Source organism: Terriglobus sp. TAA 43 (genome assembly GCF_000800015.1).
GTDB lineage: Bacteria > Acidobacteriota > Terriglobia > Terriglobales > Acidobacteriaceae > Terriglobus.
In genome coordinates this window covers 1038090-1093969 of sequence record NZ_JUGR01000001.1, presented here as the reverse complement: position 1 = coordinate 1093969, position 55880 = coordinate 1038090, and the positions used below count along the sequence as shown (strand labels likewise).

Annotated in this window: 57 protein-coding genes and 1 other RNA gene (2 of these 58 cut by a window edge); 31 read left to right on the top strand and 27 right to left on the bottom strand. The window is 57.0% G+C overall.

Annotation, left to right across the window (positions count from 1 at the left end; all coding sequences use genetic code 11):
• From M504_RS04620 to M504_RS04600, 5 genes are all read left to right on the top strand, one after another.
• On the top strand, positions 1 to 986 hold the 3' portion of the coding sequence (locus M504_RS04620; protein ID WP_047488525.1) for a threonine synthase. It extends 178 nt beyond the left edge of the window; 986 of the gene's 1164 nt are visible here — the last part of the coding sequence; the start codon falls outside the window, past its left edge; it ends in the stop codon at positions 984 to 986.
• Between the two features lie 87 nt (positions 987 to 1073).
• Entirely contained in the window at positions 1074 to 2567 is a 1494-nt protein-coding gene (gene mqo, locus M504_RS04615) for a malate dehydrogenase (quinone) (RefSeq protein ID WP_047488523.1), read from the top strand.
• Between the two features lie 92 nt (positions 2568 to 2659).
• Positions 2660 to 3040: a VOC family protein gene (locus tag M504_RS04610; RefSeq protein ID WP_047488520.1), complete on the top strand. Its 381-nt coding sequence runs from the start codon at positions 2660 to 2662 to the stop codon at positions 3038 to 3040.
• A gap of 88 nt (positions 3041 to 3128) precedes the next feature.
• Positions 3129 to 3860: an SDR family oxidoreductase gene (locus tag M504_RS04605; protein ID WP_047488517.1), complete on the top strand. Its 732-nt coding sequence runs from the start codon at positions 3129 to 3131 to the stop codon at positions 3858 to 3860.
• A 204-nt stretch (positions 3861 to 4064) separates the two neighbouring features.
• Entirely contained in the window at positions 4065 to 4952 is an 888-nt protein-coding gene (locus M504_RS04600; RefSeq protein ID WP_047493469.1) for an alpha/beta fold hydrolase, read from the top strand.
• An 82-nt stretch (positions 4953 to 5034) separates the two neighbouring features.
• Here the strand turns inward: M504_RS04600 and M504_RS04595 are convergent, their stop codons facing one another.
• Entirely contained in the window at positions 5035 to 5607 is a 573-nt protein-coding gene (locus M504_RS04595) for a TetR/AcrR family transcriptional regulator (protein WP_047488514.1), read from the bottom strand.
• A gap of 121 nt (positions 5608 to 5728) precedes the next feature.
• Here M504_RS04595 and M504_RS04590 point away from each other — a divergent pair, with 121 nt between their 5' ends.
• The gene (locus M504_RS04590) at positions 5729 to 6316 is read left to right on the top strand and encodes a carboxymuconolactone decarboxylase family protein (RefSeq protein ID WP_047488511.1); all 588 of its coding nucleotides are present in this window, start codon (positions 5729 to 5731) and stop codon (positions 6314 to 6316) included.
• Between the two features lie 55 nt (positions 6317 to 6371).
• Here M504_RS04590 and M504_RS04585 read toward each other — a convergent pair whose 3' ends face one another.
• The 3 genes from M504_RS04585 to M504_RS04575 are packed head-to-tail and all read right to left on the bottom strand — an operon-like array spanning position 6372 to position 8869.
• Entirely contained in the window at positions 6372 to 6893 is a 522-nt protein-coding gene (locus M504_RS04585; RefSeq protein ID WP_047488509.1) for a peptidylprolyl isomerase, read from the bottom strand.
• A gap of 37 nt (positions 6894 to 6930) precedes the next feature.
• Positions 6931 to 7689, bottom strand: coding sequence for a peptidylprolyl isomerase (locus M504_RS04580; protein ID WP_047488506.1), 759 nt, complete (start codon positions 7687 to 7689; stop codon positions 6931 to 6933).
• Positions 7690 to 7723: 34 nt separating this feature from the next.
• On the bottom strand, positions 7724 to 8869 hold the full coding sequence (locus M504_RS04575) for a dipeptidase (protein ID WP_232296154.1): 1146 nt from the start codon (positions 8867 to 8869) through the stop codon (positions 7724 to 7726).
• Positions 8870 to 8974: 105 nt separating this feature from the next.
• Between M504_RS04575 and M504_RS04570 the strand changes: the two genes are divergently transcribed.
• Positions 8975 to 9190, top strand: a complete 216-nt coding sequence (locus M504_RS04570) for a hypothetical protein (protein WP_047488501.1) — start codon at positions 8975 to 8977, stop codon at positions 9188 to 9190.
• A 59-nt stretch (positions 9191 to 9249) separates the two neighbouring features.
• Here the strand turns inward: M504_RS04570 and M504_RS04565 are convergent, their stop codons facing one another.
• Genes M504_RS04565 through M504_RS04555 form a run of 3 tightly spaced genes read right to left on the bottom strand, consistent with a single transcriptional unit; the run spans position 9250 to position 11683 of the window.
• Complete coding sequence (locus M504_RS04565) at positions 9250 to 10128, bottom strand: c-type cytochrome domain-containing protein (RefSeq protein ID WP_047488498.1); 879 nt, start codon at positions 10126 to 10128, stop codon at positions 9250 to 9252.
• A gap of 35 nt (positions 10129 to 10163) precedes the next feature.
• Positions 10164 to 11348 (bottom strand): TIM barrel protein, encoded by a 1185-nt coding sequence (locus M504_RS04560; protein WP_047488495.1) that lies wholly within the window; start codon positions 11346 to 11348, stop codon positions 10164 to 10166.
• Positions 11345 to 11683, bottom strand: coding sequence for an L-rhamnose mutarotase (locus tag M504_RS04555; RefSeq protein ID WP_047488493.1), 339 nt, complete (start codon positions 11681 to 11683; stop codon positions 11345 to 11347). Before M504_RS04555 ends, M504_RS04560 begins: the two co-directional genes overlap by 4 nt.
• 233 nt (positions 11684 to 11916) lie before the next feature.
• On the opposite strand from M504_RS04555, the gene M504_RS04550 reads away from it, so the two are divergent.
• From M504_RS04550 to M504_RS04540, 3 genes are all read left to right on the top strand, one after another.
• Positions 11917 to 13212 (top strand): Glu/Leu/Phe/Val dehydrogenase, encoded by a 1296-nt coding sequence (locus M504_RS04550; RefSeq protein WP_047488490.1) that lies wholly within the window; start codon positions 11917 to 11919, stop codon positions 13210 to 13212.
• Positions 13213 to 13371: 159 nt separating this feature from the next.
• Complete coding sequence (gene pgsA / locus M504_RS04545) at positions 13372 to 14058, top strand: CDP-diacylglycerol--glycerol-3-phosphate 3-phosphatidyltransferase (protein ID WP_047488487.1); 687 nt, start codon at positions 13372 to 13374, stop codon at positions 14056 to 14058.
• Positions 14059 to 14086: 28 nt separating this feature from the next.
• Positions 14087 to 14305 carry a hypothetical protein gene (locus M504_RS04540; protein WP_047488484.1) on the top strand — a complete coding sequence of 73 codons (219 nt, stop codon included), beginning with the start codon at positions 14087 to 14089 and terminating at the stop codon, positions 14303 to 14305.
• Positions 14306 to 14369: 64 nt separating this feature from the next.
• Here the strand turns inward: M504_RS04540 and M504_RS04535 are convergent, their stop codons facing one another.
• Both M504_RS04535 and M504_RS04530 read right to left on the bottom strand, forming a co-directional pair.
• A complete protein-coding gene (locus M504_RS04535) occupies positions 14370 to 15110 on the bottom strand; it encodes a GvpL/GvpF family gas vesicle protein (RefSeq protein WP_047488480.1) in 741 nt (246 codons plus the stop codon).
• A 212-nt stretch (positions 15111 to 15322) separates the two neighbouring features.
• Positions 15323 to 16033 carry a trimeric intracellular cation channel family protein gene (locus tag M504_RS04530; protein WP_047488476.1) on the bottom strand — a complete coding sequence of 237 codons (711 nt, stop codon included), beginning with the start codon at positions 16031 to 16033 and terminating at the stop codon, positions 15323 to 15325.
• A gap of 4 nt (positions 16034 to 16037) precedes the next feature.
• Here M504_RS04530 and M504_RS04525 point away from each other — a divergent pair, with 4 nt between their 5' ends.
• Positions 16038 to 17213 carry a DUF481 domain-containing protein gene (locus M504_RS04525; RefSeq protein WP_084214089.1) on the top strand — a complete coding sequence of 392 codons (1176 nt, stop codon included), beginning with the start codon at positions 16038 to 16040 and terminating at the stop codon, positions 17211 to 17213.
• 52 nt (positions 17214 to 17265) lie between these two features.
• Here M504_RS04525 and M504_RS04520 read toward each other — a convergent pair whose 3' ends face one another.
• The gene (locus M504_RS04520; RefSeq protein WP_052200397.1) at positions 17266 to 17868 is read right to left on the bottom strand and encodes a cytochrome c; all 603 of its coding nucleotides are present in this window, start codon (positions 17866 to 17868) and stop codon (positions 17266 to 17268) included.
• Positions 17869 to 18002: 134 nt separating this feature from the next.
• Between M504_RS04520 and M504_RS04515 the strand changes: the two genes are divergently transcribed.
• Complete coding sequence (locus tag M504_RS04515; RefSeq protein WP_047488473.1) at positions 18003 to 18710, top strand: hypothetical protein; 708 nt, start codon at positions 18003 to 18005, stop codon at positions 18708 to 18710.
• Between the two features lie 53 nt (positions 18711 to 18763).
• On the opposite strand, the gene M504_RS04510 is transcribed toward M504_RS04515, so the two are convergent.
• Positions 18764 to 20164 carry an aspartate ammonia-lyase gene (locus tag M504_RS04510; protein ID WP_047488469.1) on the bottom strand — a complete coding sequence of 467 codons (1401 nt, stop codon included), beginning with the start codon at positions 20162 to 20164 and terminating at the stop codon, positions 18764 to 18766.
• A gap of 574 nt (positions 20165 to 20738) precedes the next feature.
• Here M504_RS04510 and M504_RS21085 point away from each other — a divergent pair.
• Positions 20739 to 21170: a carboxypeptidase-like regulatory domain-containing protein gene (locus M504_RS21085; protein WP_052200395.1), complete on the top strand. Its 432-nt coding sequence runs from the start codon at positions 20739 to 20741 to the stop codon at positions 21168 to 21170.
• A 46-nt stretch (positions 21171 to 21216) separates the two neighbouring features.
• On the opposite strand, the gene M504_RS04495 is transcribed toward M504_RS21085, so the two are convergent.
• Positions 21217 to 22560 (bottom strand): amidase, encoded by a 1344-nt coding sequence (locus tag M504_RS04495; RefSeq protein ID WP_047488462.1) that lies wholly within the window; start codon positions 22558 to 22560, stop codon positions 21217 to 21219.
• A gap of 27 nt (positions 22561 to 22587) precedes the next feature.
• The gene (asnB, locus tag M504_RS04490) at positions 22588 to 24387 is read right to left on the bottom strand and encodes an asparagine synthase (glutamine-hydrolyzing) (protein WP_047488459.1); all 1800 of its coding nucleotides are present in this window, start codon (positions 24385 to 24387) and stop codon (positions 22588 to 22590) included.
• A 188-nt stretch (positions 24388 to 24575) separates the two neighbouring features.
• Between asnB and M504_RS04485 the strand changes: the two genes are divergently transcribed.
• From M504_RS04485 to M504_RS04460, 6 genes are all read left to right on the top strand, one after another.
• The gene (locus M504_RS04485; protein ID WP_047493455.1) at positions 24576 to 26108 is read left to right on the top strand and encodes a fumarate hydratase; all 1533 of its coding nucleotides are present in this window, start codon (positions 24576 to 24578) and stop codon (positions 26106 to 26108) included.
• Positions 26109 to 26174: 66 nt separating this feature from the next.
• On the top strand, positions 26175 to 26612 hold the full coding sequence (locus M504_RS04480; protein WP_047488457.1) for a hypothetical protein: 438 nt from the start codon (positions 26175 to 26177) through the stop codon (positions 26610 to 26612).
• Between the two features lie 108 nt (positions 26613 to 26720).
• Positions 26721 to 28253, top strand: a complete 1533-nt coding sequence (locus tag M504_RS04475; RefSeq protein ID WP_052200390.1) for a multicopper oxidase family protein — start codon at positions 26721 to 26723, stop codon at positions 28251 to 28253.
• Complete coding sequence (locus M504_RS04470; RefSeq protein WP_047488453.1) at positions 28250 to 29731, top strand: TolC family protein; 1482 nt, start codon at positions 28250 to 28252, stop codon at positions 29729 to 29731. Before M504_RS04475 ends, M504_RS04470 begins: the two co-directional genes overlap by 4 nt.
• A gap of 44 nt (positions 29732 to 29775) precedes the next feature.
• Entirely contained in the window at positions 29776 to 32217 is a 2442-nt protein-coding gene (locus M504_RS04465; protein WP_232296153.1) for a heavy metal translocating P-type ATPase, read from the top strand.
• A 52-nt stretch (positions 32218 to 32269) separates the two neighbouring features.
• A complete protein-coding gene (locus M504_RS04460; protein ID WP_047488447.1) occupies positions 32270 to 32797 on the top strand; it encodes a methylated-DNA--[protein]-cysteine S-methyltransferase in 528 nt (175 codons plus the stop codon).
• A 70-nt stretch (positions 32798 to 32867) separates the two neighbouring features.
• On the opposite strand, the gene M504_RS04455 is transcribed toward M504_RS04460, so the two are convergent.
• Entirely contained in the window at positions 32868 to 34076 is a 1209-nt protein-coding gene (locus M504_RS04455) for a glycoside hydrolase family 172 protein (RefSeq protein WP_052200385.1), read from the bottom strand.
• A gap of 104 nt (positions 34077 to 34180) precedes the next feature.
• Positions 34181 to 34535, bottom strand: a transfer-messenger RNA (tmRNA) gene (ssrA, locus tag M504_RS21710).
• A 147-nt stretch (positions 34536 to 34682) separates the two neighbouring features.
• Here ssrA and M504_RS04450 point away from each other — a divergent pair.
• Positions 34683 to 35780 (top strand): aldose epimerase family protein, encoded by a 1098-nt coding sequence (locus tag M504_RS04450; RefSeq protein ID WP_047488444.1) that lies wholly within the window; start codon positions 34683 to 34685, stop codon positions 35778 to 35780.
• Between the two features lie 12 nt (positions 35781 to 35792).
• Here M504_RS04450 and ligD read toward each other — a convergent pair whose 3' ends face one another.
• The 3 genes from ligD to M504_RS04435 form a co-directional block, all read right to left on the bottom strand.
• Positions 35793 to 38606, bottom strand: coding sequence for a DNA ligase D (gene ligD / locus M504_RS04445; protein WP_047488440.1), 2814 nt, complete (start codon positions 38604 to 38606; stop codon positions 35793 to 35795).
• 90 nt (positions 38607 to 38696) lie between these two features.
• Positions 38697 to 39695: a Ku protein gene (locus tag M504_RS04440; RefSeq protein WP_047488437.1), complete on the bottom strand. Its 999-nt coding sequence runs from the start codon at positions 39693 to 39695 to the stop codon at positions 38697 to 38699.
• A 113-nt stretch (positions 39696 to 39808) separates the two neighbouring features.
• Positions 39809 to 40597 (bottom strand): 2-keto-4-pentenoate hydratase, encoded by a 789-nt coding sequence (locus M504_RS04435; protein ID WP_047488433.1) that lies wholly within the window; start codon positions 40595 to 40597, stop codon positions 39809 to 39811.
• A 148-nt stretch (positions 40598 to 40745) separates the two neighbouring features.
• Here M504_RS04435 and msrP point away from each other — a divergent pair, with 148 nt between their 5' ends.
• Both msrP and M504_RS04425 read left to right on the top strand, forming a co-directional pair.
• Positions 40746 to 41708, top strand: a complete 963-nt coding sequence (gene msrP, locus M504_RS04430) for a protein-methionine-sulfoxide reductase catalytic subunit MsrP (RefSeq protein ID WP_047488430.1) — start codon at positions 40746 to 40748, stop codon at positions 41706 to 41708.
• A 3-nt stretch (positions 41709 to 41711) separates the two neighbouring features.
• Entirely contained in the window at positions 41712 to 42416 is a 705-nt protein-coding gene (locus tag M504_RS04425; protein ID WP_047488427.1) for a sulfite oxidase heme-binding subunit YedZ, read from the top strand.
• 7 nt (positions 42417 to 42423) lie between these two features.
• Here the strand turns inward: M504_RS04425 and M504_RS04420 are convergent, their stop codons facing one another.
• The 3 genes from M504_RS04420 to M504_RS04410 all read right to left on the bottom strand — a co-directional run bounded on the left by M504_RS04420 (position 42424) and on the right by M504_RS04410 (position 44604).
• Positions 42424 to 43155, bottom strand: a complete 732-nt coding sequence (locus M504_RS04420; RefSeq protein WP_047488425.1) for a PIG-L deacetylase family protein — start codon at positions 43153 to 43155, stop codon at positions 42424 to 42426.
• Positions 43140 to 43925 carry a ribonuclease HII gene (locus M504_RS04415; RefSeq protein WP_232296152.1) on the bottom strand — a complete coding sequence of 262 codons (786 nt, stop codon included), beginning with the start codon at positions 43923 to 43925 and terminating at the stop codon, positions 43140 to 43142. Before M504_RS04415 ends, M504_RS04420 begins: the two co-directional genes overlap by 16 nt.
• A 97-nt stretch (positions 43926 to 44022) precedes the next feature.
• Complete coding sequence (locus tag M504_RS04410) at positions 44023 to 44604, bottom strand: hypothetical protein (protein WP_047488423.1); 582 nt, start codon at positions 44602 to 44604, stop codon at positions 44023 to 44025.
• 116 nt (positions 44605 to 44720) lie between these two features.
• Between M504_RS04410 and M504_RS04405 the strand changes: the two genes are divergently transcribed.
• Positions 44721 to 46301, top strand: a complete 1581-nt coding sequence (locus M504_RS04405; protein WP_084214086.1) for a sulfatase — start codon at positions 44721 to 44723, stop codon at positions 46299 to 46301.
• A 5-nt stretch (positions 46302 to 46306) separates the two neighbouring features.
• Here M504_RS04405 and M504_RS04400 read toward each other — a convergent pair whose 3' ends face one another.
• Genes M504_RS04400 through M504_RS04390 form a run of 3 tightly spaced genes read right to left on the bottom strand, consistent with a single transcriptional unit; the run spans position 46307 to position 47923 of the window.
• Complete coding sequence (locus tag M504_RS04400) at positions 46307 to 46990, bottom strand: MBL fold metallo-hydrolase (protein WP_047488420.1); 684 nt, start codon at positions 46988 to 46990, stop codon at positions 46307 to 46309.
• A 25-nt stretch (positions 46991 to 47015) separates the two neighbouring features.
• Positions 47016 to 47744, bottom strand: a complete 729-nt coding sequence (locus tag M504_RS04395; protein WP_047488418.1) for an SIMPL domain-containing protein — start codon at positions 47742 to 47744, stop codon at positions 47016 to 47018.
• On the bottom strand, positions 47741 to 47923 hold the full coding sequence (locus M504_RS04390; RefSeq protein WP_047488414.1) for a hypothetical protein: 183 nt from the start codon (positions 47921 to 47923) through the stop codon (positions 47741 to 47743). Before M504_RS04390 ends, M504_RS04395 begins: the two co-directional genes overlap by 4 nt.
• Before the next feature lie 89 nt (positions 47924 to 48012).
• Here M504_RS04390 and M504_RS04385 point away from each other — a divergent pair, with 89 nt between their 5' ends.
• The 4 genes from M504_RS04385 to M504_RS04370 all read left to right on the top strand — a co-directional run bounded on the left by M504_RS04385 (position 48013) and on the right by M504_RS04370 (position 51127).
• Positions 48013 to 48288, top strand: coding sequence for a hypothetical protein (locus tag M504_RS04385; protein ID WP_047488411.1), 276 nt, complete (start codon positions 48013 to 48015; stop codon positions 48286 to 48288).
• 80 nt (positions 48289 to 48368) lie between these two features.
• Positions 48369 to 48656 carry a hypothetical protein gene (locus M504_RS04380; protein ID WP_047488408.1) on the top strand — a complete coding sequence of 96 codons (288 nt, stop codon included), beginning with the start codon at positions 48369 to 48371 and terminating at the stop codon, positions 48654 to 48656.
• 113 nt (positions 48657 to 48769) lie between these two features.
• A complete protein-coding gene (gene moaA / locus M504_RS04375; protein ID WP_047493444.1) occupies positions 48770 to 49825 on the top strand; it encodes a GTP 3',8-cyclase MoaA in 1056 nt (351 codons plus the stop codon).
• A 138-nt stretch (positions 49826 to 49963) separates the two neighbouring features.
• Complete coding sequence (locus M504_RS04370; RefSeq protein ID WP_052200382.1) at positions 49964 to 51127, top strand: sensor domain-containing diguanylate cyclase; 1164 nt, start codon at positions 49964 to 49966, stop codon at positions 51125 to 51127.
• On the opposite strand, the gene M504_RS04365 is transcribed toward M504_RS04370, so the two are convergent.
• Together M504_RS04365 and M504_RS04360 are read right to left on the bottom strand one after the other, a co-directional pair.
• A complete protein-coding gene (locus tag M504_RS04365) occupies positions 51057 to 52088 on the bottom strand; it encodes a hypothetical protein (protein ID WP_047488405.1) in 1032 nt (343 codons plus the stop codon). The genes M504_RS04370 and M504_RS04365 overlap by 71 nt on opposite strands.
• Positions 52089 to 52163: 75 nt before the next feature.
• A complete protein-coding gene (locus M504_RS04360; RefSeq protein WP_047488403.1) occupies positions 52164 to 52949 on the bottom strand; it encodes an NIPSNAP family protein in 786 nt (261 codons plus the stop codon).
• A gap of 183 nt (positions 52950 to 53132) precedes the next feature.
• Between M504_RS04360 and msrA the strand changes: the two genes are divergently transcribed.
• The 4 genes from msrA (at position 53133) to M504_RS04340 (ending at position 55421) form a co-directional block, all read left to right on the top strand.
• Positions 53133 to 53609, top strand: a complete 477-nt coding sequence (gene msrA / locus M504_RS04355) for a peptide-methionine (S)-S-oxide reductase MsrA (RefSeq protein WP_047488400.1) — start codon at positions 53133 to 53135, stop codon at positions 53607 to 53609.
• Positions 53610 to 53670: 61 nt separating this feature from the next.
• The gene (locus M504_RS04350) at positions 53671 to 54051 is read left to right on the top strand and encodes an EVE domain-containing protein (protein ID WP_047488396.1); all 381 of its coding nucleotides are present in this window, start codon (positions 53671 to 53673) and stop codon (positions 54049 to 54051) included.
• A 78-nt stretch (positions 54052 to 54129) separates the two neighbouring features.
• Complete coding sequence (locus M504_RS04345; protein ID WP_156785078.1) at positions 54130 to 54897, top strand: enoyl-ACP reductase; 768 nt, start codon at positions 54130 to 54132, stop codon at positions 54895 to 54897.
• A 20-nt stretch (positions 54898 to 54917) separates the two neighbouring features.
• The gene (locus M504_RS04340; protein WP_047488393.1) at positions 54918 to 55421 is read left to right on the top strand and encodes a DinB family protein; all 504 of its coding nucleotides are present in this window, start codon (positions 54918 to 54920) and stop codon (positions 55419 to 55421) included.
• On the opposite strand, the gene M504_RS04335 is transcribed toward M504_RS04340, so the two are convergent.
• On the bottom strand, positions 55385 to 55880 hold the final stretch of the coding sequence (locus M504_RS04335; RefSeq protein ID WP_052200379.1) for a glycosyltransferase family 39 protein. Its footprint extends 935 nt past the window's final position; only the last 496 of its 1431 coding nucleotides appear in the window; its start codon lies off the right edge, out of view; the stop codon is at positions 55385 to 55387. The two genes, M504_RS04340 and M504_RS04335, sit on opposite strands and share 37 nt — an antisense overlap.

Here is a 55880-nt window from a genome sequence, read left to right as displayed (position 1 = left end):
CGCCGGTACTGCCGGATGCTTTGCCTGTGACGCTGGCCGAGGGATGGACGCCAATGATGGCGTCGCGGCGCAATCCGAATGTGCTGTTGAAAGAAGAAGGCGCGAACCCCACGGGTACTTTCAAGGCGCGTGGCATGAGCCTCTGCATGACCATGATGAAGCACTATGGCGTGCCGAAGGTGGCCGTGCCCAGCGCGGGAAATGCAGGCGGCGCGTGTGCCGCGTATGCGGCTGCTGCAGGCATTGAGGCGCATGTGTTCATGCCGCAGGATGTGCCTCTGGCAAATCAGGTGGAGTGCATTGCTTACGGCGCGAACATGACGCTGGTGGATGGTCTGATCAGCGATTGCGCAAAGATTGTTGCTGCCCGCAAAGAAGAAGAGGGATGGTTCGACGTTTCCACGCTAAAGGAGCCGTTTCGCGTGGAAGGGAAGAAGACCATGGGCTACGAGCTTGTCGAACAGCTGGGTTGGGAGTACCCCGATGCGGTGTTCTACCCCACTGGCGGCGGCGTTGGCCTGATTGGCATGTGGAAGGCATTCCTTGAGATGGAAGAGCTGGGCTGGGTGTCTGGCAAACGTCCAAAGATGATCGCGTGCCAGGCTGCGGGATGTGAGCCGGTAACGAAGGCGTATCGCGAAGGTAAGGACGTCAGCGAGATGTTCCAGAATGCGCATACGCTGGCCAGCGGTCTGCGCGTGCCAAAGCCGTATGGGGACTACATCATTCTGGATGTGGTGCGTGAGAGCGGCGGCACAGTGATTTCGCAGACGGATAACGAAATCTATGCGTCGATTCAAGATTGGGGCCGGAACGAAGGCATTCTGCTCTCGCCGGAAGGCGCTGCGGCTACCGCAGCATACGACCGACTGATCGAGAACGGCTTCCTGAAGAAGACCGACCGCGTGGTGATCTTCAACACCGGTACCGGCAATAAGTACACGGATGTGCTGAGCGTCATGCAGCGGGCTAATCCCGCGGAATAATGCTTTCGAGAGCGGCTGTGCGATCACCGAACGATCTGTCCGGTGATCGCATTGCCGCTCGTGTTTTCACGCTGATAGGCTTTTTTCATGTCTGAGACTGCACTACTGCCCGCTGAGACTGATGTATTGCTGGTGGGCGCCGGAATTATGTCTGCCACGCTGGGCACCCTGCTCAAGACGCTGGTTCCTTCTTTGCAATTGACCGTGTTGGAATCGCAGGACCACGCTGCCGTGGAGAGTTCTGACGCGTGGAATAACGCGGGCACAGGCCATGCGGCATTGTGCGAGCTGAACTACACGCCCGAGCGCGAAGATGGTTCGATTGCGATTGATCGCGCGATCAAGATCAATGAGCAGTTTCAGCATTCGCGGCAGTTCTGGGCTGCGCTGGTAGAGCGTGGCCTAATCTCAGATCCGAAGCAGTTCATTAATCCCGTGCCACACATGAGCTTTGTCTCCGGCGCGGAATCGGTTGAGTTTCTGCGTAAGCGCTACAACGCGATGCAGCAATGTTCACTGTTTCAAGGCATGCAGTTCTCGGACGATCCTGCGGTGCTGAAGCAGTGGATTCCCCTGATGATGGAACAGCGGTCGCCGGGTGAGCCTGTGGCAGCGACACGTGCGGAATTTGGTACCGATCTCAACTTCGGTGCATTGACACGCATGTTGTTTAGCTCGCTGGAGAAGCAGGGAAGCCAGGTCGTTATGCGGCATCGTGTGACGGAACTGACACAGTTGCCGGATACGCGCTGGTATGTCGAGGTGGAAGACCTTGCTACCGGAAAGCACAGCCGCATCACATCGCGCTTTGTTTTTCTCGGCGCAGGTGGCGGAGCGCTGCCTCTGTTACAGAAGTCAGGAATTCCTGAAGGGCGCGGCTATGGCGGGTTCCCGGTTAGCGGACAGTGGCTTCGTTGTACGAATCGGGATGTGATCGAGCGTCATGCGGCGAAGGTGTACGGCAAGCCGGCGCTGGGCGCGCCTCCAATGAGCGTGCCTCACCTGGATACGCGCGTGATTGACGGCAAGAAGGAACTCTTGTTCGGACCCTTCGCTGGATTCACTACAAAGTTTCTGAAGTTTGGTTCGTTCCTCGATTTGCCGCTGTCGGTTGGTACAGGCAATCTGGTTTCCATGCTGGGCGCGGGCGCGCACAACCTGGATCTGACGAAGTATCTGATTGGCCAGGTGATGCAGTCGCAGGAAGATCGCGTGAATGCGTTGCGTGAATTTGTTCCTACTGCGCGTGGTGAAGACTGGGTACTTGAGATCGCAGGGCAGCGCGTGCAGATCATCAAGCCGGATGCCAAGGCTGGTGGGCGGCTGGAGTTTGGCACTGAGGTGATTCGCAGCGCGGATGGATCGCTTGCGGCGCTTCTGGGTGCTTCCCCGGGCGCATCCACAGCGGTTTCCATCATGCTGGAGCTGATTACGCGTGGTACGTCTGTTGTGTCGCAGGAAGCTCGCACGCCCGCGGCGTTGCAATCACTGATTCCGAGCTATGGGCGTTCCATGGCGAAAGAGCCGGAGTTGCTCGCGCAGGTTACGGAGCAGACAGGGCGGCTACTGCAGCTTCGATAGCAAGCTGCACGTAGGCCTCGCCCATCGAGGTCAAGCCGTCCAATATTTGCGGTTACGCGCGATGCCGTGGTGGGAGTAGCCTTAGACGCATTATGAGCGCTCGTTTCTCAGCCATGTTGCACATCCCCGGAGATGTCCGGGACGCCATTGCTTTTTATGGGAAAGCATTCGACGCTGAAACTGGTTGGGCCACGCCTCCTGCCGATGACATGGTGGCGCAGCTCCTGGTACACGGCATTGAGTTCTGGGTGCATCCCGCAGATGAAGCGATCGGCAATCCATCGCCTGCATTGCTCGGTGGGACAGCGGTACGGTTGATGCTTATCGTTGACGATCCAGATGCGGTGTTCCAACAGGCTGTGGCTGCCGGAGCGGTAGTCCGTTCGCCCATGCAGGATCATGACTACGGATGGCGTGATGGCTCAATCATTGATCCGTTCGGCCATCGGTGGGAGATCGGTAAGCCACTTTAGGTCCTGCGTCGCCGGCATTCGAACAAAGACGAATCCCGGCTTCTTCCATCGCGTCTAACTCCTGCTCATGAAGCACAAGGAGACTGGCATGGCGAAGGTTGTTCTGATCACAGGCGCTAACAAAGGTATTGGGTTTGAAGTGGCCCGGCAGCTGGGCCGCGCTGGGTTCACTGTTCTGCTGGGCGCTCGTGATGCAAAGCGTGGCGAAGAAGCTGTTGCGAAGCTTCGCAGTGAAGGCTCCGATGTTCGTTATGTGGTGGCAGACCTGGATCGTGCGGCAGAGACTGGCAAAGCATTGGCCACTCAGATCGCGAAGGAATTCGGCCATCTGGACGTGCTGGTCAACAACGCGGGTATCTTCGATCTGACGGGTGGTGACAGCCCTGCAAGCATGGTCACCAGCGAAGCACTGAAGCGCACCTTTCAGATTAATTTCTTCGGCACTGTGGAGTTCACACAGCCGCTGTTGCCGCTACTGCGCGGCGCGGAAAGCGCACGCATCATCAATGTGTCCAGCGGCCTGGGTTCACTTGGACTTAACAGCGATGCGACTTCGCCGTTCTATCCCGTAAAGCCGCTTGGCTACAACGCATCAAAAGCAGCGCTGAATATGTTCACTGTTGACCTTGCCTGGGAGCTACGCGATACGAAGATCAAGGTGAACTCTATTTGTCCCGGCTACACCGCTACGGACCTGAACGGTAACAGTGGCACGCAGACCATCGAAGAAGGCGCAGAGGCAATTGTGCGATTTGCTCAACAGCCTGACGACAGCCCCACGGGCGGTTTCTTTCACAAGGACGGTTCATATCCCTGGTAGTTGGTAAGGCGTATTGTATGAGCGGCTGCAACGAACTTAGTCGCGTTCGCAGTCCCTCAACGATAGGCAGCAAAAGTAGGTGGCCCCTTGAACTTTGATCGCCGCAGCTTCGTGGCATCTGCTGTTTTCGGTGTTGATGCGTTTCGTCGCGAGATTTCTTTGTTCAATTTCAATCAGCAAGCCAACGTTCCGAAGGAAAACTCTATGACTGACCTTCCAAATATTCCGCTCACCTCTCACCATCGCGTTGAAGTCGATGGCGTGAATGTGTTTTATCGCGAAGCAGGCCCCTCCAACGCTCCGGTCGTTCTCCTGCTCCATGGATTTCCCACGTCATCGTTTCAATATCGGGAACTGATCCCGCGCCTTGCTGACCGCTACCATGTGATCGCTCCAGACCTGCCGGGTTTCGGCTTTACTGAGGTTCCTGCGAGTCGCGGTTATAAGTACACCTTCGAGGCGCTGGCAAAGACGATCTTCGCGTTCACTGAGGCGCTGAAGCTTTCCCACTACGCGATGTACGTCTTTGACTACGGAGCGCCCACTGGCTTCCGACTGGCGTTGATGGCTCCTGAGCGAGTGACGGCCATCGTTTCTCAGAATGGCAATGCATACGAAGAAGGCCTCGGCGATGCGTGGCAGCCCCTTCAGCGCTACTGGCGCGAACCCACAATGGAGAATCGGAACGCAATCCGCGCCGGTCTGAACTTCGAAGGAATGCGCCACGAATATTCCGTTGGAATACCGGACCCAAGCCTGATCAAGCCGGAAAGTTACACGTTGGATGCTGCGTTGCTGGCGCGTCCGGGGAACGTAGATATTCAACTCGATCTCTTCCTCGATTACGCCAACAACGTGAAACTGTACCCCAAGTTTCAGGAGTACTTTCGCACTGCGAAACCTCCGCTGCTCGCGGTGTGGGGAAAGTTCGACCCATACTTTATCCCTGCTGGAGCAGAAGCGTTCAAAAAAGATATTCCGAACGCTAAGGTGACGCTCCTTCCAACAGGACACTTTGCTCTTGAGACTCATTTGCAGGAGATCTCAGAGTCGATGCGTGAGTTTCTGGCGGAACACGTCGGTCAGAAATAGAACGACACGTCGGCTTGTGAGAAGTGATGAATCGCGATTCGCAAAAGAAATGGCCCGCCGAAGTGGGCCATTTCTTTTGTCTTTATGAATCGCTTGTCAGGATGATCGTGGGAAGGCGAGTCAGCATGCGCTGGAAGACCTTGTCGTCTCCGGTTGCACGAGCGAGTACGAGCGCCCCGTGCAGTTCGACTAGTGCATGCTCCGCTCGGGCTTTTGCCAGCTTCTTTGGGGCTCCTGCTTCTTCTGCGACGTGCGTCAATGCATCAATCAATCGCTTGAACGTGGCAGCGATGGCCTTGGCGCGAGCGCTCTCTTCGCCACGCGGCGGGCAAAGAAGATTCAGCAGGCAGGATTCGTTGCCGCTCAGGTAGAACTCGTCGATTACCCGGACAAACGAATTCATCTTTTTCTCCGGCCGCGTTACGTCACTAAGCACCGGGAATACGTGTGTGTCGAGAATTTGATTTGTGAAGGCCAATACTTCTTCCGCCATCTGCTCCTTGCCCAGGGGGAAGCGGTGGTAGAGGCTCGCCTTCTTTAGGCCGGTGGCATTGGCCAGAACCGCCAGTGACGCAGCTTCATAGCCCACGTCTTTGAATATGCGCGCCAATCGCTGCATCAACTCCGCGTCTTCTATTTTTCGAACCTGGGGCATTGCCGCTCTCCCGTTTCTACGATAACCGAACATTCGGTAAAGTTCCAATTGACAGGACTCTTATGTGGAGATATCTATGAATGAAACCGAACGATCGGTATAAATCAAGGAGACGTCACCCATGGCTCGCATTCATGTACTCACCCCGGAAACCGCCACCGAAGCCCAGAAGGAGATCTTCGACGCCACACGCGCGAAGTTCGGAAAGCATCCCCTGCTGATGTCGGCAATGACCAATTCCACTGCCATGATGAGCAGCTATCTGACGCTGTTTCAGAACCTGACCGAGGGGCGATTCAGCAAACAGTTGGCACGAAAGATTGGCTTGGCAATTGGCGAAGAGAATGGCTGCGAATACTGCATCTCGCTTCTGGCTGCGGTGGCAAAGCAGCAGAAGCTAACCGATGAGGACATTGAACTGGCGCGGCATGGTAAGTCCAGTGATGCAAAGGAACAGGCGTTGCTCGACTTTGTTCTGCTTGTGGTCCGTTACAAGGGTGACCTTACCGATGCAGAGGTGGACGCGGTGAAAGCTGCTGGCTGGAGTGATGAAGATATTGCGGAGGTCTTTGGTCACCTGATTCTGAACTTTCTTACCAACTACTTCTGGAAGGTCGCGCGAACAGATATTGATTTCCCAGTGCTGCGTTTGTTCGATCAGAGCAAGATTGCTCGAGGAAGCAACGGTGAGCCTGCTCCGACTGTGTAGCAATCAGAAAAACGGCCCGCAGATGCGGGCCGTTTCCTTGCTGTGTTGTGTGAGCTTAGACGCGCTCGATAACTACCGACTCGAGTACGACGGGCTTCTTGGGGCGGTCCATGCCGTCGCGTGCGACCTTGCTGACCTTCTCCACGATGTCATAGCCTTCCACAACTTCACCGAAGATGGTGTGGCGGCCGGTGAGCCAGGTGGTTGGCGCAACGGTGATGAAGAACTGCGAGCCGTTGGTGTTGGGGCCTGCGTTGGCCATGGCTAGCTTGCCGGTCTCCTGGAAGCCGTGCGGCGAACCCTTGGTCTCGTCTGCGAAGCGGTAACCGGGGCCGCCCATGCCGGTGCCTTCCGGATCGCCGCCCTGGATCATGAACTCAGGGATCACGCGGTGGAAGATGGTGCCGTCATAGAGCTTGTCGCCCTTCTTGCTGCGGCTCTCCCACTTCTTGGTGCCCTCAGCCAGGCCGATGAAGTTGGCGACGGTCTCCGGCGCATCCTTCTCAAAGAGGCGCGTGACGATGGTGCCTTCGCTGGTGTTGAAGACGGCGTAGGTACCGGGTGTGCGATCTGCCATGGGTATTTCCTTTCTGTTGCTGTACGACGTTGGATGCCTACTGCGCTGCAGGAGTGGCGGGCTGGGTCGCCATTGGATCCGGCGGAATGGTGCCACCCTCCGGGACAATTGTGACGTGCTTGATGGTCACGGGCGTTACAGGTTTATCCTGCGAGTTCTTTTCCACGCGGGCAATGGACTGGACGATCACAACGGAATGCGCATCGCACTGACCAAAGATGGTGTGTTTGCCGTTCAGTTCAGGAACGGGGGCTTCTGTAACGAAGAATTGCGTGCTGCCTGTGTTGGGGCCTGCATTGGCCATGGCAAGGCGGCCTTCCCGATCAAAACGAAGTCCGGGGGAACGCTCTTCGCCGATGTAGAAGCCAGCGTCGCCAGCGCCCGTACCAGCGCGGTCGCCGCCCTGGATCATGAAGTTGGCAATCACGCGATGAAAGGTTGTGCCGTCGTAGAAGGGCACGCCATGCATCTTCTGGCCGGTTGTCGGATCAGTGAAGTCCTTGGTGCCTGTAGCCAGACCGATGAAGTTTTCTACGGTCTTCGGCGACTCGTTCTGGAAGAACTGGCAGGTGAGGCGGCCCATCGTGGTGTCAATGATGGCGGTGGGACCGTTGGGAGCAGGCGGAACGCCGAGGCCTTCAGCGGCGCCGGGTGAATCCGGCAGGTCGTCCGCAGGCTTTGCCGGGGGATTCTGTTGCTGGGCAGGCGGTGCAGTGGACCCTGCCTGTGCCAGTGCCGCTACCGGGGCAGCGGCGAGAATCGCGAAGAGAGATAGGGGAGCAAGTCGGAACATCATGCCGCTTCCAGAATACGCCGCGCGGCGGAAGCGGTCACGCGGCGGCGAAGTCCTCGGCCTGTTTCAGGACACGCAAAAGGTTTTCGCCGAGCATGTCGCGAAGGTCATCGGCGGACCATCCGCGTTCCAGAAGTGCCGCAGTAAGCTTCGGCAGATCGGCGGCTGTCTCCATGCCCTCCACCGAGAGCGCGATGCCGTCGAAGTCAGATCCAATGCCGACGTGTTTCGGACCGACGACGCTCAACAGATGGTCAAAGTGTTCGACAAGAACCGAGAAGGGAACTGGAGGAATGCGGCGAGCGAAGTCGCGTTCGATCGCGACTTCATCGAAGAAGAGGAACGGCTTGCCCTGTACGCGGAACTCTTCGCGGGTTTTGTCGATCGCTGAGCTTCTTTCCGGCTTCAATGCGTTCCAAGCTTCCCGCCACGCATCGCTAAGGAAGCCCGCGAAGAAGTTCACCATGACGATGCCACCTTTTGCTGCAAGTTGCCGGGCCATGTCGTCGGTAAGGTTGCGGGCGGCGCGGCAGATGTGACGTGATGATGAATGCGAGGCGATGACCGGGGCCCACGATGTTTCCAGAACGTCGTGGAATGCGGCATCGCTGACGTGGGAGATGTCTACGAGCATGCCGAGGCGATTCATCTCACGCACTACGTCACGTCCAAAGCTGGTCAAGCCACCGTCGCCGCCAAAGCCGCTGGAGCCGCACCAGTCGTTGGCGTTGGCCCAGGTCAGGGTCATATAACGTGCTCCGCCGGCATGGAATTCACGCAGGTTGTCGAGGCTGTTCTCGATAGCGTGGCCGCCTTCGATGCCGATCAACGCTGCGTATTGGCCGTTTCGTTTGGCTTTGAGGACTTCGCTTGCGGTGGTGCAGACGGTGATGGCCTCCGGTTGCTTTGCGACCTGTTGGTGGATGCCTGCGATAAGTGTGCGGGTGCGTTCCGCGAACTTGCCTGCCCAAGCGTCTGGCTCTGGCCATGCGATGAGAAAGCCTCCGTGCAGATGCCCAGCGGAGGCTGTTTCCGAGGAGAGTTGGCCCACCCCAAGTGGCGAGCCAGCCCAGTTCCAGTCCTCGTCCACAAAGCGTTGCGGTGTATCGGCATGGCCATCCAGCACAATGCTGCTGTCATGGAGCGCTTTCGCTTCTGTCAGGAAGTTTCTCATCTGTTTCATGTTAGCTCGATCGCATGGCTTTATCTGATTTGAAGATTTGCCGTGGAATGGCGTGGCAAACCTAAGGGGTGAAGTTCGCGTCTATGTTGGGCGAGGTGACGGATTATGAGCAGTGTGACTGGAAATGGAGTTGCAGGTGAAGGCGACGGAGTGGCAAAGGAAAAGGTGAACACGCCAGATACACCTGCGCGTCCGGGTGTGAATTCGCTGGAACGTGCCGAGAGCGGACATCAGTCCGGCATCGACCGGGCTGCGGAAGATTCTGCACGCCGCGGCATGAATCGCCAGGCACATCAGGATGGCGAGATCTTTACCAAGTAAGCTTCCCTTGGCACGAAGGCAGTGGCTCCGCGATCCCCCGTCGCGGAGCCCTTCGTGTTTCACGGCTGCGTGGTCGGTGTAGCGGATGGCGAAGCTCCTGCGGTGATCCACGCGCGGAGGGTTTCGATCTCCGCCGGGGTAAGCGGTTCGCCCTTCTTCGGCATCAGCTTTGGATCGTTTGGCGGCAGAGTGATGCGATGCAGCAGGATGCTGCGTTCGGGATGGCCTGCAGCCACTATGTCGCCGCTGGTGCCGCCGTCCAATAGGTGTCCGTAGCTATCGAGTCGCAGATTGCCTTTGCGTTCCTGGGAGCCATGGCATTTCACGCAATTTGCGTTCAGGATGGGCTGGACCTGTTTCGCGTAGACACCTTCGGGATCAACAGAGGGATAGCTGCGTGATGGAGCCAGGTGTGGCAAGAACTCCGTAAGCCAGTCATCGCCGTAGACGATTTTGCCGCCGGTGTGGGCGGTCCAGAGGGTGAGCAAAGCGAGAGGGATGGTCAGTAATGCTCGCTGAGGAAGGAACGTGCGCAACTGGGTGATGGCGATGGCGGCGATGGCGAGAACGATGCCAGTCCACAGGTGAGTCCGTACCTCGTCGACAGAGAAGGCTCCGGCGTGGGCCAGAATGATGCCGAGTAGCGCAGACAAGAATGCTGTGATGGTGGCGATGTTGAGAGTGATTGCCGCCGCCTGTTGAAGCGCCGGGCGCTTCTTTGCGGCAAGGTCAAAAACAGGCACCAGAAAGAGCAAACCGATGGGCAGATGAATCAGGCCGACGTGAAAGCGGCCAAGGAACTGGCCGGGATGCGTCTGTCCGTCTGGCGGCAGGATGGACGGCAGCGAGAGCAGCAAGAGGATAGCCGCTGTGCTGGCGATCCATACCTTGGGGTGAGGCCTATTGGTGGTGTAAAGCTGTTCTTCCTGCGTTGGCATCCTGCTTTGAGCTTAGACCATGAATCCCTGGCGTCTCAGGCGTAAGACCCGCCGCTGCTGGCGTTCTTTGCGGCACGCTCGCGGCCGATGGTCTCCACATAGCCACTTTCCTTCAATGCTGCAAGCGGATCGGCTGGCAGGCCCTTGGAGGTGCGCCACGCCTGTACCAGCGGGCGAACGTCAGTGAAGAAGGCGTTGCGGAACAGTTCTTCTGCTTCCACCAACGCACAGGCGTCCTGCAGTTCTGAGAGCTTTGCCTGGTCTACCAGTGCGGCACGGGCGTAGAGCTCCTGGGCGGTGGCGACGGTCTGCACCATGGCTTCCATCTTGCCCTTCAGGTTGTGGCTCTGATCGATCATGTAAGCAATGTCATGGCTACCACCGCTGGCAACGTGTGCGTGGATTTCGTGGAAGATGCGGAAGACCTGATACGGGTCGATGGAGCCGAGAGTGAGGTCATCATCCGCGAACTTGCGATCGTTGAAATGGAAGCCGCCAAGTACGCCGAGATGGAGCAGCCAAGCCACGATCTGTTCAATGTTGGTGCCCAGCGCATGATGGCCGGTATCGACGAGCACGACGGCTTGTGGACCTGCCTGCTTGGCCATCGTGTACGCCATGCCCCAGTCAGCAAGGTCGGTGAAGTAGAAGGCAGGCTCGAAGGGCTTGTATTCGACGAGCAGACGCTGGTCCGGTGCGAGTTCTGCATGTGTTGTGGCGAGTGCTTCTGTCAGCCAACCAATGCGGCGTTGAACACTCTGTGTGCCGGGATAGTTTGCGCCATCGGAGAGCCACAACGAGATGTCGCGCGAACCGAGTGCTTTGGCAATCTGCACGCTCTCGATCATGTGATCGGTAGCCTGTTTACGGATTGCGGGATCCGGGTTGCAGAGCGAGCCGAACTTGTACGACTGATCCTGAAACAGGTTCGGATTGATGGAGCCGGACCGGATGCCGTGCTGCTGTTCAAGCTGGCGAATCTCGCTGACAGAACCTTCGCCTTTCGGCAGATCCCACAGAACATGCAGTGCCACGGTAGGTGCCACGCCGGTGAGCTTGTTCACCATGCCTGCATCGGCAAACTTTTCCGCGATGGTGGTAGCGGCGCCGGGCTGGATGAACTTGCCGAAGCGTGTGCCGGTGTTCGCGAATCCCCAGGAGGGAAGCTCAATGCGGAAGTGGTCGAGTGCGGCAAAGACTCTCTGCTGTGCGTCGTTCATTCGGTTCCTTCGGGGTGGCCGGGCATGTAAAAGACTTCGGGCATCATGGCGTAACGTTCGCCTGGTGCAAGATCGGGTACGGATTCAAAGATGTCGGACATCATCGCTTGCCAACGCGCATTGGCTTCGCTGTTTGCCATGCGCGCAAGGAAAGCATCGAAGTTGTCCACGTGCAGATAGAGGAAGAGTTGCTGGCCGCGGCGGAAGATGGAGTATTCGCGCACACCTGCGTCTGCAAGGTCCTTCAGTAACTCGGGCCACACGGCCACATGGCGGCGATCATATTCGTCTTCGCAGCCTTCGCGGATGCGGAGTTGATAGGCGTACCGTGGCACGGGCGAAATTCCTCCGCATGAAGATTAAACGCTGTTAGCCGATACGATACACAGCACTTGGCATGCCTTGCTCATTGTTTGGCGGGATGCTTATACTTCGCCGGTTTGGCCGCCGTATGCCCGTGTGTCGCGGATTGTTCATGCACCTGTGGCAGGTTTTGAGGCGTCCAACTGAAGTGGTCTTCTGCGGCCCTGCGTGACCGGAGACGATGAAGGAAAGAAGGCGTAGAAGTATGGCAGTATCCGTTGATCTGGAACAGGCTGCAGCAGAAGCAGCTTTAGAAAAAGAGATGAACCCGTGGGAGGCTCAGGCCGCCCGCTTTGAATTTGCGGCAAAGAAACTGGATCTGGACGCAGGGATCTGGAAGGTTCTGAGCCAGCCCAATCGCGAGATCATTGTGCACTTCCCGGTGATGATGGACGATGGCCGCATTGAAGTCTTCACTGGCTATCGTGTGCAGCATTCGATGGCGCGAGGGCCTGCAAAGGGCGGTATTCGGTACGCGCCGGATGTGTCGTTGGACGAAGTGCGCGCGCTGGCGAGCTGGATGACATGGAAGTGCGCCGTGGTGAATATTCCCTTCGGTGGTGCCAAGGGTGGCGTCATCTGCGATCCGAAAAAGATGAGCCAGGGCGAACTGGAACGGTTAACACGTCGTTACACCGCAGAGATGATCGATGTCTTTGGCCCGGAGAAGGACGTTCCTGCACCGGATGTAAACACAAACGAGCAGACGATGGCATGGATCATGGATACCTACTCCATGCACATGCGGCAGACCGTGACGAGCGTGGTGACGGGTAAGCCGATCAACATTGGCGGTTCGCGCGGACGTTCCGCTGCAACAGGACGCGGTGTCTCCGTGGCTTGCGATCAGGCTCTGCAGTACCTGAATAAGAAGCCTGCAGATTGCCGCGTGGTGGTGCAGGGATTCGGCAACGTGGGATCGAATGCCGCGTTGCTGCTGCGCGAAAAAGGCTACAAGGTGATCGGCATCGCAGAGTGGGATGGCGGTTTGTACAACGCTGACGGTATCAACATTCCTGCATTGGTAGAACATCGCAAGAAGAACGGTTCCATTCGCAATTTCAGCGGTGCGTCTGAGGCGAATAGCGAAGAGTTGTTAACTACGGCGTGCGAAATTCTGATTCCCGCAGCGCACGAGAATGTGATCACCAGCCGCAATGCCGGAGCTGTGAAAGCGCGGATTCTTGTAGAAGGTGCGAACGGTCCCACGACGCCTGCTGCGGACGACATTCTGGAGAAGAATGGCGTATTTGTGGTGCCGGACATCCTTGCGAATGCGGGTGGTGTGACGGCCAGCTATTTTGAGTGGGTGCAGGATCGCATGGGCTACTTCTGGACCGAGGACGAGGTGAATGATCGGCTGGATCGCTTGATGACTCAGAGCTTCCATGACGTAATTCGTTACGCCGAGGCCCACAGCGTGAATAACCGGATTGCGGCATACATGCTGGCGATTGACCGCGTGGCATATACGACGAAGCAGCGTGGAATCTACGCCTAAGAAACAGAACGTAATGGGCGCGATGGCCCTTGCTATGCCGCATTGAGTCATCGTGGACATGGCGCACATTGCGTTCTGCCTTTCTTTTCCTTCCTGTGCAAGAATCATGGTGACGTCGCTATTGGGCATGATGCCTCATTGTGACCAGGTACATCCCGTTTGAATCTGCCCAATTCCATTACGATGAGCCGGATCGCTTGCCTTCCGCTGCTTATCTGGCTGCTCTCCGCAAGCTCTCCGATTACGGGGCATGCGCAGGAAGTGGCTGCGTCGCTGCTGTTTATCCTGGCGGCCATTACGGATGGATTAGACGGTTACCTCGCCCGGAAACGTGGACAGATCACCACCATTGGTATGTTGCTGGATCCGCTGGCGGACAAGATGTTGGTGACGGCTGGCTATGTCTGCCTAGTCAGCTTCAATCCGCACGTTGTGAAGCCCTGGATTGCGGTGCTGGTCATTGGTCGCGAGTTTCTGGTCAGCGGTCTTCGTTCGATTGCTGCGAATGAAGGATTCACCATCGACGCCAGCGAAGTTGGAAAGCTGAAGACGGTGCTGCAAATTGTATCCGTTGTTGCTGCAATCCTGGATCGTGGATGGAGCGCCTGGTGGGTTGGTCCGGGATGGCGGAATGACACAGGTTGGTTCTTTGTTCCGGTGCACATCATCGCAGTGACGGCTATCTACTGGATGACGTTTGTATCGATCCTGAGCGCGGTGGATTACTTCGTGGCCTTCTGGAGCAAGCTGGATCATGCGAGCCAGGTTTCGCGTAAAAAGCGGAGCCGCCTGATGAGCCGTAAGAAGCCCGTGGCGGCAGTAGGTCCCACTGCTGGTAACGCTTAGTCAGTTCAGATCAAAAGGGAGGTGCGGTATGGCTTTGAGGAAGAAAGAGTCGTGCGGCGCACTTGCTGTAGGCACCATGGCCGCTGGTTCTCTTGGAATTGGTGCTTTGGCAGTCGGTGCGGTCGCAATCGGTGCCGTTGCAATCGGAGCGCTGGCCATTCGTCGCGTACGGATTCTGGAAGCGCGTATCGACTCACTGCGTATCCGAGAGCTGACCGTAGATCGGCTTACTGTTCTCGAGAGATAAATATCGCAATAAGAAAGCCCGCTCAGTTTGAGCGGGCCTTCTTCTGCTAAGGGCCAACGTTTGTTTAGTTGGCGGAGTTGTGCGGCGGCTGATGCCGTTGCACGAAGTGATACGGAGGCCAAGGGCCGGAGAGCTGCATACGGCAGTCCTTCAGCATGTCCATGGCGGTTGAGTACTTGTTCTGGTAACGCTCTACATGCTTCTTGTCGACCAGATGGGCGATATCGAGGAGCATCTTGCCTTCGCCCGCACGCTTGCAGGTAACTTCCTCTGCGTCGGGCAGGAACATGCGCTGCATCTGTACCTGCAGAGCGCGAGCCTTGGACTGGCGTTCACGCTGTGCACTGGCGCTCTCGCGCAGGCTGGCAAGGTATTCCTTACCGACCGTGCCCTGAACGATCTTGTGAGACTCTCCGCAGATGTCGTCGACGAGCACCTTGAGGTGCATTTCCGCTTTGCCGCGCAGGCGTTCCACGTTGTGAATGAAGTGGCGATGGTTGGAGCGGACGGAGCGACGCAACGCGTCGTCGTCTTCAAAGTGAGTTCCGAAACGGAAGGGAAGAACCGTGGCGTGCTTGAAGCACTCCGCAATCACACGCGCATGATCGCGCTGAGCTTGCTGGTCCATGCGGGCATCGTCTTCGGGGCTGTGCTCCGAGACGACAACGGCGAGGTCACTGGCGGGGAAGGCGAAGGTTTGGTTTCCGAAGAGTCCCGAGATTCCATCGAGTGGCATCGGACGACGGTGGCGAAGAAGCTCCGGAAAGGAAGTCCTTTCCGCGATGCAATAGGCATACCACGACATCTTTGTTTCTCTCCCAATTCGCGCCGTTACATGGGTAACCCCATGGTTACGGTTTGACCTGTCCGGGTCTCGGGCGTCTGGGTGAAATGTGAATCTCCCGACGCGAAGCGAATAGTAAGCAAAAGAAGAAACAGTTGGCAAGCCCGTGTTTCTGGCTTTCTTTAGGACACTTTAGGGATTTGCAGGCTCCACTTGAAATCGAAACGTTTCGGTTACGAAAGTGTTCCGATAGCTTGGGTGCGCCACCCATACCGAATGGCAAGAAGTCGCAAGCCAAAGCCAATGGTGGTCCCGATGGACGCCGCGTGGTTTACCGGAACACCTATGTGCGTTAAGCCGAGGAATGCTGCGGCCGCAAACGTTGCGACAAGGGCGTAGAGTTCGCCTTCCTGGAAGGTCGCGGGTGTTCTGCCGCTAAATAGGTCCTTCAATGCGCCGCCACCGACCGCAGTCGTTACTCCAAGCATCAGGCAGGGCAGAAAACCCAGGTGGGCACTCATAGCCCGTGTACTGCCAGCAACTGTGAAAAGTCCCAGTGCAAGCGCATCCACGATGTTCATGAAGGCAAGCATGCGCGGTCCAACGGTATGGCCGAAGACGATGCCAACGGCAGCGCCAGCAAGAGCGTAAGCAAGATACGAAGGATGCACGAGCGCGAGCGGTGGACCGTCGCCGAGCATAATGTCACGCACCAGGCCGCCACCTACACCACTCAACAGGCCCAGTCCAAGCAATCCGATCACGTCATAACGCGACGCTTGATCGCGACGCAGGGCCAGCACGCCGCCCAATGCTCCCAGAGAAATCGCGGCAATTTCAAAGAAACGAAAGAACACGCTGGAGATCTGCTGCGGATGCAACGGTAGTGGAATCGTGGGACCCACCTGCAAGACCTGACAGGTTAACGAGTACAAGGAGTGCATAAAAATGGCCTCAGCTATGCTAACTACCATGACACGTTACATGCACTGGAGACTGAATGCGCGAGTAGCTTCCTTGCTTGTGCTCGGTGTGGCGATGGGGCTGAGGGCGCAGCAGGCGGCGCCGGAGAAGGATGTCCTCATCTTCACGAACGGCGATCAGCTTAGCGGCACGCTGGAACGAAGTGTCGGCGGCAATGTTGTTTTCAAGAGCGACATGGCAGGCGAAATTACCGTGCCGTTGTCGCAGGTGAAAGACCTGAAGACGCATGGGGCATTTGCTGTTTTGAAACATGGCGTGCCGGTTGCGCAATCGAAGAAGGTGATTCCAGCGCCGGTCGAGATCACTACGGACACGATCATGGTGCAGGAAACCGCACAGGTTCCCGCGCAGACGGTCCCAGCGAAAGATGTGGCCTTCGTCGTGGACGAGAAGACCTTCAACAGCACGCTGACGCACGATCTTTCTTTCTTCCAGGGATGGAATGGTGCTGTGAACCTGGGCGCCACTCTTAATCAGGCAACGGTTCACGGAGGGGCCGTTTCCGCTGGTATTTCGCTGATCCGGCAGATCCCCGTCGTTCCGTATTTCCGGCCACGCAACAGAACCACGGCGAACTTCGTTGAGAACTACGGCGTACTGACCACCCCGCCAGTCCTTAGCGGTACTGGCACGGATGTGGAAGCCAAGACCAGCATCATGCACGCCGATGCGGAACGCGATGAGTACATCTCGAAGAACGTTTATGTTCTGGGGACCACTGCCTTCGATCACAACTATGCGCAAAGCATCGCGCTGAATCAGCTCTATGGTGGTGGTTTCGGTTGGACCGTATTCAATAAGCCTTTGCACCAGCTTGATCTGAAGGCGGATGCGCACTATCAACGGCAAGGCCACTTTGATCCTACGTTGAACCTGAATCTGTTTGGTTCAACATTCAGCGAAGCGTATCGCAGATCTTTGCCTTACAAGGTGTCCCTAACGCAGACCGCGTCCTACGTCCCGGCGTGGAATGATCTCCATGCGTACGCGGCAAACGGCAGTGTGACGCTGGCAGCGCCGCTGTTTAAGCGGTTTGCCATCAACGTGACGGCGTTAGAGAGCTACATCAATAACCCGGACCCCGGTTACAACAAGAACAGCCTTACGTTCACAACCGGGCTGACGTATTCGTTGAAATAGACGATGTGCACGAATGTAAAAGCCCCGGCTGGGTGCCGGGGCTTTTCTTCGTTCATGGCTTGATCTCTGTGGGTTGCAGTGGAGGCAACCCCTCTGTGAGTAAGTTGCGTACGGGGTCTGGCAGTTCGCTGTTGGAAGCCTGCAGCAGAAGGCTGATTTGCCACAGTTGCGTATCGGTAAAGGTCTTGCCGAAAGCGGGCATGCCGGTGCGGCGGATGCCATACGCGGTCTTCCAATAGATCTCACCCGGCTTCTGGGAAGCAAGAACGGATTTGTCCTGTGGTGAGAAGAACTGCGGAGCTCGGGGCGACATGGCTCGTCCGGTCGCAGAGCTTTGCCCCGGCGCGCCGTGGCATGACGCGCACTGTTGCCGATAGAGCTTCGCGGCCGCTTCGAAGGTGTCTTCGCTGGCAGGGAAGGGTGGAGTCTTTGCTTCGGCCTTTGCGCGTGCATTGGCCGGAACGCTGGCCACCAGCGGCTCCCAGAGTGATGCGGCATCGCTGACGGCGACGGGTGGCTTGCCGAAACGCATCCACGCAGCGATGGTCAGCAGGGTGAGGGCGGCGCCAAGCAACATGCCCAGGATGAACTTGCCGATGCCGTTGCCACCACTGCGGCGGCTGGATCTGCCGGAATTTCTGCTCTGTTTTGCCATGGTTCGGTTCTTTCTCGCGCGTGTCCGGCAGGGAATGTTCTAATGGGTGTTGTGGTCCGTCCGGGTCGTCCCGGATTTTCATCCGCTTCCGTCCAACGTAGCAAGCCTGCGGGCCACCTGAGGAGTATTGGTTGATGTTCCGTTTCACCGCACCGGCGCCGCGCGCGCTTGCCGCCTCCGCCGCGTTAGTCTTGTTTGCCGCAACGGCCGCCGCCCAGGCCACTTCGTCCACGCCTACCCGCAGCTCGCGTCGTCAAAATGCGAATCGCCAGGCCCGTATCGCACGCAATATTGCCGATGCCTATTCGCACCGCTGGGAAGTAGCGGGTGGCGGCGGCTTTCTTCGCTTCCGCACGGGCGAGAATCTCCAGAAGATTTCCGAGATCAACTTCTTCGCCAATGCCAACTACCAACTCAGCCCCACGTTGGGTATTGTGGGCGACGTCCGTGGTTTCTATGGCAACGCCAACATCCCGAACCTGTATGTGAAGAATGGCGTGTACAGCCCGCAGATCAGCGAATACACGTTCATGGCTGGTCCGCAGTACCGCTTTTACGCCAAGGAAAAGTACACGCTCAGTGCCAACGCTGTGGCTGGTGTGGCCATGAGCAAGTTCGGCGGCGATGCGAAGGGACTGCGCTCGGAAGATCTGGGTATGTGGCCGGATTCCAATGCGAAGTTCGCGTATTCGTTTTCCGTAATTGCCGATTACAACATCTACAACAACCTGGCAGTTCGTGTGCAGCCGACGTATGTGGGCACCACGTTCGGTGGAACGGTGCAGAACAACCTGGGTATTCAAGCGGGTGTGGTGTATCGCTTCGGACGCCTGTCGAAGTAAGGTATTTCCAGCTTTCGAAACTGAGGCCGCTCGTAATGAGCGGCCTTGGTACGTTAGGCGTCTTCTTTTTCGCGCGGTTCGGTCATGGCTCGTGCGTCGAGAATGGTGTCGATCTGGTGTTCTGTCAGTAGGTCTTTCTCGCGCACAAGGTCGATGATGGAACGTCCGGTAGCGATGGATTCTTTCACGACCTCGGCTGCTTTCGCATAGCCGATATAAGGATTCAGTGCGGTGGCTAGTGAGACCGTAGATTGCGCATAGAAGGCGCAGCGGGCTTCGTTGGCTGTGATGCCGCGGATGCAGCGGTGATCCAGCTCGTGCAGTGTATTGGTGAGGATGGTGATGGACTGGAGTACGTTGTGCGCCATCGAGGGCATCATCACATTCAATTCAAGTTGGCCAGCCTGTACTGCCATGGCGACCGCAGCATCGTTGCCGCAGACCTGAAAACCGACCATCGCAACGAGTTCCGGCAGTACGGGATTGACCTTGCCCGGCATGATGGACGAGCCCGGTTGCAGACTGGGAAGATCGATCTCCCGGAAACCGGTGTTTGGGCCGGAGGACAAAAGACGAAGGTCGTTGGAGATGCGAATGATTTCCAGCGCCAATGTTCGCAGCGCACCGGACAGGCTGGCCATGGGCGCACACGACTGCATGGCGTAGCGCATATCGTCGGCAGCGGTAAGGGGTTCTCCCGTTCGTTCGGTTAACAAACCAACCGCCAGAAAACGATACTTCGGATGGGTATTGATGCCGGTGCCAACGGCCGAGCCTCCGAGCCCAAGTTCGCGAAGACCGGCGCTCGATTCTGCAATGAAAGTTTTGGCGCGACGGATGGCGACAGCGTAGGCTGCGAACTCCTGGCCAAGACGGATGGGAACGGCATCCTGCATGTGCGTGCGGCCGGATTTCAGAATGTGATCAAATTCCGCGGCTTTTGCTTCGAGACCCTCTGACAATGATTCCAGCACCGGATAGAGCTCCTGCAGGGCAAGCAGGGCAGAGAGGCGCATGGCAGTGGGGAAGACGTCATTTGTACTTTGACCGTAGTTCACGTGGTCGTTCGGGTGCGCCAACGCGTATTCGCCGAGATTGCCCCCAAGGATCTGCGAAGCCCGGTTTGCCAGAACTTCATTTGCGTTCATGTGCAGCGAAACACCTGCACCGGCCTGGAACACGTCCACAACGAACTGATCAAGATGCTGACCGTCGAGAACTTCCTGCGCTGCCAGCTGGATGGCGCGGGACTGTTCCGGCGTGATGAGACCAAGGTCGCCATTCACCTTTGCAGCGGCGAATTTAATAAGTGCCAATGCACGAACAAGAAAAGGATTGGCGCGGAGGCCGCTGATGGGGAAGTTCACGATGGCACGTGCGGTCTGCGCTCCGTACAGCGCTTCTGTGGGAACCTCCACGTAGCCAAGCGAATCTTTTTCCCTGCGCGTGTTCATGTTGTATCCCTCTCAGGGAGTTAGATCGGGGATTAAGTATCTAGGCGAGCCGGGCGGCAGAGAATTTCGACGACAATCTGTGGCTGTCCCATTGTCAGCCGCTTCTATAGTTTCCCAAGGGCGGGCTACGGGGCTGAGTTATCCAACATACGATCTCGCCACGGCGCCGATCGCATATTATTGCACGCTAGGTTAGGGACTATGGCCATATCGAGATATCCAATTGCTGCTGCTTCGACTTTCCCTGCGATAGCCTGCTCTTTCGTGTCGCTATGGGATTTGATGGAACACCACCGTCCGGCGCTGGCCCTCTTAGAGGGCTTGAAGTTGCTGGTCGTTGTCGCCGTAGCTCTCTTCATTGCACTTAAACCAGAGAACGCGTCCAGTACTCGTGACGATGGGACCCGACAAATTCGGTTCTGTGCGCTAACGGGCATCGGTGTCGTAAGTATGTTCGGTACGTTACTCGTCATTGCTCTACTAAAAGGCTAGGGCTGCCTCTCGCGGGTGTGGATGTTCGCCGCACGAGAAACAGGGATGCGAAACTACCCTCGTGAGGAGTAAAATCGTGCCCATGAAGCGTTTCCCTTTTTTCATGGTTGTTCTTGCCGGAGTGTTCGCCCTTGCCGGAGTTGCGAGTGCAGGCGCCCAGTTTATTCCGGGCATGAGCCGCAACGCGAACGGGACAGGCTCGGCCGGTGAGAAGGGTCTTGGCATTGGCACTTATGACACGAAGACAGTGGTGCATGAACGCGTGGTCAGTGGTGTCGTGAAGAGCAAAGACGGCGCACCGCTGAAGGGCGCTGTGGTGTACCTGAAGAATGACGGCAACAAGAATGTGAAGTCCGTAACCGTGGATGAAACGGGCAAGTTCCGTTTTGTGCAGCTTTCGCGCACGGTGGACTATCAGCTCTGGGCCGAATCGAAGGATAAGAAGACCGATCCGAAGACGATCAGCCAGTTCGATACGCGCGATTTGATTACCCGTGAACTGACCGTCGAGTAGTCAGCTCTTATGTGCGTGAGAAAGCCTCGCTTTGGCGAGGCTTTTCTTATTGGCGCAACGGCGATAGAGCCGCTTCGATTGCAGAGCCCACGCGCAGTATGTGGGCATCGTGGCCGTGAGTGCCGGCGATCATCAGGCCGACGGGCGCTTCACCGTGGCGGTGACAGGGAACGGAAAGTCCGCAGCCGTCAAGAAAGTTGAAGATGCTGGTGTTACGCAGCATCAGCCCATTGGCATTGAAGTAGGCTGTGTCGTCCTGCTCCAGATCCGCGATGGGCGGCGCAATGATGGGCGTGGTGGGCAGCAGAATGGCATCGTAGCCAGCGAAGACTTGCATGGATTCAGTGATGATTTCGCGGCGCGCCTGCATCAGGTCGAGTAAATCTGCGGCGAGCATGTTGGCCCCGTGCAGGATGCGTGTGGAGACGTGTGGATCATAGCGGTGTCCGTTGGTTGCAAGCGAGCGTCTGTGCCACGCATAGGCTTCTGCGGCCGCAGTCTGGTTGCTTGCAGGAATGCGCGCCAGCGCGGGGAACTCCACTGGTTCTATGGTCGCACCGGCTTCTTTCAACGCAAGGAGCGCGTTCTGGAAGGCTGTGGCAGTGGCATCATCCAATCCTTCAAGAACGTAACCCTGCAGGATGCCGAACTTCAGGTTGCTCAGAGGGAATGCCGGCTGCGGTGTGTAGCTCTCGCCTGAGAGCACAGCGTCCAATCGGGCGCAGCAATCCACTGTGGCTGCGAGCGGGCCTACGGAATCAAGGCTACGAGCCAGTGGCACCGTGCCGTGCAGGGGAATGCGACCCGCTGTGGGTTTGAAACCAGTAAGTCCGCATAAGGCAGACGGGATTCGCACGGACCCACCCGTATCGGTACCGATGGCTGCGATGGCCATGTCATCGGTCACTGAGATAGCTGCGCCGCTCGACGAACCGCCGGGGATGCGGCGATGGGCGCGATCCCACGGGTTAGCGGGAGTGCCGTAGTGTGGGTTCAAGCCGAGCCCGCTGTAGGCGAACTCTGTCATGTTCGTGCGACCAATGATGACGGCTCCGGCGGAGCGCACGCGTGCAATGATGGCCGCGTCCTGATCGGCTGGAGGCTCTTCGCTCAGAACTACCGAGCCTGCGGTGGTAGTTTCGCCTTCGACATCGAAAAGGTCTTTAACGGAGATGGGAAGTCCCAACAAAGGCTTGTTCGCCGTATTGCCCTCGCGGAGGAGAGCGTCTGCTTCGTTAGCTTGTTGCAGCGCTTTGTCGTTGATGCGCGTGAAGGTGCGCGCGCCTTCGCCATTGGGATCAGCGATGTTGGTGAGGCATTGCTCAACCAGCATGCGGCTGGTTGTTGCTCCAGAGTGAAGTTGTTGCAGAACATCGCCAATCGAACGCATCGTCTGATTGTATGGGGACGATTCCTTTCATCCCGCAGCGAACGCCCTCTGTAGATGAAGCGCCCAGCCCCTCAGTCCACGCTTTGGCTTTTCTCCCGGGAAACCTTCGCTTAGCCAGTCGCGGACAGGAGCAGCGAAACCGGTCTTGGGTCGATTCAGGATATGGGCCGGCAAATGTCTCGTGGGAGTAGCGACCATATCCTGTTTCGTGAAGCCCCCGTGCACGATATAGGGAGCAAGGATCTTCAACAGTTTCCAGTCGGCAAATGGAACTCGTATTTCGACAGAGTTTGCCATGCCTGCCCAATCGGCATCTCTCAACAACTGGTTCCGCATATACATTGTCATTTCAAGGATGTGCACATGCATTTTGTCTACATCGCCGGACTGCATCGCCGTCGGAAGGCGAAGCCCAATCAGGCCTGTCTCCTCCAGTTCACGCAGGCCGTCGCGGGCCATGTCCGGGTCCATTACTTCCTTTAATTCCCATGGCATGAAGAGGCCGCGGCGTAGCAGGTAAGAACCCTGGATATTTGCGCCGTATTCCAGCAGACCTGCGTATTTCGGGGACGTGATCCGACGTAATAAAGGTGCGGATAGCCACCTGAATGTCTGCCCTATGCCGGGGATGCCATTCGCCCACTGAAACGTCCGTTTCATCGAAGGGACCTGACGGAAGCTGGGATAACCGGCAAAGAGTTCGTCGCCTCCGATTCCAGAGATGGCCACTTTGTAACCAAAATCTTTGGCCATGCGGCTGATCATGAAGACGTTCATTCCGTCGATGGTGGGCTGGTCCATCGCCTCTACGAACGCCTCGTACATCTGGGCGAACTCGCGTGCGCCGTAATACCTTTCCTTATGCCCCAACCCGTAAAAATCAGCGATTTCGCTGGCTAGTTTCGTTTCGTTCGCGATGTTGCCCCCGGTAAACCCAAGCGTCATTGTTTCGGGGGCCCCTTCTTTTCTTTCGCTCAGCAAACCCGCGATGGTTGCAGAATCCAGCCCTGCCGATAGGAAAAGGGCCACTGGGACGTCAGCGATCATATGGGCGTAAACGGAGTCCATCAGTGCTTCGCGGAGTACATGCTGTCGCTCCGACGAATCCTGCGTCACCTCTTGTTCCGCGGCTGCGGCAAAGACGTCGCTGACGGTCTCGCCCTGTATGATCCGAGGCTCACATCCCGACTCTACGATCATCACGGATCCCGCAGGCATACAGCGAATCTCACGATAGAGCGTGTAAGGCTCAGGAACCGAACCCCACAAGAGAAAGGCTGCCTGCCCTGCGGGATCAGGAGTGTATGTGTCCAGCAGTGGCGTGAGTGATTTCACCTGCGAAGCAAAACAAAACTTGCCATTGACCACGCTGTAGTACATGGGCTTGATGCCCAAGGGATCCCGTGCCAACACAAGTGTCCGGCTGTCTCGGTCCCATATGGCGAAGGCATACATCCCTCGAAGCATCGGAAGCATGTCCAGCCCGTATTGCTGGTACATGTGGAGAAGGACCTCTGTGTCGCTCTCAGTCAGAAAGCGATGCCCGTAAAACTCCAATTGCGCACGAAGTTCGCGAAAGTTGTAGATCTCTCCATTGAAGACGATGGTGAGAGAGCCGCCCTTAAGTTGCATCGGCTGGTCAGAGTCTTGTGTGGGATCAATGATCGATAAACGGCGGTGCGCCATACCGATTTCTGACTGTGGGCCTACCCACGAGCCATACGCGTCTGGACCCCGGTTTCTCATTTGGTACGCCATGGTATTCAGCGTTTCAAATGGAGAAGTCACTGGCGCGGTTAGGGCCAGAAATCCTGCGATACCACACATAAAAGACCTGTCCTGACGAGAAAGTGGTGCATAAGTTTCAGTTGTTGCGGGAATTGTCGCTATTAGGACATAAAAAAGCTGTAAAGGCTCGGCTATCTTTCGATAGCCTAAGCTCCTAACCCTTGGAGATGAAGACATTTCCGTCGGTGGTGGGACTGGATTTCCCGTTGCCGTACCATTGGAATGTCATGACCCAGATCAAGCAGGAAGACTTCATCGCCAGCGTTGCGGACGCGCTGCAGTACATCAGCTACTACCATCCCGTGGACTACATCACGAACCTCGCTCGAGCATATGAGCTGGAGGAGTCGGTGGCAGCCAAGGATGCGATGGCGCAGATTTTGATCAATAGCCGGATGTGCGCGGAGGGGCATCGTCCCATCTGTCAGGACACCGGTATCGTGTCAGTCTTCCTGAAGATCGGCATGGGCGTGCAGTTTGCCGATGCCACCATGGACGTGCAGCAGATGTGTGACGAAGGCGTGCGTCGTGCGTATCTGGACCCGGACAATACGCTGCGTGCGTCGGTGCTGGCGGATCCCGCGTTCAGCCGAAAGAATACCAAGGACAATACGCCTGCCGTTGTGGTCACCGAGCTGGTCACGGGGGATGGCGTGGATGTAATCGTGGCGGCGAAGGGCGGCGGCAGCGAGGCAAAGAGCAAGTTCGCCATGTTGAACCCGTCGGACAGCATTGTGGATTGGGTGTTGAAGATGGTGCCGCAGATGGGTGCGGGATGGTGTCCGCCAGGGATGCTCGGTATTGGCATTGGTGGGACGGCGGAGAAGGCGATGCTGCTGGCGAAGCAGTCGCTGATGGAACCCATCGATATGCAGGAGCTGATTGCGCACGGTCCGCAGAACAAGACTGAGGAGCTGCGCATTGAACTGTATCGCAAGGTGAATGCGCTGGGTATTGGTGCGCAGGGGCTTGGCGGCCTTACAACTGTGCTGGATATCAAGATTCTCGACGCCCCAACGCACGCTGCGAATCTTCCCGTTGCCATGATTCCGAATTGCGCGGCCACACGGCATGTGCATTTTCACCTGGACGGGAGCGGACCGGCGAAGCTTGACCCGCCGTCGCTGGAAGACTGGCCAAAGCTGACTTACAACCCCACGAATGCGCGCCGCGTGAATCTGGATACGGTGACGCGTGAGGAAGTGGCGATCTGGCAGGCGGGTGAAACTGTCCTGTTGAATGGCAAGCTGCTGACAGGACGTGACGCTGCCCACAAGCGCATGACGGACATGCTGAACCGTGGTGAGAAGCTGCCGGTGGATTTCACGAATCGCTTCATCTACTACGTTGGCCCGGTTGATCCGGTGCGTGAAGAGGTGGTTGGGCCAGCGGGGCCGACGACCGCAACGCGGATGGATAAGTTCACGCGGCAGATGTTGGAACAGACCGGTCTTCTGGGCATGGTGGGCAAGAGCGAACGTGGACCGCAGGCGATCGAAGCCATTAAGAACAATGGCGCGGTGTATCTGATGGCAGTTGGCGGCGCGGCGTACCTGGTGTCGAAGGCTATCAAGGCGTCGAAGGTGCTGGCGTTTGAAGACCTTGGCATGGAGGCGATCTATGAGTTTGAGGTCGTGGATATGCCCGTGACTGTTGCGGTTAGTGCGGATGGCACCAGCGTTCATACCACTGGTCCGGCTGAATGGTCTGCACGCATCGCTGCTTCGCAAGACCTTGGCGGTGTGCCGATTCTTCAGTAGGCATGCGAGTTTGGAATGCATCGAACGCGATTCTGGTGCATCCTAGAAGGCAAGGAGGACAGTGGAATGCGGAAGATGATCGCCAATGCGATGCTTTGCCTGCTTTTGCTGCTCTCCGTGGGAACGGCACGTTGTGAGTCGCTATGCGCTATGTCGGCGATGCCAGCGATGGCTGCATCCGCGATGGATGAAACACCCACGATGTCGCATGACGATTCCATGGTGATGGACGCTGGCATGGAGCATTGCCAGGGTATGCGCATTGAGCAGAACAATTTGCCCAATGTCGATGCTGGATGCGGACAGATGAACTGCCGTCATCAGGCGTTGCCGCCTTCTGCGGACTTCCGTGTTGTAACGGATGATGTCGGATTGCTTGTGGCTACGGTTTTTACTGTGGCAGAGCATGCGGTTGTGCCAGCGGCAGGTGTGCTGGATGTCACAGACCATCCTCGTGCTGTTCCGCTCTCTCCTCTCGAACAAACCTCCATGCTGCGCGTGTAATACGTCGGCTATTGCTGCGTGTTTGTGAATGCGCAGTCATGCCGGACGTTACGGTGCGTTGAATTGCGCCGTGTGTATACACGTTGGTCTCAGCATGGAGTTTTAAAGATGTCGACACGCAGATCGTTTCTGCAGCGTGCTGCTGCATGGTCCGCAGCATTGCTTGCCACTGGGCGCGAAGTTAAAGCGGAGGTGGCCACTTCTATCCCGCAAAATACAGCGCAGCAAGTGCATGCGAAAGGCGGATACCTGGGCACCGCCAGTGGCTCGCTTTCGAAGATCGAAACAGGTGCAAGGCCCAAGGGGACGGTGCCTGTCATCACCACCGAAGTGGGCGACTTGCCGTTCGAGATGGATGGCGATGTGAAGGTGTTTCGTTTGACTGCGAGCGTATTTCGCCAACAGATAGCGCCGCAGAAGTGGGCGGATGTGTGGGGCTTCAACGGCAGTGCGCCGGGGCCTACGATTCAGGTGACGCAGGGCGACAAGATCCGTGTGATTTACAAGAATGAACTGCCTGAGCCGACCTCGATCCATTGGCACGGGTTTGAAGACACCATTGCGAACGATGGGATGCCGGGCATTAGTCAGCCGCCCATCAAGCCGGGCGGGAGCTTCACCTATAACTTCACCATCAGGCAGGAAGGCACCTTCTTCTACCACTCGCACATGGCGATGCAGGAGATGGCAGGTATGTTGGGCGCGGTGATCATGCACCCGAAGGTGCCGTATCGTCCGCACTGTGAGAAGGACTACGTCATCCATCTTCAGGAGTTCGCGCTGCTTGCGAATCAGACGATCCCCGACACCATGAAGATGGAGTACAACTGGCTGCTGTTAAACGGCAAGGCAAGTCCGGCGACCACGCCGCTGATTGTGAAGCAGGGCGAGCGCATACGCATTCGCTTTGTGAACATGGGCATGGATCATCATCCGATGCATGTGCATGGACACACGTTCTACACCACAGGCACAGAAGGTGGCCGCATTCCGGAGACGGCATGGTGGCCCGGAAATACTGTGCTGGTTGGCGTTGGACAGGCGCGCGATGTGGAGTTCGTTGCGGACAATCCTGGCGACTGGATGTTGCACTGCCATCTGCCGCACCACATGATGAACCAGATGGTGACGCAGGTGGGACCGATGACGCGACCCATGAAGATGGGTGTAGCCGCAAAGCCTGCACTGCGCAAGGGTCATGCTGCTCTGGCTGACGCCGACATGGATCCATCGATGATGGGCATGATGCAGCAACAGATGGACGGTTCGCCCCGCATGAGTGCACAGCAGCGGAAACAGCAGGAAGCTTTTGATACCAGCAACGAAGGCATGATGCAGCAGATGCAAGAGGCAGCGCCCAATGCGGAGAACGTGCCGAACTATCCGCAGGATGCGTTGATGGAAGGGCCGATGATGCAGATGGATGCATTGGTTAATCGCCCGGAAAACCTCGGTTTGAATGCGGGTTGGAGCCGTTTTATGCAGGGCATGATGACGTTTGTGCGTGTGCTTCCTGCCGAACAATATGATCGCGTGATTGCTGCTATGAAAGCTGCGAATCGTCCGAATGATCCAATGGCCTCGTTGTACGGCGGTGCTGCAACGAGTGTCGTCGCGAAGGCTCAGGAGGTGCGTCGATGAGGATGCATTCTCTGGTATTGGCATGCGTGATGGCGACGGGCGCTGCTGCAGCACAATCGATGGAAGGTATGCAACATGACCGTGGCGCGATGCAGCAACAACAGCAACCAAGTCTGCCTGCAGCTGCGGCTACGCTCGCATATCCTATGCAGGCGGTGCAGGAGCCTGAGGCACTGGAGTTGCGCACGGGCGAGAATCTTCCGGCGCCGGAATTGTTAAAGGACGTTATGCAAAAGCCTGCGATGACGTTGGCGCAGTGGCTGGATCTTGCTGAGGCGCACCATCCTTCGCTCATTGAGGCGCGTGCCGCTGTCACACGTAGCGAACAGCAGGCACGGCAGGTAGCATTACCTCCTGATCCGGTGGTTGGCTACTCGGGAGAGCACATTCGTGGGGGTAACTATCATGGCGGTGAGCAAGGCGTGTTTCTCTCGCAGGAGATTGTGTTGGGAGGGAAGCTGGCTCTGCGCCGTGATGTAGTGCGCGCGGAAGGCAAGGCAAATGAGCTTGGCGTAGAGATGCAGCGAGCGCGTGTTCATAACGACGTTGCGCAGCGGTTCTTCGATGCATTGAGTGCCCAAGTTTCCGTGACCATTCATGAACGTATGTTGAAGCGCGCCGAAGACGCGCAGGTGAATGCGCATGAGTTAATGCGCGTGGGACAAGCGGATGCGGCAGACGTATTGAAAGCCGAGATACAGGCAGAGCAGGCCAAGATGGACTTTGTTGAAGCGCAGCGTATGTTTCTTGCGTGGTTCGGAAGGCTTGCGGCCACAGCAGGTATGTCGACGATGAACGCGCAGCCGTTGGACGGAAAACTGACAGAGCCGCCACAGATGGATGTGCAGGACTTGATTCGTAAGGGAGTAGAAGAAAGCCCTGCGATCAAGCAGGCAACCGCCTCGGTTGCGATTGCAGAGACGCAGGTGAAATCTGCGAAACGCGAATCGATTCCTGATGTGAAGATCACCGCAGGCGAATGGTATTCCGGCGAGCGACTGGATAGAACCAACAAGGCCGCGGGTTGGATGGGATTTGCGCAGGCGGGTGTGCAGTTGCCGTTATGGAATCGTAACCAGGGGAATGTCGGTGCGGCTAAAGCGGAACTTTCCCGTGCTCAGGCTGCGGTGGCTCGAACGCAGATGTGGACACGGGAGCGAGCGGAGCCGATTGCACAGCAGTATGAACAGTCACGATTCGCGGCGGAACGATATCGCACACAGATGTTGCCAAGAGCGCGCCGGGCTTATGAATTGGAAGTGATGAAGTACCAGCAGATGGGGCAAGCATATCCGAAAGTGCTTGAGTCACAGGCGCTGTTGTATGAGTTACAGCTCGGGTATGTGAAGGCTCTACACGATGAGTGGTCGGCGGCAATTGCTTTGGAAAACTTTACTCTGGATGGAGCGTTGGAAAAGCCTGTGAGCATCGGCGCGGAAGACGCGATGCGGAATCTGCCTTCAAGTGCGGGGAATTGAGGTTTGTTGCGATGAGTTGCTGCGGCGAGGAGAAGGCGATAACGATGCAAATAGACCCAGTGTGTGGCATGTCGGTGGATCCGATGAAGGCTGCTGCATCTGCAGAGTTTGAAGGAACGACTTATTACTTCTGCTGCAAAGGTTGCCGCGATAAGTTTGTTGCAAATCCGCAGAAATATCTGCAAGGAGATACGAATGCGGACGGTTGCTGCGGTGGCGGACAGCAACTGGTGACGTTGTCAGCAGCGCCTGCCACTTTGAAGGTGAAGGATGTTGTTTGTGGGATGACGATTGATCCCGCCAAGGCTGCAGCAACAGCGGAATACAAGGGTGATACCTATTACTTCTGTGCGAAGGGGTGTCACGCGAAGTTCACAGCTGATCCTGAGAAATATCTCCATCCTGCTTCCGACGCTCCACCGCCTGCGGGAGCGGAAAGCTTGGAATACACGTGCCCTATGGATCCACAGATTCGGCAGATTGGGCCTGGAACGTGTCCCATCTGCGGCATGGCGTTGGAGCCCGTGGGCGTTGTGTTGGAGGAAGATACCACTGAGTTAGATGACATGACGAAGCGGCTTTGGATGGCTTCGGTATTGACGCTGCCGTTGTTGTTGATGATGTTTATGAGGCACATGCCAGTGGTGGAATTGCTATTGGCTACTGCAGTTGTCTTGGGATGTGGATGGCCGTTCTTTGTACGTGGATGGCAGTCAGTCCGCTCCGGCAATTGGAATATGTTTACGCTGATTGCGTTGGGAACGGGCGCTGCCTATCTTTACAGTCTGGTTGCGGTCGAAGCGCCGCAATTGTTTCCTGCAACAGCACGCGACGCGTCGGGAGAGATCGGTCTTTACTTTGAACCTGCGGCGGTGATCGTCACGCTAGTGCTTGTGGGACAGGTGTTGGAGCTTCGCGCACGGAGCAGCACCGGTGCGGCGTTGCGTTCTTTGCTTGGTTTGGCCCCGCAGACGGCACTGCGTGTGCAAGGCAATACAGAGGGGGAAGTGCCATTGTCGGATGTGCGTGTGGGGGATGTCCTGCGCGTGCGTCCGGGTGAGCGTGTGCCGGTAGATGGCGTTGTGCTGGATGGTGCTTCGTCGATTGATGAGTCGATGATGACTGGCGAGTCGATGCCTGTTGCGAAGACCGCAAATGACGCTGTTACTGGTGGCACGATGAACGGCACAGGCGCGTTCCATATGCGTGCAGAACGCGTCGGCGCAGATACGATGCTTCAACAAATCGTGCGGATGGTGAGTGAGGCGCAACGAACGCGTGCGCCGATTCAGCGGGTCGCTGATCGAGTGAGTGGCATCTTTGTCCCCGCGGTGCTTGCGGCTGCAGTGATTGCATTTGCGGCCTGGCTGCTGGTGGGGCCTCAGCCTCGACTGTCGCACGCAGTGGTGAGTGCAGTGGCTGTATTGATCGTGGCGTGTCCATGTGCGTTGGGGTTGGCTACACCGATGGCAATCACCGTAGGCACGGGACGTGGCGCGCATGCAGGTGTGTTGCTTCGTAATGCGGAGGCGCTGGAGCAGTTAGGCAAAGTTGACACGCTGGTGATCGATAAGACCGGAACGCTTACAGAAGGTAAGCCTTCTGTTGCGGAGGTGATCCCACAGCCGGGGTTCAGTGCAGAGGATGTGCTGCGGCTTGCTGCGAGTGTCGAGAAAATGAGCGAGCATCCTTTGGCTGGCGCAGTAGTGCGTGCGGCTGACGAGCGTGGTGTGTCATTGCATTCGGCGGAAGGATTTGTTTCAACGACTGGGCAGGGCGTGCGTGCGATGGTTGATGGCCACTGTATTGTGGTTGGAAACGCTTCGGCAATTCGTGACCTGCCACGCGACGTTGATGCTTCACGAGTGGATGGCAGAACGCTGATCTTCGTTGCTGTAGACGATGTATTTGCAGGCAACATTGCCATTGCTGATCCGATACGGTCCTCTGCTGCGCATGTCGTGAAGGAGCTTCAGCGTGAGGGATTGAAGATCGTGATGGCCACTGGCGATCATGAGGCAACGGCAAGGGCTGTGGCTGAACCGTTGCAGATTGATTACAGGGCGAGCCAGTTGCCGCAGGACAAGGCGACGCTGGTAAAACAACTGCGTGACACTGGTGCTGTCGTCGCCATGGCGGGTGATGGTATTAACGACGCGCCTGCGCTAGCTGCTGCGGATGTTGGTATTGCAATGGGGACGGGGACGGATATCGCCATGGAGTCAGCACCTGTGACGTTGCTGAAGGGCGATCTGCAGAGTTTGTTACGGGCGCGGCGATTGAGTGTCGCTACCATGCGAACCATTCGGCAGAATCTATTCTTTGCTTTCTTCTACAACGCTTTGGGAGTCCCTCTCGCCGCGGGTGTTTTGTATCCGCTGTTTCATCTGACGTTGAACCCAATGGTGGCTGCCGGAGCGATGAGTCTTTCGTCTGTTTGTGTCGTCGGAAATTCATTGCGACTGCGTTCCCTGAACCTGCAGTAGGAATTGTGAGTGAAGTTGCGACTCACATGCATCGCAAGGAGAGGCTAAAGATATGGGCTTGGTGAAAACGTCAATGCCATCACCTGTGGGCGTACTGAAGTTAGTGGCGAGCGACGCTGGATTGGTCGCTGTGCTTTGGCCAGAGGATGACCCGAAGCGTGTGCGCTTAGAGGAGGCAGGTGAGGATGCCTCGCACCCTGTGTTGAAAAAAGCTGTGGTTCAGTTGGAAGAGTATTTTGCGGGGCAACGCACTGAGTTTGACTTGCCACTAGATGCGCGAGGAACCGCATTCCAAAAGCTGGTTTGGGAACAACTATTGGCCATTCCGTATGGAAAGACGCGTAGTTATGGCGAGATTGCGATGCGTTTGGGAAGGCCCACGGCGAGCCGCGCAGTTGGCGCAGCGAATGGTAGAAATCCGCTGTCGATTGTGGTGCCTTGCCATCGTGTGATTGGAACGTCAGGGGCTCTGACAGGATTTGCTGGAGGACTGGAGACAAAGCGGGTGTTGCTGGAGTTAGAAGGGGCCTCGGTGCCAGGGCAGAAGTCACTCTTTTCGATAAATACTTCCGAGATCTGAAGCGCTCACTTAGGCGGCGCGCTTTCTCACACGAATGCCCAGGTAAAAAACACCGGGGCATTCGTTTTGTTTACTGAGGCCGCGTGGGTGTTAGAGGATTCGCTGTGGGTGAGATGGTGCCCGGCTGTGGGATCGGTAGCGGTGTTACCGGCGGTGCAATGTTTTGTTGCGGGCCGTTGCCGGGGCCACCTGTGGGGTAGATGGCAGGCAGACGTGTCTCTACCGCAGGAAGCTCTGGAAATGGCGCGTGAGGCTCAGTCTGATACCAGTAGGCGACTGAGTAGTAATTGTCAGAACGGTGGTTGGCGTGACCGTGTTCGATGGTGCCCTTGAATTCCTTGCTGAAGGGAATCGGCGAATCGAGATGGAAGCGGTAAACGAGATTATGGCTTCCGGCGAGTTCTGATCCGACGAGCGGCGCTCCGTTGCTTTGATATGCGAAGTGAGTCCCGAAGTCCCATGCGCCGAGGAAGTAATCTTCTGATCCGGTGCCGGTGATAGTGGGCTTGCTCATGTCGTCGATGAAGAGCATTTCATCGCCTTCGCCCCACCAACCATCCTGATTCTGCACTACGCCAAGCGTTAGACCGACATAATGGCCTTTGCCGTTCGCTTCAAGGAAAGTGTAGTTGTCCTTGCCGTCGAGATTGGGCTTCAAGTCTACGCGGTAGTCGTTGTTGGCATAGAAGTCTGTGGTCCAGCCTTTATTGGGAACGGCCTGGCGGTACTGAGCGTGGAAGTACAGCGAGTCTTTGTCAGCCACGTTGGGGCCAGTGCGATATTCCAGGTTGTAGTAGAAGCTGTTGATGAGCAGTTTGCCCTGATTCTCAATCGTGATGCGCGCGTGTTTGCGGAAGGGCATGGGGAAGTAGCTGTTGAGCGCACGGCTTGAACCCACGTTGAGTACGGCAGATTCAAAGCCGACATATTCGCCTGTGTTCTGACCGAAGAAATCTCCGATAGGAACTTCGACACTGGGGCTTGTCTCACCGTCCCAGTAGATTCGCAGAACAACGCGCTTAAGGAAGTATTTTTCGGAATCAGAGATGGTCACCCAGAGATGCGAAATCTGGCCGGGGCCATCGACGTCCATCAGAGTTGCTGTGGCGCCGGGAAGTACGCGAAGTGAATCATGGTTCCCGCCTGTTGGGTCCATGCTTCCGATGCGATGCAGCGTGTATGTCTGTGGATGAGTAAGGTCAACATTGCCACGAACCGCCTGAGCAAAGGCAGGCAGCGCGATCAGAGACGAAAGCAGGGCAGGTAAAACAAAGCGCATAAGCGAGATATTCCAGTTCCGTGAGGAAGATGGCGAGCGCCACCACTCTACTGGCTTTGCGTTCTGCTGTCACGCGGGAAGTGCGTGATGGATATGTGTGAAGTTGGTGGAGGCGGGGAGAATCGAACTCCCGTCCGAAGAAACCAATGACAAAAGGCATTCATGCTTTTCCCGTATCATCTTTGTCTCGTAGCCGCCACTTAGAACGGGCGAAGATGTAACGGCCACCAGCCTGATCGATCTCGTCATTGCCGTACAGGCGGAACAGCTTTGACCAGCCTACTGTGCGACGATTGGTACCCGCCCATAGGCGAAGCGGGAGCAATCGGCTACTTATTTAATTAAGCAGCAAGTGCAAACTGAGGTTCGGCACTTATAGTTTTTGGGTTCGATTACGGGTGTACCCACCCCGGCATGCCCTCTTGCCACAAGCGACCCCGTCGAAACCATGACGCCCCCAACTTTGTGGAGCAGCTTCGAGCGTTGCATGTTGCAGCGCTGTCAAAGAACTGTATCCAGTATAAATCCTGCAGCATTCGCGTGCCGCCGCCCCAGCCCGGTATACTTCGCGGAGTCCGCGGTTGGCGGCCATGAGGGCATGGAACAATGAAGATGGCAGTGGCGCTTCTGGCGCTGGGGATGATTGGAACCGGTATGAATGCGGAAGTAACGAAGGCGTCGTTCGGCACGGCAAAGAACGGCAAGCCCGTTGAAATCTACACGCTGAAAAGCCCGGAACTGCAGGTGAGACTGATCACTCTTGGCGCGCGCATTCAGGCGATTGATGCACCGGATCGCAATGGCAAGTTTGCTGACGTGGCCCTGGGACATCCGAAGGCCGCTAGCTACCAAGATGATGGTGGAACGTACTTTGGCGCCGTGGTGGGACGATACGGCAACCGCATTGCCAAGGGACAGTTCACGATCGACGGCCACACGTATCACGTGCCGATTAACAACAATGGCCAGTCGTTGCATGGCGGCCTAGATGGTTTCGACAACCGCATCTGGAGCGCGAAGGAAGTGGCCGACGGTGTGGAGTTCACGTTGGTTTCGCCCGATGGCGACCAGGGATATCCCGGTACGTTGACCGCGCATGTGACGTACACGCTGCACGGGCATGATCTGAAGATTGAGTACAGCGCGACAGCCACCAAGCCAACGGTAATTAACCTAACGAACCATTCCTACTTCAACCTGGCGGGCGAGGGGAACGGCACGATTCTGAATCACAAGATTCAGATCAACGCGAACCACTACACGCCGGTGGACAAGGTTCTGATTCCCACGGGTGATTTGCCTGCAGTGGCTGGCACACCGTTCGACTTCCGTGCGCCTCATGCCATCGGTGAGCGAATTGAAGCGAAGAATGAACAACTGACGATTGCTGGTGGCTACGATCACAACTTCGTGTTGAACGGCGCGGCTGGAACGCTGCGGACTGCGGCGATTGTCACCGATCCTATGTCGGGTCGCACGTTGACGGTGAAGACGACAGAGCCGGGTGTGCAGTTCTATACCGGAAACTTCATCAAGGATGGCGAGATCACCGGTACGGGCGGCAAGAAGTATGTGCGCCGTGGTGGATTCTGCCTGGAGACCCAGCACTATCCGGATTCGCCAAATCATCCAGCGTTTCCGAGCACACTGCTGCGGCCTGGACAGACGTATCATACGACTACGGTCTTTAGCTTTACGAAGTAATGTTCGCTGCGGCTAGGAGCGCTTCGCCTTGGGTGCGAAGTGCTCCAGCGCCGCGGCGTTGAGCGTTTGCTTCAGCTCAAGCACCTCGCGCCAAGGATCCTTCGTCAGGCGCGGCTTCCACTCCTCAAAATCATGAACGGTATAGCGTGGACGCGCGTTGCCTGTGAGTTCTTTCCATTCCAGCGGCATGCTCACGGGGAGGCCGCTGCGTGCGCGCATGCTGTACGGAGCGACCGCTGTGGCGCCTCGTTCGTTACGCAAGTAGTCGAGGTAGATCTTCCCGGTGCGTGCCGCCTTGGTCATCTTACTGAGATAGAGTTCGGGGCGCGCCTGTTCCATGGCTTGCACCAAGCCATATGTCCACGACTTCATAAAGGCGAAGTCGTGCTTCGGTGTGATGGGGAAGAGAACATGTAATCCCTTGCCGCCAGTCGTTTTTACGAAGCTCTCTACGCCTGCGCTTTTCAATACGTCGCGCACTTCGAGTGCGGCTTCGCAGACGGTAGACCAGGGAAGTGATTCATCGGGATCAAGGTCGATGATGATGCGATCAGGGCATTCAAGGTCGTCGTTGCGCGAACCCCACGGATGGATTTCCAGGACGCTCATTTGTGCGAGGCCCGCGAGAGCCTCTGCTGAATTCAGTGTGATGTAGGGTTCGGGTGCGCCGCCCTTCTTGTCTGCCACCATGACGCTTGTAACGCCCGCGGGCAGCATGTGGTTGACGTGCTTCTGATAGAAGCACTGATGCGCAGAGCCTTCGGGGCAGCGGACGAGGCTTAAGGGACGGTCTGCAATGTGGGGCAACATCTCTTCCGACACAGCCCATAGGTAATCCATGAGTTCGCGTTTCGTGACTCCGCTTTCCGGATCGACGACCTTTTCTGGGTGTGTTAGGCGAAGGCTGGGTGCAGCCTTCGTCGCTTGCTCTGAAATGCGCTTGGGTCGTTTGGAATCGATCGAAACAACCTTTGCTGACTTTGTTGTTGCTCTGGTTTCTGCGACGGGTTCGAGCAGCGTCTGCACGTCTTTTTTTGTTTCCACGGGAGCGGTGGATTTGTGTTTCGCGGAAGGCGGACCCATTTCGCGACGCACTTCTTTTGCGGGCTTGTCTTCGCGAAGACCCTGGAATGCTGCCTGACGAACAAGATTCTCGGCGGTCCACGTGGCGAAACGTACCTGGGCAACGAGTTGCGGTTTGACCCAGTGCGCATCTTTGCGGCCCGCTGCGTCGATGGCGACGAAGGGGGTGGCCTTGCTCTCGATGGCATCGAGTTTGTCGCGTAGGAGTTTGTGTGTCTTCTGCGTGAAGCCGGTACCGGTGCGGCCTGCGTAGATGAGTTTCCCTGCGTCGTCGTAATAGCCCAGAAGGAGGGAACCCACGCCTCGACTGCCATTGGATAAATCCACCCAGCCGCCAATGACGAATTCCTGTTCCAGCACGCATTTTGATTTGAGCCAGAGCGTGCTGCGACCGGAGTGGTAGGCGGCGTCCGCCTTCTTCGAGATGATGCCCTCTGCGTGGAGTTCGCACGCAGATCGGAAGATCTTTGCGCCGTCCCCTGCGATGTCTTCGCTCAGACGCAAGCCATCTTTTTCATCGTCGAGCAGTGTGTGGAGAAGACGCTTGCGTTCCTTTAGGGGAAGGCCGCGTGTGTTGTGTCCGTTGAGATGGAGAAGATCGAATAGGAAGAAGGTGAGGGGATGTTTCTCATTTTTTTCAAAGGACGCTTGAAGATGCGCGAAGCTGGAGAGGCCTTTTTCGTCGAGCACGACTACTTCACCATCCAGGATGGCATCTTGCACCGGGAGCGTCTTAATAGCTTCTGCGACGGACTTCATGCGATGCGTCCAATCGAGGCCGCTGCGGGTGAAGAGTTGCACACGTGAGCCCTGCTTCCGGGCTTGCATGCGATAGCCGTCGAGCTTGATCTCATGTAGCCATTCATCTCCCGATGGCGGTGCGGTGGCTTCTTGCGCCAGTTGCGGCTTGATGAACTCGGGAAGCTTTTCTTTAGGTAGTTTTGCTAACGAAGCATTGTTGAATGTCGGAGCCTTCTTGGAAGGTGTGGTGACTTTTGCTGTGCCGCTAGAAGCGGTATCCGCGCCCCGCGCCCGCTGGCGATACCATGCCTGACCCTCGGTAGCCGTTTCTTTTGAGTTCCAAATGTGCGTGCTGGCCTCCGCGATCTGCTCAAGCGAGCGGCCTGTGACTGCGGAGTCCGGCATCTCTTCGGTGATGGCGGGATCATCCGGTGTGCGTTCGTATTCGTCGTGTTCTTTAATCAGCAGCCAATTGGGCTTGGCTTCCTGTGCGGCTTTACCGCCCATGCGAACGAGTGTCCAGTTGCCCTGCAGCTTGGTGCCGTTCAGGGCGAATTTCAGCGAGCCTTTGCGCAGCCCTTCTTCTACATCGACGTGCGGCTCCCATGTGCCCTGGTCCCACACCATCACGGTGCCACCACCGTACTGCCCGCGCGGGATGATGCCTTCGAAGCCGCCATATTCCATGGGGTGATCTTCCACCTGCACGGCGAGCCGCTTATCCGCGACGACGTAGCTGGGGCCTTTGGCGACCGCCCAGCTTTTCAGTACTCCGTTCCAGCCAAGACGGAAGTCATAATGCAGGCGTGTGGCTGCATGCTTCTGAATGACGAAGGGAAGAGACGCGGCGGAAGTTGATTTCTGCTTGCCGCTGGGTTCTGCAGTCACAGAGAAATCGCGCATGGAACGATAGCGAGCAAGCTGCTCGTCTACCGCGTCGCCAGCCGTAGGCTTTGTTTGTTTCTTTGAAGCCGTTTTCTTTGCTGTTTTCTTCGTTGCCATGCTTCATGCCCTTCTACGAGAACGGATGCCTGCAAGTAGCGAAGGCGCGGCCTGATGGGCCACGCCTTTCGCATTTCTGTTTCGAGATAGCTAAGCCGACTTGCGCCGCGCTGTCTTTGCCGGTTTCGCGCTGGCAGATGCCTTCTTGCGTTGCGGTTCGGATGGCTGTTCGCGCTTGGGCATTTCGGCAACGGCGGCGCGCTTTTTTGCAGGTTCCTTCTTCGTGCTCTTCTTGCCCGGAGGTGGTGTTTCTTCGCCTTCGTCCGTCGATTTGCCCGAGAGGGAGCTACGCAGGGCGTCCATCAGATTGATGACCTTGGCGCGTTTCGGCTGTGGCTCATCCACGGGGATAGGCTCGTTGTTAATCTTCGCGTCAACGAGTTCCTTGAGCGCGACTTCATAGCCATCCTTGTATTTTTCCGGATTAAACTTTGCGGTCTTCTTGCGGATCAACTGTTCCGCAAGTTCGAGCTGATCTTCGTCGATTTCAACCTTCGGGATATCGGAAAAGTACTCCTTCGGCTTGCGCAGTTCTTCGGCGTAACGCATGGTGTAGGCCATCAGGCCGCGGCCTTCGTCGTCTTTGCTGGCCATGAGCGCGACGATGTGTTCACGTCCACCGAAAGCAATCTTCCCAAGAGCAACCTTGCCTGCCTTCTGCATGGCTTCGCGCACCACTGCGAAGGCTTCGGCCTGCGCATCGCCATCGGGCGTGACGAAGTACGGTTTTTCAAAGAAAGCGGGATCGATTTCGCTCTCATCTACGAATTGATCGACGGCAATGTTGTGTTTGGAAGGCACACGCAGGTTGGCGATTTCGCTTGGCTCAATGAGGACGTACTTGCCCTTGGCATATTCATAGCCTTTGACGATGTCGTCCTTGCCCACGGTGGCGGATTGTTCGGACATGTCCTCATCGCCGTTTTCCATGGTGGATTCCAGCACCTTTTGATGCCGCACGCGCTCGCCTGTGGAGCGGCTCACCTGGTGAAAGCGAATCTGGCTTTTGGCTTCGGTGGCGACGAAGAACTTTACTGCAAACTGCACCAGCGAAATCTGTACGGTTCCTGACCAATAAGGGCGCGCCATTGCGAGAGACTCCTGCGTTGTCTGATTCCGTTCGGGCACAGGCAGGATGTCTCTTTACTGCATCAATGTCAATGCAGTTATGGATTGGTGATTAACGGAAAAGTCAACGTTTGCTACGACGTGACGCGTTCAAACTGAAGGCTTACCGCGCCCGCGTTATTGAAACGAACGACGACTTCGGTTCCCTCTGAGGTCCAGGTAACGCCGGTCCAACTGCCCGTGGTGATCCAGTCGCCGGCTTTAAGACCGCCGGTGCGAGCCGCGCCCTCGTTTGCGAGGTAGACCAGCAGACGTACCAAGTCCGTTCCACCTGGGTTGGAGCCGGTGTTTTCAATGCGTACCACGCCGTCTGTGGTGACGACGACGTGTTCCTGTGACCAGTCAATCTCCTGCCAATCAGGAATACGGGGACCGGCGACGAATCCACCGTGGATGGCCAGATCGGCCAGCATGTGTTCGCGTGGCATGGCGAGCGGGTCGATGTAGGAAGATTCCAGGACTTCGATCGCCGGATAGGCGCCGTCCATGGCGGCGATGACTTCTTCGCACGTGTAAGGCGTGGAGCGCGGCGGAAGTGAGGTGCCCACGCGAAAGGCAATCTCCGCTTCAATGCCACGCAGACGATGCGTCATGCCGCGAAAGACAGCGCCGTTTGCGCCCATCCATGCTGCGGGCAGCGGGCAAAAGAACGGAACGCCTTCCGGCGACGCCGCGCCGACCTTCCAGCCGCCAATCGGGGCGTAAGCTAGGGCGAGGATGTCCTGAATGGCGAAGGATTCTTCCTCCGTGGTGGGCGCCACTGCCTCTGGAAGGGAATGGATGGGGGTGGCTGTGCGCCTTGCTGTCAGGAGATGGTCTGCTGCCTGTCGTAACACTGCCTCGCGCGCTGCCGATATTGCCATTTCCTGACCATCCTTTTCATGCCACTACGGTTTGTTCTTTCAGTCTTTCGCACGAATATCTTTCGTGCAAACGGATTGCGATGCATTCCAGTGATTACAGCGTCATATGATGAGGGCTGCATCGTGGTCCGTACGGCAAGGGGAAGCCATGCTGATTGGCAAAGCACCGGAATTTAAATCGTCTGATATCACTCCGCGCGAGAAGTTTCTCAACCGCCGCAACCTCATCTTTGGTGGGTTGGCGGCGGCGGGCGTGGCGTACGAGTGGCATAAGAAAATGCCGCCGCTGTATACGCCTTCCGTGGAGGCGTCGAGCAAACTGACTACGGTGCCGGGTACATTTCCACCGGTGAGCGATCCTGTGACTCCGCAGGGCAAGGCCACGAGCTACAACAACTTCTATGAGTTCGGCACGGATAAGGCTGACCCCAAAGCCAACGCAGGCAAGATGCACGTGCGTCCATGGACGATCAAGATTGAAGGCCTGTGCAACAACCCCAAGACCGTCGACATTGATGCGCTAATGAAATTCAAGCCGCTGGAAGATCGCACGTATCGCTTCCGCTGTGTGGAGGCGTGGAGCATGATCGTTCCGTGGGTGGGATATCCACTGGCGGAATTGATTAAGTTTGCTGACCCCAAACCTCAGGCGAAGTTTGTGGAGTTCACCTCACTGGCTGACCGATCCCAGATGGAGTTACCGGGCGGGTTTGATTGGCCGTATAAGGAAGGTTTGCGGCTGGACGAGGCGATGAATCCACTGGCGCTGCTGACGTTTGGCTCGTATGGGCAGACGCTGGAGAACCAGCAGGGCGCGCCTGTGCGTGTCATCGTGCCGTGGAAGTATGGATTCAAGTCGGCCAAGTCGATCGTGAAGATTCGTTTTACAGACAAGCAGCCGACGACTACGTGGAACGACATGGCTTCGAATGAGTACGGGTTTTATTCGAATGTGAACCCGGGCCATAGCCATCCACGTTGGAGCCAGGCGCATGAACGACGTATTGATTCCAGTGTGTTTCCAAAGACGATTGCGACGCTGCCATTCAACGGTTATGGCAATGAAGTGGCCAGTCTGTACAACGGCATGGATCTGAACCGAAACTTCTAACGCATGTCCAATCGCACGATTCGCATTCTGAAAGTCCTTGTATTCCTCGCCGCGTTGGTACCGGTGGTGGGAATCATCTGGCAGTTCCAGACAAATAACCTGGGTGCCGATCCAGTGAATACGCTCACGCACGAGACGGGCGACTGGACCGTGTACATGCTGCTGGCTTCACTGGCGGTGACGCCGTTGCGAAGGCTTTCGCCAAAGCTGGCTTGGTTGATTCGCTTCCGCCGGATGCTGGGGCTTTGGGCTTTCTTCTGGGCCACGCTGCATTTGTTGACGTATGTGCTGCTGTTCTCCGGGTTCGATTTGCCCGGTGCGTTTACGGCTTTACGTGCGGGTGATCTCCATACCGTGGTTGAGGACTGGAAGGCCGTGTGGCCCACCATGGTGGAGGACATTCAGAAGCGTCGCTTCATCCAGGTGGGCATGCTGGCCTATGTGATTCTGCTGGCGCTTGCGGTGACATCGCCGCAGTGGGTGTTGCGCAAGATGGGCGGCAAGTCGTGGCAGACGCTGCATCGCACGGTGTATGGCGCTGCGGTGCTCGGCATCATTCACTACTGGTGGTTGGTGAAGAAGGGCAATCACGCACCGATGAAGGACACCGTCGTGCTTGCGCTATTGCTACTGGCTCGGCCCGCGACGAAGTGGTTGCAGGAATGGATGACTGCGCGGCGTAGGCTCGCTGCGCAGACGACGGTCTGACCCCGTTTTAGTCGATGCCTTCGATGAGGCTGTGTGTGATGGCAGCGGCCTGGGGATCGTTCGCGGCAGCGAGGGTATAAAGCTCGCGATGGCCATGTTTTTCCCAGAAGGGACGCACTTTGTCCAACACGGGAAGTTGCGAGGTGTGCTGCTCAAAGGCTTCGTACTTCCGCTGCTTTACGGATGAAACGTCCAGTTCTACCGTCCATGGCGCGGGCTGTTGTGGCTCGCGATCGGGAAGGGTGAAGTCCGTACTCTGGTGGTAGAGGCGCTGTGCTACCCACGGTTCCAGGCCGAGTTCTGGGAAGCGCTTGGAGCGCGCCGACCAGTGGAAGGCTGCAGAGGTGAAGGCGCAGACGGCCGTGTGGTCTGCGTGGACGTTCAGTGAGCCGTCGAGGCCGAAGGTAAGGACGACGTCCGGCTTCCATGTACGCATGCGTTCGACGAGGCGTTTTGCTGCGTCGATCAGCGGAACGGTTTCAAGTTTGCCGTCGTGATAGTCGAGCAGCTCGTGTTTCGCTACTCCAAGGACATCGCAACTGCGTGCAAATTCGTCGCGGCGCATACGGCCGAGATCCGAGCCGTCATTGGAGACGCCGCGATTGGTTGCGGCTTGCCCGTCGGTGAGACAGATCACGTATGTCTCCCAGCCCGCGTCTGCTGCGAGCGCCAAGGCTCCTCCAAAGGCGAAGCATTCATCGTCCGGGTGTGCGATCACGCACATCAGGCGCTTTGGCATGGTTCCATCTCCTCTGCAAATTCCGCGTCGTCAAAGAGCAGGCCGGTAGTGGCAACGGTGCCTTCCAGCGCATCATCGCCAAAGAACTTCGCGACGGGCGCGAACGAGCGGCGATGCCACTTGGTTGGGCCGTGTTCTTCAAGCGCGCGTCGGTGCTCCGGTGTGGCGTATCCCTTGTGTGAGTCCAAACCATATTGCGGATTGTCGAGGTGCATTTCCCGCATCATGGCGTCGCGGTGCACCTTGGCAAGGACGCTGGCGGCAGCAATGGAGATGGACAGGGAATCGCCGTAGATAAGTTTCGTCTGCGCGCTGGGATGGTCGATGCGCATGGCGTCGATCAGCAGATGGTCCGGCGTACATCCGAGCGCGTCGACGGCAAGCCGCATTGCGAGACGCGAGGCCTGGTAGATGTTGATGCGATCAATCGTTTCGGCATCTACTTCCGCGACAGCGTAAGCAATGGCGCATTTCACAACTTCTTTGCGCAGCTTCTCGCGCTCTTCGCGTGTGAGTTGTTTTGAGTCGCGCAGGCCGAGCTTTTGCAGACGCGTGGTGCGCTCCGGAAGGACAACCGCACCAGCGACGACGGGGCCGAAGAGAGCACCTCGGCCTACTTCATCCACGCCCGCGATGCAGACGAACCCGTGGTAACGGAGAGCCTGTTCCGGCGCGTCCGAACAGACCAGGGTGCGCAGCATCTGCTCCTTGGTCTGGCCCTCGGGGATGAAGGCGCGTTTGCGGCGAAAAAGAGGGTCTGTCCGTTCCATCTGGCGCGTTTCCAGTGTAACGGTTTTCGAGGGGTGCTAACGGCATGTGAAGAAGCCGATGGCGGGGCCACCGGCTTCCGTGAACAGAAAGAATGGCTTACGAGACGGTGCCGCTCAGCGTTACGGGTTCGCGATCGTTGATGCGCGTGCCGGGGCGGACGGTCGTGTTGTCGGCAAACGTTAACGTGTAGCCCCGTTCGAAGACCACATCACGATAAAAGCGAACGCCAGTGCCCAAGCCCGCGAAGATGTGATGGCCCAGCATGGAGCGGAAACGAAGTCCCAGCCAAAGATTCTGGCCGAGCACAGTGCGGTCAAATCCTCGCCAGAACCAGATGAGCGGTTTGATGGGGTTGAAGCGGTCGCGATCTAGGTCCTCTTCCATCTCTGCTGGCAATGTGACATTGCGCGGGTCAATGGATTCAGCGAGGACGGACATAGGCAATTCGCTGATAAGCGCAGCATTCATGCGTCCGCCGTGAGGACGGCCAAGCAGGAGCATGTGCAGTTCGTCGCGGACGATTTCGCTGCGGCGTACGCAGGTGGTGTTCCGTGAAAACTCGGCGTGCAGATGAGCCACCCATCGCCGGTAGATGGCTTCGGCTTCCGGCATGGGGCGGGGGATCTCAATGGTGGACTGTGTGTCTTGGTGTGGTTCCTGCACTGCGGCGGTGGTCATTGGCTGGCTCCCTGAGTTTCGCTCCACCGTTATACGCCTTTGTCTGGTCCGGTTTCATCTGCCGATTTCATGCAACGTTAAGATGGTGACGTTTGAGGATGGGGAGCGGGAGCAGGATGAATCGACGCGAATTCGTATCGGGTTTGGGGGCGGCCGTGGGAGCCGCAAGTGTCGGCGCACATGGCGCCACAGTGGCCAAAGAGCCACGAAAGCCGAACTTGATTTATGTGTTCGCCGACCAGCTACGGTATCAGTCCTGCGGCTATGCGGGCGACGAGTATGCACGGACTCCCAACATGGATCGGCTGGCGGCTGAAAGCTGCAACGTGCATCAAGCGGTGTCTTCCACGCCGGTGTGCGCGCCATATCGCGCTTCACTTATGACAGGGAAGTATCAGTCGAGTACAGGCATGGTCATCAATGAGATTCGACTTAGCCCTGAACATAAGTGTTTTGGCCATGTGCTCACGCAGAGCGGTTATAAGACCGGATATATCGGTAAGTGGCACTTATGGGCCAATCAGCTTGGCCATCACAACCTGATCAAGAATGGATTCACGCCGCCGGGGCCGTATCGCTTGGGCTTTGATGGTGAGTGGGCTGCTTATAACTTCAACCATTTTTACCTTCACTCACCGTATTTTCTGAACAATGCAGAGCCACATATCCGGCAGGGTTATGAGCCGGATGGGCAGACTGACATGGCGATTGATTATGTGAAGCGCCATGCGCACGGCGACGAACCGTTTGCTCTATTTCTTTCGTGGGGACCGCCGCATTATCCGTGGGGTTTGGACAACGTTGATCCGAAGTGGAGTGAGCAGTTTCGCGATGTGAATATTCCTCTGTCGCCGAATTACTCCACCCAAGAAGATCCGTATTGCGATGCATGGCAGAAGCTGCCAAAGGACTTCGAAAAGAACATTCATGACTGGATGCGCACCTACTACGCGCAGACGGCGAGTCTGGATGCGAATCTTGGCCGATTGATGCGTGCAGTGGAGGCGGCTGGCATCGCGGACGATACCGTTTTCGTCTTCACCTCAGACCATGGCGAGATGTTTGGATCACATGGAAGACAGGCGAAACTCATCTTCTACGAAGAGGCAGCGCGTATTCCTTTCCTGGTGCGATGGCCGAAGAAAATCTCGAAGAAGTCTGTCACGGATGTGCCGCTGTGCACGCCGGACATTATGCCGACGCTGCTGTCGATGATGGGCTTATCTATCCCCGACACGGTTGAAGGGCAGGACTTGAGTGCTGCTTTATTGCAAGGTAAATCGGGCGTGAAGGACGTTGCGCATATGCAGGGTATGGGCGCGACAGCGGCATGGACGGATGGTTCGGAGTGGCGTGCGTTGCGGGATAACGAGTACACCTATGCTGTGTATCGCAAAGATGGAAAGGAACTGTTGTTCCACAATCGGCGCGATCCCTATCAGACGGTGAATCTGGCGGAGGATCGTGGGGCCGATGCTACTTTACGTCACTATCGTGAGGTTTCGAAGCAGTGGCGCAAGGAGCAGAACGACACATTCGAAGCCTGCAGTTGGTATGAGCGGTGGACGAAGGATCGCAACATCGTCAATACGGCCAAGGGTGTGACGCAGGACCTCGATGCGCTGCATCGCATTACGGCGAAGTACATTCCGGAGAGTGTTGCGGAGAAACCGGTGAGTCAGTGGCCCGTGGGATAAGCGAATCAGGGACGAGCGCGGGCAAGAGCCTCTTCCAGTAGCGGAAGTCCGCCTTCGATCGTTTTGCCGTGTCCGCATGCGATACGGCGGATGGGAAGGTTTCGAAGTGCCTGCACGCTTCTACGCGCGATCTCTTTGTCCCAACACTTGTTGAGAGGAAACCACCACGGCGTGAAGCCGCTCACACAGAGTTTGCCCAAATTGCCCATGGCATCCCCGGCGTACAGCGTGCCGTCCCGCTCATCCAGAAATGACAAGTGGCCGGGGATGTGACCGGGCGTGGCGACAGCCAACAGAGAACCGACTCGCTGACCGTTCTCTAGCAGCAGGCTGACTGGCGTTCGTACTCCGGGCGTTGCTCCTTTGATGGGATGACTTCCTTCACCGGGCAGCAGGCTGCGATCCGGCGGGATGTGCATCATGGGAATGCTGCGCTGCGACGTGGCCACGATGACGTCGGGGATAGCCGCGGCCAGTTCGTCCACGCTGCCAACATGGTCGACATGTGGATGCGTAAGCAGGATGCGACGGATGGCCAAGGCGCCTGCGGCGCGGATAATATCCGCGCCGGTTCCTTTAAGGTTGGCGTCGATCAGTGTCCATCCGTCGTCTTCCCTCACCAGGAAGCAATTGAAGAGCAAAGCGCGTGTAAGTTGCAGACCGTGCTGTCCAACGGAAGTTGTCTTCATTGGCACTCTGCTCTTCTGTGCTGCGCTATTCGATGGAGAAGATTGCGAAAACAGTGGAAGAGCGCTCCACGCGGCGGGCGGAGATGCTCAACTGCTTTGTGTCAGCTGTTTTGGCACGTGCAGCCATCGCCATCATCGGCATGGGACGAACGATTTCCTGTGGCTGGTTGGAGGCGTAGAGCAGCGATCCGACTTTGATGTGTAGGCCTTCTGCCATACGTGCAGCGATGGCCTGTGCATGAGCGAGAGCCTTAGCTGACGCGGCAGCTTCAAGGGATGACGGGTCCTTCATCTCCCAGCCAATGCTGCCGCTCTGGTTGGCACCAGCCTTCACCGCCACGTCGAGCACGTGTGCCGCGTCGTTCGGTGTTGTGCGGACGGTCCAGCTTTGCGTGATGCGGAACTTCACGTTCTTCAGCGACGCGGGAAGATTCTTCAATTCATATTCATTGAGCGGTTGAAGATTCTGGTCCTGGCTTTCGATCGTGTCAGCAGGAATATGTGCTGCAGCCAGGGCGTCGCTAATCGCGTTGGAGCGGCGCGAGCCTTCGGCGTAGGCACCCTGTTCATCTTCTCCGTAAGCCTGGTAGCCAATGTTGACGACGGCCTGATCGGCCATGGCGAAGGCGCTATCGGTGGCGCTGACGGTGATGCTGCGATTGTCTTTATTGACGGACAACGTCTGGTTGACCTGCGCAAAAGACGTGGCGGCAAACAGGGTTGCGGCAACGGCGGCAATCATGGTCGTTCTCATGCTTCTTCCTCCCGCTGCAGAAGCTTCTGCAACGTTTCTTTGTGCTTGGACGTACGTCGTTGGGAGCGCGTCTTGTCGTCTGGCAAAACTATTTCCGGTGGTGGTGTGCCGACGCGTTCGCGCGCGTTCGCCTTGACCGCTTTTGTGGCGGAGAACACTTCTTTCTTTGCCTTGCTCATCGTTGTCTCTCATACAAAGATGCACTCTGCGGGATGAAAGGATTATTCTTCATGATGGTGAATCGATTCATTTACCGTTGGAGGACCGCATGGAAGAACGCGATTTTTTTGATGAACGGACGGAGCCGCGGACACATACGCTGGTCTGCTCAAAGTGCGGTGTAGCTGGTGAGTACCAGTTGAACTGGCTGGTGCGGCGAAAAAAGCGGCAGTTGTCTGGACGGGCAGATGATCGAGACCGTGCGCGCTTTGCCAAGGCCCAGAATTACATGGTGCTCCGGGATGACACGGCGAACTGTTCGAATCCGCGGTGCCGTAAGCGGTTTGAGATCGCCGGGATAAAGACAATGGCGTTTATCGACTAGCTAATAACAGCTTTGCAAGACGCATTGCACTGGATGTGGTGTAATAAACACGTAGATTTCCGCAGGAGAACCAAGTTCCGATGAGCCACGCACCTGTTGTCGTTTCCGAGCGCCACCTGACCACGGAAGAAGTAGAAGCGCTGGATCGCCGCCGTCGCCGCGGTCACCTGCTGCTGATCATCGGTCTGCAGACGATGATTGTGACAGCTCTGGTAAGCGTTCTGTGGGTTGGTCAGGACCTGGCGCAGTCGCCAGGATGGTCACACCCGATCTTTTATTGGGCTTGCCTCACCGGTACCGTGTCGATCGTGTGCCTGCTGCGGGGAATGAGCCTGCGCCGTGGATTCCACGAGTTCACCAGCTACTAGGCGTAATCCCCCGGTGACTTCGGCGGCCCGTGCTCTGGCACGGGTTTGCTTTTTGAACGCAATTCTTCTCTTGGGATGAGTTCATCGTGGCTCTGGCGCACATCATTCCGGACATGGCAACAGTCTCACGACTTGTGGGAACCGAGGAGCGATTGCGCGACAGTTTCGGTAGAGTTATTACCGATCTGCGTGTCGCCGTAACGGATCGCTGCAACTATCGTTGCGTCTACTGCCGTACAGGGAACTCTTCTGGTGGTGGGTACTCAGAATTGCCGCTGGCGGACTATGCGCACATGGTGCGGCTTCTGGTCGGCCTCGGGATAGAGAAAATACGCCTGACGGGTGGCGAGCCGCTGTTACGTGAGGATTTGCCCGAGCTCATTCGCAGTGTCAGGGCAATGCGGCGCGCCTTCGATGATGCGGGACTGCCGACCTCCGACGGCGGACCCCTGGATATCGCTCTGACAACCAACGGCCATCTACTGGCGCCCATCGCGAAGGACCTGAAGGCGGCGGGACTGGATCGCATCACGGTGAGCATGGATGCCGTTGATGAGGAGACATTTGCACGTGTGACGCGGGTGCCTCGGGCCTTTGGGCGTGTCCTCGACGGCATTCATGCGGCGCAGGATGCCGGACTGGCGCCAGTGAAGGTGAATTGCGTTCTGCTGCGCGGCTGGAACGACAATCAGGTGGAAGCCTTTGCCGGGTTTGCACGCCGCGAAGATGTGGTTTTGCGGTTTATCGAGTTCATGCCGCTGGAGGAAGATCGCACATGGTCCCGCGATGCCGTCGTAACAGAGGCAGAAATTCTGGAACGGCTGGGCGCGGTGTGGCCACTGGTTCCGTTGCCACCGAACAGCGTCAGTGAAACGGCACGCCGCTACGGATTTGCCGATGGGCGTGGAGAGATCGGGATCATTGCGCCGGTGTCGCGGCCGTTTTGTGGACACTGTTCACGTCTGCGGTTGACTAGCGATGGCAAGCTGCGGACCTGCCTGTTCTCACAGGTTGATTACGATCTTTACAGGAAGATGGAAGAGGGAGTCGCAGATACGGAATTAGAAGCGTACATTCGAAGTGTGGTGCGTGGAAAAGAAGAGCGACACCACATTGGCGAAGCAGGATTTGAAAAACCATCTCGTTCCATGGTGCAGATCGGCGGATGATCTGTATGCATATGTCGCGAATGCAACAATTTGCGTCGTTTCACTGGAACGCTGATGCGTGTTTTACTCATTGAACAATTGTGTTGCGCGGCGAAACGCGGCTAAGGGAATCCCATTGAGCAGCAACCCAGGCCCAGGATGATAGGAAGAAAATCACAGAAAGATCTTGAACTCGAGTTTGCGCAGGCATGGCAGCAGGACTATACGCGCCTGTTTCATGATGTTGCGCGGGCGCTAACCTCCACGCTCGAACTGGAGATTGTCCTTACCACGGTCATGACCAAGATGGCCCAGGTCTTCCAGCCTGAGCGCTGGTCGATGATGCTGGTGGACAAGGAAAAGAACGATCTCTTTTATGCAATCGCGGCCGGAGAAGATTCCAACAGCCTGCGAGGGCTTCGAGTTCCCATGGGCGAGGGCGTTGCTGGCTGGGTGGCCCATTCTGGAAACCCTGTCGTGGTTCCGGATACATCGATCGATCCGCAATGGCAGGACTTTTCGAAGCGAAATCCAACCTTAAATATCCAGTCGATTGCCTGCGTTCCGGTCCGTTCTTCTGAAGGCGTGCTGGGTGTGATCCAGTTGCTGAACAGCAAGGTGGATCTGCTGAGTGACTTTTCCATCCAGTTTTTGCGCGTGTTGTGCGATTTCAGCGCGATTGCGATTCGTAACGCGGCCGACATGAAGCGCATTCACCTGCTGTCGATCACGGATGATTGCACTGGTTTGTTTAATGCGCGTCATCTGTACACGCTGCTGGAAGAACAGCTTTCGCGAACAGACAAGGCACCCTTCAGCCTGCTCTTTATCGATTTGGACCATTTTAAGAGCGTGAATGATACGCACGGTCACCTGATCGGTAGTCGTTTGCTGTCGGAAGTGGGCGAGATGATTCGCAGCGTAATCGGGCCTGATATACCAGCGTTCCGCTATGGCGGTGATGAGTTTGTGGTGCTGCTTCCGAACCATGATCGTCTGAAAGGACGCGACATGGCCATGCAGCTTTTCCGTGCGTTGCGTGAGCGTTCGTTTGTGGAAGATAAAGGCCTTTTCCTGCGTCTTCGCGGCTCGTTCGGCATGGCAACATACCCGGACGATGCGCTCACCGTGGAAGGCATCATCAAGGCCGCCGACGACATGATGTATCACGTAAAGGGAACGACGCGTAACAATCTTGCTATCGCCGGTATCGGTTCCATCCTCAAAGACGGAGAACTGAGTATGCGCGAGTCTAAGGTCCGGAACGCCGTGGAGCCAGCACGGGAGCATGTCGCGCTTCCGGCAGGATCGCATCGCGATTAACAGGTGCCATGGGATGTACACCAAAGTCCCATACGCCGGTATTCACGGTCTTCTCGTCGATCACTTCCATCAGCGCGAATTCACCCATACGAAGCGGTTGCCTGGGGACGATCTTCAGCCAATGGCCTCCGGGCAGCAGTGATGTTGTGGTTTCTACGATGTCTGCTTGCTGCCTGGCGCTTCCCAGAAGACCGATGGAGAAGCTCGTGACCACACGAACGTCTCGGCGCACGTCCACGGCCACGATGACGTACTGGCTTCTGGGCGACGGTGCATCCGCCTTGCGGCCCTTGCTGCTGTCTGTGTCCACGTGGAAGGCCCCGCCGCCGTTATAAGTCGGGTCTTCGTCGTCCATGCGGACATAGAACTCAGGGTCGTTTACGTGGAGCTGTACCGGCGCGCTCTGGCTTTTGATTTCGATGAGCTGGTGCGCGTGCGAGAGGGGATTGATGGTCTGGCGCAGAATGTTGTGTGCTGTTTGCCGATTCAATTCACCGTCTGTCTGCTGCAGGATGGCGAGCTGTGGTTGGCCATGATACGTGTCCAGCGCAAGAACGGAATCGGCCTCAGGCAGATGCAGGTCTTTTGCCACTTCCGGCGTTCGCGCCGCGCGGTCTGCCTCTTCTTTGGCTAGTTCGGGGTCAATTTGTACGGCGGGAACGCCGTTGCGTTGCGCGTCGCTACGCTGTTCCCATTGGTGCGTCGCGTCCAGATCAACGAGACGTACGGGAATGGCTTCCTGCTGGGCTCCGCGTTCGGCGGAGAGGTAGTACACGTAGTCGCCTTTCACTGTGTACGAGAGCACCACCTGGAACGTGCCGTCTTTCAGATAGAGGCGGGTGCGACGGAGGCCTTCCCCAGGCGAGGTTTCACGCTGCAAGGGGGCCGACCCCTGTGCATGGAGCGATGCATAGGGCAGAAGCGACAAAGCAATCAGCGTACAGATGCGGGCGTACTTCATCTCAGTGAGTTAGACGCTTAAAACACATACAGGCTGCACCGATGCGATGCAGCCTGTGATGCTCTGTGAAACGACTTAAATTTGCGAGCTGGGCAGCGGATTCAGATAGAGGTTCGTGATGTTGCTGACGATCTCTGGATCCGTGTAGCCGGGCTTGTGGGACAACTCTTTCCACTGCGGATCTTTGCCGAAGACGGACCAATGTTCCGTCAGTTCCGCGACGTCAGTAAAGGTGAGCATGTAGGTGAGGCTGGGCAGGCGCTCCCCGGTAAGGTCGTGTGCAAAGAAAACAGGCGTGAGCCCCGTGCGTTGGAAGATGCCGATCTCCGCGGACTCGAACATCTCAACCTTCTTCATGTGTGCGGCCATGCTCGGGCTCTCATAGGTACGGAGCTGGAACATGCGCTTGCCGGGTTTGGGGGCGACAAGTTTTGGGAAGCCGCCAAAAGCTGACAACATGCGCACTTCCGAGCGTTGAAATGCGGGTGCTGACGCGGGAGCAGTCCAAAAGGCATTGGCTGCTTTGGCGAACTCCGCGTCATCTCCCAAATGCAGGTCCAGCGTAAGCAATTGTTCTGCGGAGGTGGAAGGGATCAGTGCGTAGTAAGTGGGCGTCTCCGGGCCGATGGAGAGTAGAAAGGTCCCTACCTTGGCAATGCCCATGCGGTTGAGCGCGGGAATGAGGGCATGTTCCAGGTAATCCTGCATCAGCATCAGCTCTGGGCCGTTGCGCAGGCTGTAGCGGCGCAGCTGGTAGAACTCTGTGGAGGCTTTTGCAGTCTGTGCTGCTGCGGGAAGTGAATCTGTTGCCATGGCCGTCATGCCTGCTGCCGCGCTTGCAATAAAGTTGCGCCGGTTCAATGTGGTTACCTCCGGGAATCGTTCCCCGATTCTCTGCACTGCTCACCATAGCAAATTAAATACGTCCGTGCGGTCATCGACTTTTCATGTTCGCCCATGGTGACAAACCTGCCCTTCAGGCATCAAAATGCGTGTGCTCAGGAACTGTCCGCGGGTAGTTACCAGGGCAGGAGGTAAAAAGTAGTGGCAAAGGCAAAAGCAACATTTGCAGCAGGTTGTTTCTGGGGCGTAGAAGCCCGTTTGGCAGAGATTTCCGGGGTTTTGGAAACGGCCGTTGGATACGAGGGTGGTACTTTAAACAACCCAACTTACAAGGATGTCTGTACCGATCAGACAGGTCATGCGGAGGTGGTTGAGGTCACATTCGATCCCAGCCGCGTGAGTTATGACGCGTTGCTCGATCATTTTTTTGCACTGCACGACCCCACGCAGCTCAACCGGCAGGGTCCGGACTGGGGAACGCAGTATCGCAGCGTTATCTTCACCCACAATGAGGAGCAAGATCGCGAGGCGAAAGCAAAGATCGCTGAACTCAATGCTGCCGGGGTTTTCCGTGGGCCGATTGCCACCGTGGTGGAGTCCGCCTCCAGCTTCTGGAAAGCCGAAGAGTACCACCAGCGCTATCTCGAAAAACGCGGCATGGTGGCCTGTCACATTTAACAGGATTACCGTTCCCACCCTCATCGCGCCCCGTGGCTGATATCCTCATCCACGGGACGCGATGAACTATCTGCTGAAGTCAGAACCGGACAAGTATTCCTACGACGACCTGCTGCGCGATGGCGAAACCGATTGGGACGGCATCAAGAATCCGCAGGCGCTCATGACGCTTCGCAACATGAAAAAAGGCGAGCACGCGGTCATCTATCACTCCAACGTTGGCAAGGAAGCCGTGGGCACGGCCACCGTGCAAAGTGTGGATGCCAGCGATCCGAAGAATCCAATCGTAAAGCTGAAAGTGGGCAAACGACTCAAACGGCCCAAGCCGTTGGCTGAGATTCGTGATGCCGGTGTGTTTCAGGGCAGCATCATGTTCCGGCAATTTCGGCTGAGCGTTGTGCCGCTGACCGATGAGCAGTACGACTGGCTGATCCACGGATAGCTTGTCACGATATGAAATTTTGTCGGGGAATCCCGCATTGCCTGGGATGACCTGGCTGTAAGGAAAGAGGTTTGGAAAATGATTGATCTGCAGGGTAAGACCGCGGTTGTATTCGGGCTGGCGAACAAGCGTTCCATTGCATGGGCTATTGCGCAGAAGCTGAGCGATGCCGGTGCTAAGGTGGCCATCTGCTACCAGAACGAGCGCCTGAAGAAGGAAGCCGACGGGCTGATTCCGGAACTGAAGGATGCGAAGAGCTTCCAATGCGACGTGTCCATCGATGCTGAGATTGATCGTGTCGCGGAAGAGTTGAAGGCGGCTTACGGCACTGTGGATATCATCGTGCACTCGGTTGCATTTGCGCCGCCGGATGCCATCAAGAGCGATTTCTTGCTGACGAAGCGTGAAGACTTCCGCATTGCGCTGGATGTGAGCGCATACTCTCTCGTTGCTGTGTCGCGCGCGCTGGCTCCGATCATGAACGAGGGCGGCAGCATTCTGACGCTGACCTACTACGGTAGCGAAAAGGTCTTCCCGAACTACAACGTGATGGGTGTGGCGAAGGCCGCTCTGGAAGCCACAGTGCGTTACCTTGCGGCATCGCTGGGACCGAAAGGCATTCGTGTGAACGCGATTTCTGCAGGCCCCATCAAGACGCTTGCCGCACGCGGCATCGGCGACTTCAACAAGATTCTGGATACTGTGACAGAGCGCGCTCCGTTGCACCGCAACGTGGAGACGGTGGAAGTAGGTAACACCGCTGCATTCCTTCTGTCGCCGTTGGCCAGCGGTATCACTGGCGAAATCACGTACGTGGACTGCGGTTATAACGTCACCGGCATGTAAGACCGAAGCTCGGAGAGAACATGACCATCGCAGAAGTATTGCTGGCGGATCTCGCTCCGGAGGCGGCGAACACACGCCGCATTCTGGAGCGTGTTCCTGCGGATAAGGCTGATTGGAAACCGCACGATAAATCCATGAAGCTTGGTGCGCTGGCCGCCCACGTTGCAGGGTTGGCGCATTTCGGTCATGTGATCCTGACGACGCCGCAGATGAACATGCAGACGGACAAGTTCCCGAAGTATGTTTTCACCACGTCGGAAGAGGCCGTGCAGGTCGCTGCGGACGCCTTCGAGAAGGTTCGTGGTGCTTTGGCAGTGACGTCGGACGACCAATTTCAGGAGCACTGGAAGCTTCTGTTTGGTGACATGCTGATTGCAGACGCGCCGCGGTTGCAGCTTTACCGCTCCATGTTCTTCAACCACCTGATTCATCATCGCGGACAGTTGACGGTGTATCTGCGGTTGCTGGACGTTAAGGTGCCAGGTATCTACGGACCATCCGCTGACGAGCCTTTCGGCGGCTGACGTGGATTCATCCAGAGGCACGCAGCGAAGACGATCAGCAACGGAAAAAACTCCAGCGTATAGCGCTGCTCAGGGTTGTCGAGGGTGAGAAGAAGGAGGCATCGCAGAGCGATGTATCCAGCCATCGACAACACGAGCAGCCTTTCGCGTTTCAGCGCGCTGCGGAGTCCTGCGATAGCCGCGAAGAAATAAGCGAGATTCAGCGCCCCATAAGCCAGCGCAAATATGGTTTGCCAAGGATGTTTGCTGAATTGCCACCAGCGTTCAGCGACGGGCAACATTTCCGTGCGCGGATGGAACAGCATGTTGGTCAGGCGCGCAAGAGGCAGCACAAGGTAATAGCGCAAAGGATGTGTTGCGACGCGTTCCCGCGCAAGAGTCTCAAAGCCCGCCTCCACCTGTGGATTCAGCTTGCCCTCGTAACCAGCCTGTTGGAGCAGCTTCTCGGTCTGTTGACGC

Bases quoted from the DNA above. Each gene is read 5' to 3' on its own strand.
- mqo (WP_047488523.1), top strand. From the start codon at position 1,074: ATGTCTGAGACTGCACTACTGCCCGCTGAGACTGATGTATTGCTGGTG.
- M504_RS04610 (WP_047488520.1), top strand. From the start codon at position 2,660: ATGAGCGCTCGTTTCTCAGCCATGTTGCACATCCCCGGAGATGTCCGG.
- M504_RS04605 (WP_047488517.1), top strand. From the start codon at position 3,129: ATGGCGAAGGTTGTTCTGATCACAGGCGCTAACAAAGGTATTGGGTTT.
- M504_RS04600 (WP_047493469.1), top strand. From the start codon at position 4,065: ATGACTGACCTTCCAAATATTCCGCTCACCTCTCACCATCGCGTTGAA.
- M504_RS04595 (WP_047488514.1), bottom strand. From the start codon at position 5,607: ATGCCCCAGGTTCGAAAAATAGAAGACGCGGAGTTGATGCAGCGATTG.
- M504_RS04590 (WP_047488511.1), top strand. From the start codon at position 5,729: ATGGCTCGCATTCATGTACTCACCCCGGAAACCGCCACCGAAGCCCAG.
- M504_RS04585 (WP_047488509.1), bottom strand. From the start codon at position 6,893: ATGGCAGATCGCACACCCGGTACCTACGCCGTCTTCAACACCAGCGAA.
- M504_RS04580 (WP_047488506.1), bottom strand. From the start codon at position 7,689: ATGATGTTCCGACTTGCTCCCCTATCTCTCTTCGCGATTCTCGCCGCT.
- M504_RS04575 (WP_232296154.1), bottom strand. From the start codon at position 8,869: ATGAAACAGATGAGAAACTTCCTGACAGAAGCGAAAGCGCTCCATGAC.
- M504_RS04570 (WP_047488501.1), top strand. From the start codon at position 8,975: ATGAGCAGTGTGACTGGAAATGGAGTTGCAGGTGAAGGCGACGGAGTG.
- M504_RS04565 (WP_047488498.1), bottom strand. From the start codon at position 10,128: ATGCCAACGCAGGAAGAACAGCTTTACACCACCAATAGGCCTCACCCC.
- M504_RS04560 (WP_047488495.1), bottom strand. From the start codon at position 11,348: ATGAACGACGCACAGCAGAGAGTCTTTGCCGCACTCGACCACTTCCGC.
- M504_RS04550 (WP_047488490.1), top strand. From the start codon at position 11,917: ATGGCAGTATCCGTTGATCTGGAACAGGCTGCAGCAGAAGCAGCTTTA.
- M504_RS04540 (WP_047488484.1), top strand. From the start codon at position 14,087: ATGGCTTTGAGGAAGAAAGAGTCGTGCGGCGCACTTGCTGTAGGCACC.
- M504_RS04535 (WP_047488480.1), bottom strand. From the start codon at position 15,110: ATGTCGTGGTATGCCTATTGCATCGCGGAAAGGACTTCCTTTCCGGAG.
- M504_RS04530 (WP_047488476.1), bottom strand. From the start codon at position 16,033: ATGCACTCCTTGTACTCGTTAACCTGTCAGGTCTTGCAGGTGGGTCCC.
- M504_RS04525 (WP_084214089.1), top strand. From the start codon at position 16,038: ATGGCCTCAGCTATGCTAACTACCATGACACGTTACATGCACTGGAGA.
- M504_RS04520 (WP_052200397.1), bottom strand. From the start codon at position 17,868: ATGGCAAAACAGAGCAGAAATTCCGGCAGATCCAGCCGCCGCAGTGGT.
- M504_RS04515 (WP_047488473.1), top strand. From the start codon at position 18,003: ATGTTCCGTTTCACCGCACCGGCGCCGCGCGCGCTTGCCGCCTCCGCC.
- M504_RS04510 (WP_047488469.1), bottom strand. From the start codon at position 20,164: ATGAACACGCGCAGGGAAAAAGATTCGCTTGGCTACGTGGAGGTTCCC.
- M504_RS21085 (WP_052200395.1), top strand. From the start codon at position 20,739: ATGAAGCGTTTCCCTTTTTTCATGGTTGTTCTTGCCGGAGTGTTCGCC.
- M504_RS04495 (WP_047488462.1), bottom strand. From the start codon at position 22,560: ATGCGTTCGATTGGCGATGTTCTGCAACAACTTCACTCTGGAGCAACA.
- asnB (WP_047488459.1), bottom strand. From the start codon at position 24,387: ATGTGTGGTATCGCAGGATTTCTGGCCCTAACCGCGCCAGTGACTTCT.
- M504_RS04485 (WP_047493455.1), top strand. From the start codon at position 24,576: ATGACCCAGATCAAGCAGGAAGACTTCATCGCCAGCGTTGCGGACGCG.
- M504_RS04480 (WP_047488457.1), top strand. From the start codon at position 26,175: ATGCGGAAGATGATCGCCAATGCGATGCTTTGCCTGCTTTTGCTGCTC.
- M504_RS04475 (WP_052200390.1), top strand. From the start codon at position 26,721: ATGTCGACACGCAGATCGTTTCTGCAGCGTGCTGCTGCATGGTCCGCA.
- M504_RS04470 (WP_047488453.1), top strand. From the start codon at position 28,250: ATGAGGATGCATTCTCTGGTATTGGCATGCGTGATGGCGACGGGCGCT.
- M504_RS04465 (WP_232296153.1), top strand. From the start codon at position 29,776: ATGCAAATAGACCCAGTGTGTGGCATGTCGGTGGATCCGATGAAGGCT.
- M504_RS04460 (WP_047488447.1), top strand. From the start codon at position 32,270: ATGGGCTTGGTGAAAACGTCAATGCCATCACCTGTGGGCGTACTGAAG.
- M504_RS04455 (WP_052200385.1), bottom strand. From the start codon at position 34,076: ATGCGCTTTGTTTTACCTGCCCTGCTTTCGTCTCTGATCGCGCTGCCT.
- M504_RS04450 (WP_047488444.1), top strand. From the start codon at position 34,683: ATGAAGATGGCAGTGGCGCTTCTGGCGCTGGGGATGATTGGAACCGGT.
- ligD (WP_047488440.1), bottom strand. From the start codon at position 38,606: ATGGCAACGAAGAAAACAGCAAAGAAAACGGCTTCAAAGAAACAAACA.
- M504_RS04440 (WP_047488437.1), bottom strand. From the start codon at position 39,695: ATGGCGCGCCCTTATTGGTCAGGAACCGTACAGATTTCGCTGGTGCAG.
- M504_RS04435 (WP_047488433.1), bottom strand. From the start codon at position 40,597: ATGGCAATATCGGCAGCGCGCGAGGCAGTGTTACGACAGGCAGCAGAC.
- msrP (WP_047488430.1), top strand. From the start codon at position 40,746: ATGCTGATTGGCAAAGCACCGGAATTTAAATCGTCTGATATCACTCCG.
- M504_RS04425 (WP_047488427.1), top strand. From the start codon at position 41,712: ATGTCCAATCGCACGATTCGCATTCTGAAAGTCCTTGTATTCCTCGCC.
- M504_RS04420 (WP_047488425.1), bottom strand. From the start codon at position 43,155: ATGCCAAAGCGCCTGATGTGCGTGATCGCACACCCGGACGATGAATGC.
- M504_RS04415 (WP_232296152.1), bottom strand. From the start codon at position 43,925: ATGGAACGGACAGACCCTCTTTTTCGCCGCAAACGCGCCTTCATCCCC.
- M504_RS04410 (WP_047488423.1), bottom strand. From the start codon at position 44,604: ATGACCACCGCCGCAGTGCAGGAACCACACCAAGACACACAGTCCACC.
- M504_RS04405 (WP_084214086.1), top strand. From the start codon at position 44,721: ATGAATCGACGCGAATTCGTATCGGGTTTGGGGGCGGCCGTGGGAGCC.
- M504_RS04400 (WP_047488420.1), bottom strand. From the start codon at position 46,990: ATGAAGACAACTTCCGTTGGACAGCACGGTCTGCAACTTACACGCGCT.
- M504_RS04395 (WP_047488418.1), bottom strand. From the start codon at position 47,744: ATGAGAACGACCATGATTGCCGCCGTTGCCGCAACCCTGTTTGCCGCC.
- M504_RS04390 (WP_047488414.1), bottom strand. From the start codon at position 47,923: ATGAGCAAGGCAAAGAAAGAAGTGTTCTCCGCCACAAAAGCGGTCAAG.
- M504_RS04385 (WP_047488411.1), top strand. From the start codon at position 48,013: ATGGAAGAACGCGATTTTTTTGATGAACGGACGGAGCCGCGGACACAT.
- M504_RS04380 (WP_047488408.1), top strand. From the start codon at position 48,369: ATGAGCCACGCACCTGTTGTCGTTTCCGAGCGCCACCTGACCACGGAA.
- moaA (WP_047493444.1), top strand. From the start codon at position 48,770: ATGGCAACAGTCTCACGACTTGTGGGAACCGAGGAGCGATTGCGCGAC.
- M504_RS04370 (WP_052200382.1), top strand. From the start codon at position 49,964: ATGATAGGAAGAAAATCACAGAAAGATCTTGAACTCGAGTTTGCGCAG.
- M504_RS04365 (WP_047488405.1), bottom strand. From the start codon at position 52,088: ATGAAGTACGCCCGCATCTGTACGCTGATTGCTTTGTCGCTTCTGCCC.
- M504_RS04350 (WP_047488396.1), top strand. From the start codon at position 53,671: ATGAACTATCTGCTGAAGTCAGAACCGGACAAGTATTCCTACGACGAC.
- M504_RS04345 (WP_156785078.1), top strand. From the start codon at position 54,130: ATGATTGATCTGCAGGGTAAGACCGCGGTTGTATTCGGGCTGGCGAAC.
- M504_RS04340 (WP_047488393.1), top strand. From the start codon at position 54,918: ATGACCATCGCAGAAGTATTGCTGGCGGATCTCGCTCCGGAGGCGGCG.